Source organism: Psychrosphaera algicola (assembly GCF_028401425.1).
Taxonomy (GTDB): domain Bacteria; phylum Pseudomonadota; class Gammaproteobacteria; order Enterobacterales; family Alteromonadaceae; genus Psychrosphaera; species Psychrosphaera algicola.
On record NZ_JAQOMS010000002.1, the window covers coordinates 3,114,260 to 3,171,930 of the forward strand.

Here is a 57,671-nt window from a genome sequence, read left to right on the forward strand (position 1 = left end):
GGCTAAATGGTGCTGACGCATCCAACTCCATACTTGTTCGATTGGATTCAGTTCTGGTGAATATGGTGGAAGTTTTATTAGCGTCACATTATCAAATGGTTGTACCGTATCGAGCGTATGCCAGCCTGCACCATCCATGATAACTACGGCATGTCGGCCTATTGGTGTCGCCTTTGATATTTGCTCCATATGCAATGTCATTACTTCTTTGTTAACGTATGGAGTGATCAGCGCTTCTGTCCTTCCATTGCGTGGGCAGACTGCGCCGAAGAGATACGCATATTCAAATTGTTGCTGTTTGACCGCTCTTGGCCTAGTCCCTTTTTTGCCCAAACTCTTGTCGTTGTATTTTGCTGTCCAAACCTTGCTTCGTCTTGAAACCATATATCCATATCTTTAGGCATAACATTAAATGGAGTGTTAAGGATCGTTTAGGGTGAACTTTTTTAAAAGTCTCTTGGTTATTCTGAGACTGCTTTGGGTGCTTAGAGCGACTCGTTATCCAGCTATAGCCTAAAGATTCGAGTAATTTGTAGACGGAATTCGGGTGGTAAGTTACGCCAAAGTTATCCACGATGTAACGGTGTATTCGTTCACCAGTCAATCTGCCGCCTGTTGCGCTAACGGATTGTTTTTCAACAAACTTGGCTAATTTTAGTTTTTGGATCTCGTTTAGATACGGTTCTCGTCCTTTTGCTTTTTTACTTTCCAATCCATCTAAGCCAAAGGAAAGGTACCGCTTAATCCATTCATTAACGATACGCCGGCTTACGACTAGCATACTGGCTATCTGGGTTCTATTTTTACCATCTAGAAAATGGTAAACGGCCAAAAGGCGTAACTTTTTACGTGCGTTTTGTTCAGCTTTGGCTAAGGCCAAAACATCATTTTTAGAATTTACTTTCACATTTATAAACGATTAGACTGTAAGTGCTGTTATTAGATCACAATTTAAAATGAAATGGTATAAGTGCTGTTATTAGATCACAATTTAAAATGAAATGGTATAATTTAACAAGCTATGGAATGACGTTTTATGTTCCGAACTTATGAGCTAATTTAAAGTGAACTTAACTTCTTCTAGACGTGATCCATCATCTCAAAATCACGAAACGATATTTGAGATTTTCTTCAGGTTGCTAAGGACATATCATTAACCGAAATATTTGGCTTATTAAATTCGAATAGTGAAATGCATCTGTATTTAACAGGATTTACAAATTTTAGAAGCGGTCTGATGAATTAATCAGGTTTGTAGTAAAAGGTTCATTGATTAACTTTTGCTTTTTGACTAAATAAACTGTATCAATAACAACTATATATTTTTACTTCTCTATAGATGTCTAATAATCCTAGTTTGATTTAGAGTATTGGGTTTGACTTTTTTTAACATCGACTAATTTTAGTCAACTGTGTAGTTGTTTTATATTTGTTCAATGCTGCACATTTGTCCTACACAAAGTGTTTAATTTTTGTCTGTTTAGAAAGTGATATAAAAGTTTACTAGTTTTTGGCTGGTTTTATGTTTGCAAAAATAGAACCATCAGATAACTAGAGTGTGGTTCATAAAGTAATTGGTTATAAGTTAGCTTTTCAGAACACCATTATGCTTTAACTGTATAAGTTGACTGTAAGAATAAAATAAAACTTCATAATGCGAAAGGATAAGATATGAGTAAGAAAAAGAGCGGTTCAGTAGCACCAAAGGAAAGGGTCAATATTTCATACAAACCCGCTGTAGGTGACGCAAATGCCCAAATAGAATTGCCTATGAAAATACTAGTAATGGGGCAATTTTCTTCTCAAGCTGATGATAAAGTCATGGAAGAAAGGGAGATTGTTAACATTAACAAGAATAACTTTGACGAAGTTATGGGATCGATGGATTTAGACATTAATTTTACAGTCCCTAATAAACTTTCCGATAATGACGAAGAATTATCAATAAACTTATCTCCTAAAAGCCTCAAAGATTTTACGCCAGACAAATTGGTTGAGTCAGTTCCAGAATTAAAGCAAATAATTGAATTAAGAAATGCATTAAAAGCATTAAAAGGCCCTTTAGGTAATGTACCTAAAATGCGTCGCACTATTCAAAATATGTTGGCTGATGAAAGCCAAAGAAGTCAACTTGTTAAAGAAGTTGGCGTTAAGAAATAATCAGCTAAGGATAAAAAGGTAGGAAAATGGCTAATACAGATGACGGAATTGTCGAAGTCACACTCGTAGAAGAAATTTTAGATTTTACAAAAATAAGCCAGCAAGACGAAAGCTATCCTGTTGTAAAACAGGGTGTAGAAGCTTTTTACAAGATGTACTTGCTAGAGAATCTGTTGAAAGTGTTCGTATTGATAAGTCACTAGTTGACACAATGATCGATGAATTGGATCAGCGTCTAAGTGCACAAATTGACGAAATACTTCATAACGAAGTTGTAAAGTCTATTGAAAAACCTTGGGCGAGTTTAAACTTCTTATTAAATAGAACCGATTTTTCACAAAATATTAAGGTTCAAATTTTAAACGCTAGCAAAAACGACTTAGTTGACGATTTTGAAGATGCACCTGATATCACTCAGACTGGTTTGTATCGTAAGATCTATACAGATGAATACGGTCAATTTGGTGGTGAACCATTTGGTGTTGTAATAGGCGACTATGACTTTAATTATAAAGCTCCAGATGTTGAACTTCTTTCAAACATGGCATCGTTAAGTGCTATGACTCATGCGCCGTTTATAAGTGCAGCGAGTTGTGAGTTTTTTGGAGTCGATAAGTATGAAGAATTGCCGACATTAAAAGAAGTTGAATCAATATTCGACGGCGCACAATATGCTAAATGGAACGGATTTAGAGAAAGTGATGATGCTCGATATGTTGGCTTAACACTTCCTAGTTTCATGTTGCGTCCAACCTATGGTGAAGACCTGGTTGTTCGCTCTTTTAATTATCAAGAAAAAGTTACATCGAAGGAAGATTATCTTTGGGGTAATGCTGCATATGCTTATGCAAGTCGATTAGCAGATAGTTTCGCACAATTTAGATGGTGTCCGAATATTATTGGACCTCAATCTGGTGGTGCAGTCGAAGACTTGGCTATAGACGTTGTTGATGTTGATGGCAGTGAAGAAGTTCGTGGCCCAGTTGAAGTTGTCATTTCAGACAGAAAAGAGTACGAACTGTCTGAACTGGGCTTTATTCCGTTGACGTTAAGAAAAGGTGGCGATCACGCTGTATTTTTCTCTTCAAACTCAGTTCAAAAAGCAATTAAATTTGGCAATGATGCCGAAGGTCAGATCGCTGAGTTAAATTATCGTTTAGGCACGCAACTTCCTTATTTGTTTATCGTTTGTCGTTTAGCGCATTATATTAAAGTGCTACAACGTGAAAACTTAGGTAGTTGGAAGACAAGGGCTGATCTTGAAACTGAACTTAATAAGTGGTTGAGAAGGTATGTTGCAGATCAAGAGAATCCATCTCCAGCAACTAGAAGTGCTCGCCCTTTAAGAAAAGCCGAATTGGTTGTTTCTGAAGATAAAAGTGATGCAGGTTGGTTCTCTGTAGCATTAAGCGTTACACCACATTTCAAGTTTATGGGGGCTAATTTTACATTATCCTTAGCAGGGTCATTAGAGAAAGCTTAACAACCTTGGTGAAGTCCACATACCAGTGAACTTCACCGATAAATTTATTTAACATGGTGATATACCACCTATTGATAGGGAACTTTGATTATGCCAAACGAAATTTTTGTGACGATAGAAGATGCTGAAGGGAATAACCTGACCGAAGGTGCTTCGTCTAAAGAAAGTATAGCTTCATACTATAAAGAAGAGCATTTAGATAAGATATTTGCCTGGGCTTTTGAGCAAAAAAGTGTTTTACCGATAGATCCAAGAAATGGTCAAGTTACTGGGGTCAGAAGGCATGAATACTTTGAAATAACAAAATTGATTGATAAAAGTAGTCCAATATTGGCGCAACTATTGTCTCAACCTACAGACTTGAATATCCATATTGAATTTTATCGTTCACCTGATGAAACAAGTGGTGGTGAGCCTGTACGTTACTATCAAATTAAAGTAGCAGAAGCGAAACTGATAAGCCTTTCTACAGTGTCGCCTAATGCAATGGATCCTAGCAATGATAATTATATGGCTACAGAAAAATTGCAGTTTAGTTTTAATGCAATAGCATGGAAACATGACATTTGCGGAACTGAATGTGTAGATTCATCGTCAAATGGTGAAAATACAGAATTAGTCGCATTTGACGATTAAGAAAGCGGAACCAGCAATAGTAACTTCTATTGCTGGTTCTAAATGTGTTAAAGCGATTAAAACGATAAAATGACAAAATGCAAAATAAAGCCATATTTTCTATTTTTTTATATATGTACTTTTCCTAACCGGCTGTGCAACGCCACTTCCTGAATGGAAAGGTACAATAGAGGAACATCCTCCACTGACAATCGACGATCCACAAATTGAAGGCAATAATTTGATTTGGCAGTGGCACACAAATAAATGGCATTATCGGGGCAACGCCGAAATTGTTGATGCCTATGAAACTTGGGATTATGATCCCGCAGCGATAGTCTTCCGTTTTCAAACACCACCACAACTGAATTTATACGTTGGAAAACCGCATAGTTTGTACTTAAAAGTTTTTCAACTGTCTGACCTAAAAGTATTTAAAGATATAGCGAGTACGCCCGCAGGAATTAGAGAGCTACTTACTAGTAAGAAAGAAGATATTGATACGAGTATCGTTGCTTCTTCAGACTTAACTATTTCACCAAGTAGTAATGAAGTGATAACGGTAGATAGATTTAAAGAAACAAAATTTGTAGCGGTTGTTGCTGGTTATTATCAACTGCAGACGGAAGATAGTGTTCAAATATTTGAAATCCCTTCTGTTGCCAATCGAACCGAGTATTCCGCGTCTACAATTAGTAATCTGAACCCATTTTCTGAACTATGGTATTTCAGAGGCAGCTAGAATTAAGGTATGGGTTGATTTAGGCGTAACAAAAATATCTAGAGTGCAAATGCTCGCTCAATAATAATAATTTATGCCGTCAGACATATAAACGAGTAAAGGATAACTTAGTGAATTTCAATAAACCATTATTTTGGCATCAGGGACTCTTCCTTCAGCCTCAACACTTTCAATATCAGTCTTTGCATTCGCAACAAGCTGTATATCAACTTTACGGTATAAATAACCCATTCCCGTGGGGCGTTTCGAATATGCATCTTGACAGTCAAGCACTTAATAGGGGCTTTGTAGAGCTAAATACTCTTGATGTATTGTACGAAGATGGTTCATTAGTTTCGTTTCCTGAAAATGCGTTAATTGCGCCTCGCAGTTTTGAAAGCCACTGGCAAGATCGTACCAAAGGCATAATCGTTTTAGCAGTAATTTCAAAGCTCAGTGATAGTAGAAGTAATGTTACTCAGGTTCCAAGTTATGATAATAGCCAAATTATCTCTACCCGTTACGTGTCAAGTATCGAGGGTGAATCGATTAAAGATGTCCATCAAGGCGACCAGTCAGTTACTGTTAAAACGATGAAATATGTCGTTAGGTTAATATTTGAGGACGAAATTGAACAGTTTTCAGATTGTTTAATTATGCCAATAACTAAGCTTGAAGAAATTGAAGACGTCGTGATGTTCAGTAAAGAGTTCATTCCAGCTTCCGTTTGCATCAATGCGTCTTCCATTATGATGGATCAACTTAAAGAGATTAGAGACGAGTTACTCGGGCGTTCTAAACAACTGGAAAATTATAAAAATACTTCTACTTCAAGAAGTGCCGAGTTTAATCCGGTTTCAGAACGCTACCGTAGTGCGTTAAGAGTGATTGCTCGATATGCCCCAATGTTAAATCATTACTTAGAACACCCATCGATTACGCCATTTGAAATGTTTGGCCATATTCGAGCATTAATAGGTGAATTATCAACATTTTCTGCACGCTACAGTATATTAGGTGAATCATTAGACGGAACCGTTTCGACGATTAAGTATAATCACCGTGAGTTATTCCAGTCATTTGAGAAAACGAAGGCCTTGTTAGTCAGCTTATTGGATGAGTTAACAGTAAGTCCAGAGCTTTTGGTACGATTGGAAAAACAAGACGACGGGTCATATAACTGTAAGTTACCAAGCGAATTTTTTGTTAGACAGCATAGTATGTACTTGCTGTTAGAAAGTAATCTAGCGGCGAATGACTATATCAGTTCGTTTAAAAATTATGCGAAACTTGGGGCGAAATCCCATGTTGAACGCTACGTACAAAGCGCAATACTAGGGGTTGAGTTCACTCATTTGGATGAACAACCAACAGGATTAGAACAACGTCCTAAAGTGACCTACTTTACAATTGATCGAACCAGCAGTAAATGGAAGGCAATTGAAGAAGAAGGAATGTTTGCAGTACATTGGGACGATGCCCCGGACGATTTGATTATTGAAATGGTTTTGGTAAGAGGTTAGGGAGCGACATGAGATTAGTTGACTGCTTTATTGGAAGTTTAAGTTATACCATGCAGGTTGTTGAACATGCAGAAATCGACAAAGAAAATAGTTATGATTCTGTGCGTTCACACATTACTAGCCAGTTAGATAGTTTACTGGGTTTTGCACTAGACGGGGGTTATACCAAATCTCAATACCAGTCGGCACTTTTTGCTGTTGTAACCTTTATAGATGAAAAACTCATCGCTTCAAAGTGGGAACATAGGAAGGTTTGGGGGCGAAATTTACTGCAACGTTTCTATTTTGATACAACCCAAGGTGGTGTTGAGTTTTTACAAAGTTAGATGGACTAAATCCATTTAACCCTGCAGAGCGGGATATAAGAGAAGTATATTATTACTGTTTAACTCTCGGATTCACCGGGAAGTTTTATGATTCAGGACTTCAGTCACAACTTGATTCAATAAAGTACGACAATTACAAATTGTTAGCTGATGAGTTGAATGATGAAGCCACGTTGTTTCAGGAGCTTATTCTAAGAAAAAGGTTGAAGGGAAGATACACGTTAAAAAGACTTTTCTCCGCTAGTTTATGGTGGACCTATTTTAATCGTAGCTTTCGCTTACTTTTTCTTTAAAAAGATCTGGTTGGTTTGGCGAACTTTTTAGTTATCTCAATATGATAACTACCTCTTAAAATTAACAAAATTATGAGTCAGCCGTGAAAATTTTTTTGAAAATATTATTATACATATTTATTTGGTTAGTCATTTCAGGCTTAGTGATTGGCGGAGCTGTTTTAGCTGGTGAAGAGCTGATGACGGGCGTGAATTACGCAATTGGCGTGTTTGTCGCTTGGTTATTATTTTTGCTTATTCGCAAAGGTATTTTGTATTACAGAGCAAAACAACAGGTTGAAGGACTGGTTAATGTTGAAGAGGGTGAAAAAAATCAGCCTTCTCATTTAACTTCTCGTTTGAGAAAACGCTGCTAGAGAAAAATTTCTCTCAAATGACCAAACTGTTGCGCCAGAGCTATCTAAAAGTTCATGGCGATCCAATGTACGTTTTGCCTTGGTATTTAGTTATAGGCCAAAACGGAAGTGGTAAGTCATTTTTACTAAATGAAGCCAACCTATCTTCACCAACCATAGATTTACAAGGGTTGGACAAAACTGAGCAAGATATAAATTGGAAACTATTTAATCAAGGTATCGCACTTGATGTTCCAAGTAGTTATATTAATTCTACCGACGATAATAAAAATAACCCTAAGTGGCATCTGTTATTAGAATTGTTACGCAAACAGCGTCCTAAAGAACCTATAAATGGTGTTGTTGTTACTTTAACGATGGAAGATTTGCTTGGTGAGAAAAGCCAGCAACTTATCGAAAAGGCAATTGAGTCACGCCGAGCAATCGAACAATTGATGCAACAACTCAGTGTTGTTGTGCCAGTTTATGTTGTTATAACTCATACAGACAAAATGCTAAGGTTTTAATGATTGGGTTGAGACGTTGCTTGGAGCTAAACTAAACCAACCGATTGGCGAGGTTAATAACGATGGCTTAACAGCGGCAAATTTTGTTGGTCACACTGTCGGTGAGCTCGCAGAGCGAATTAAGCAATTAATGCTTAATGCGATAAAAGACAGTACTGTCACTCCGGAATTACTGCTTTTACCTAGCCAGTTTGAAAAATTGGAAAGACACCTTTCAATCTTTTGTGGTTCTTTGTTTCAAAACAACCCATATCAAAAAACACCTAACTTTAGGTCACTTTATTTTACTGCGGCCGACGACAACACTAGAATGGTTTCTGGTCGCAGAGGCCTGTTTAGCCAAATACTGCTTAGCAAAATATTGCCGGGCGAACGAGATATGGTTAGCTCAATCGGTCGTTCAGAACGTATTGTTAGAAGCCGGATTTTTGGTAAGTCATTGGCGTGGAATGCAACATTAGCTGCTGTATTAGTAGCATTATATTTTAGCTATTCGACTGATTCAGAAATACTTGATACGTCAGTATCTAAGTATGCGGGAAGTTTTGAAGAGTCAGTGCAACTTTCAGCAAACGTAAGGTCACTATACGATTTTCGAGATATGGTTTCACGTCTAGAGGAGCACTCATGGACACCTTGGATGGGCTATTCTGAAACACCTGATTTTATTGTTAAACTACAAGGTTTGTTCTCAGAACGAGTTAATGCTCGAATTGTAGAAAAAACCGATCAATTTTTTGTTCGAGAACTCTCAAAAAGGTTTGTTCAAGACAGTGATATTTCTGAAGAAAAGATTGTTGCTTTTATTAGTACGTTGGTCCGAAGAATCAACATAATTGATGCCTATCTTGAAGGTTCAGATATGGAGTCATTACCGCCACCATATAGTGTGTCAGATGCTGACTTTTTTGGTATTCAAGATCCAAATATCGTCGCTCAACTTAATACCCTATATTTACAATCGTTGAATTGGTCGACTAATCGCGCTGACATAGAACAAGAAGCAAAGTTAATGGACGAGCAACTAAATGATATTTTGCTAAAAAGTAAAGATCTCGCCAAGTGGTTAATACCATGGGCAAATAAGGTAGCAAGCACTGCTGAAATTAAAGTATCTGATTATTGGAGTGTTGGTACCGGAGCTATGACGTTTGATTCGGTAGTCAACGGTGCATATACGGTTGAAGGTAAAGAAACCATTGACCAGTTTATTGCGCAGATTAGGCAGACTCAACGATATGACGACATATTAGACGACATATTACCTGGATTTGAACAAGAATATAAAAAGCAGTACTTAGAAAATTGGGAGCGATTTTCTAAGAACTTTAGCAAAGGGACAGAGAAACTAAATAGTAGAAATGAATGGCTAATGGTTGTTAATAATTTATCAACGGGCCGTAATTTATACTTTAATGCACTTAATTTAGTTAATGAACAAATTGCACCATACAAAGACGATGTCGAACTGCCAGAGTGGGCAACGATGGTTTTCTATTACGAAGATATGAGTGCGTTTGCGCCTGAGCAAAAGACCGATGGTGCTCAGAATAAAATGTTAACTAAAATGGCACTTAAGATTGTTGGTAAAGCTGGTCCGCTTGGTAAAGCATTGTCGAAAGCTGGAAAAAGGGCATGAAAACCCAGAAGAAAATGGCAAAAGGCGCTTCTGGACCTTCACCTGATGAACGACAAATGCAATTAGAAGAAGCAGGCAAACTTCTTGGTGAATATAGAGAGTCGTTAGGGAGTTTTGTATATAGCGCTGAAATGCGCTCAGTATCACATGCTGCGATTAGTAGTTTATTTTCTTCACCGGATAACCCTGCCGTGGGTGACGGAAGTCTAGCCAGTGTGTATAGCAGCCTCAAGAAACTTCAGGCAATTGTTGGCAAAGAAACCCCAAGCAACTCTGCGTTCTGGGCACTCTATGGCGGTGCTATCGAACTTATGCAAGATTACATGTTAAATGAATCTTCTTGTAAAGTTCAGGATGTTTGGGAGCAAGAGTTCTTAACGAATATCGATGGTGTCCCTAACTACAAAGTGCCAAATATGGTCTTTGGAGAACAAGGAATGCTATGGTCGTTTCTCGATTTACAATTGGCTCCTTTTGTAGCTAAACGACTAGGCGCAGGCTTTGTCGCTAAAGATGTAGATAAAGTTAAATACCCGCTTAATCCAAGCTTTTTAGAGTTTGCTGCAAAGGCTGATGATGCTCGAAAATCCAAGCAAGAGTTCTATCCTGTAAACTTAGCGACATTACCAACAGGCACTAATTTGGACGCAAAATATCATGTAAGCAAAACGGAATTAGAATTACTATGCGCTGAAGGTTCAACTATTTTGGTTAATCAAAATTTTGCTAATAGCCAAATGTTTAAGTGGGGGAAAGTTGCAGCGAAGTTAAGCTTAGAATTAATATAGGTCGGTTTGTATTGGAAAAACGGTATGAAGGTGAACTTGGTTTCCCTAACTTTTTGGCAGACTTTAAAACTGGTCAAAAAAGGTTTACGGCCGGAGACTTTCCTGAATTAGCCGATAGGTTAAGAGAGGCCGGTGTTAGCTATGTGGACCTGCAATACACTATGTCTGGGCAGAATGCATTGTTAGAAGCGCTTGACCGTAAGCAACTAGAAATTCCTAGAACGATTTCAAGTTGCTGGAACACAGGTGTGCTTACTGCAGCGGTATTAACTGAACATGAGTGATTTAATATCATCCCCTTCATGGGATCGGATGGAGTTTACCTATCAGTCTGCTGATAGTGGTGAAGACGTGTCTTTACCACTAAAGCTATTAATTCTTGGAGACTTTAGCGGGCAATTCCAAAAAGACTTTGATGATGCAACCCAAATTGATACGAGAAGCTTTAACCAAGTTCTCGCGGCAATGGATGTCGAAGTTTCTTTTGAATTAGCGGTCGACCTTGATAATAATCGCGTCACCTATATTGATATAGATGTATCCATTGCGCGAATCTCTGATTTCGAGCCTGAAAGTCTATTGATGTCAGTTGATTACCTTTATCAGCATGTAGCGTTGATTAAGAAATTGAAACTATGTCTTAATCAAGCGACATTAAACAATGTGGTGCTAGATGAAAAAGAGCAGGCTTTATTAGCTCATTGCGGCATCGATTATGCGGTGTCGAGTTTTGACGAATTGCCATTTATTCTATTTGATATAAATGAGCACCTGCATGAAATACTGTCACAGGTTATTCAAAACGAACAGTTCCAAAAACTCGAATCGATATGGCGAAACCTATATCGCCTAGTTTTTTCTGAAGAGTTGGCAGAAAGTTGCGTTATCGAAATACTCGACATAAGTAAGGCGTCTTTAGAAGAGGATTTTGAAGCCAATAGAGAAATACAAGATACAGTATTGTATGATGCCGTTTATCTAAAAGAGTATGCTCAATACGGTGGTCAGCCTTATAGTGCAATTATTGCTGATTACTATTTTTCTGCGGGTAGTCAAGACTTACAGCTTCTCAAAAATATCGCGAAGGTATGTAGATTAGCTCATGCGCCATTTATCGCAGGTGCTTCACCTAAATTTTTCAATGAAGAGGATTTTAGTCAATTAGAGATTATCAGTGACATCCCTGAGTTGATGTCTTCACCTCGATACATTAAGTGGCGATCATTTCAAAAAACATTAGATTCAGCATATATTGGTTTAGCATTACCACGAGTTAAGCTCCGAGAGGCTTATAAACTTGGAGCCGGAGAAATTGACGCAATTCCATACTCAGAAAGCGTGGCAGAGAATGTAAACCAAAATTTGTTAGGAAATGCCTCGTTTGCTTTTGCAAAATGCCTGATTAATAGTTTCGCTAAATATGCCGTTTGCACTGACTTAACGGGTCACGTCGGTGGTAGTGTTGATATGTACCACTCAACCGATACGTCTAAGCAGTTATTTCCAAACTACATGATTGAAGCCATGATTTCTGAGCGGCAGTTGATGGATTTAGCGAATGTAGGCTTTTTAACGCTGGCTTACAACAAAGCCCAACAGAATTTATTCTTTACCTCTTCAGCGTCAGTTCGGTGGGGAATTTCTCGGCTCATAAATCACTAGATCCAAGTGAAAATTTTAGTTCTCAAGTGGAAGCACAACTCCCTTATATATTTATCGTTTCAAGAATCGTGCACTATTTGAAGGTAGTGCAAAGGGAGTCAATTGGGGTCCAGAAAAGTTTGATCCAAGTACAAACAGAACTAAACAAATGGTTAAAACGTTATGTGTCAGACGTTGAAAATCCTGCAGAGGCAATTCGAGCTCGAAAGCCACTAAAAAAAGCTGAAGTTGTTTTATCTGCACCAGATATTAATGGTGAACAATCTTTAGACCTAACGATCGTGCCTCATTTACGATTTATGGGTAAAGACTTCAGTTTAAGTCTCACGATGAACGTAGATTAAGCAAAGGAAATCGACATGGCAATGATTGGATTTTTAACTCTACGAGGTGATATTCAAGGGGTTATAGAAGGGAGTTCACGTTACGAAGGTAACGAGACGGAGATTGAAGTATTAAAATTTGATCACCAAATAGAAATCCCCCGTTCCGCTAATAATCAGGTATCTTCAGGGCAGATTGTTCATAGAGGTATACAGATTAATAAGTTGGTGGACAAAAGCACCCCTAAATTGGCGCAAGCCCTTGATAACAGAGAAGTCCTCAGTGAAGTAGTGTTAAGTTGGTATGTCCATACGACAGTAGGTGACCGAGAATTAATGTATCGTATTAAATTGGAAAACGCACTGTTGACCAAAATAGAGACTTGGTCGCCACATCTATACGATACCCAGCATGACGGATATCGTTTAATGGAAAATTTGACCATTAGTTACGAAAAAATAATATGGAGTTATGGCAGCGACGGCGACGTGGAATACGAAACCCAAGCGAAAGGAGCCGACTAAATATTATGAGTCATCTACGATTATTTGAACGACTAGCTTCCCTTGATTTAGAAAGTGAACAAAGAGCGAATACTAAACGGATCTCTGTAAAAAGTTCGATTTTGAATCATCTGGAAAAGTTGTTTAATACCCCGTTAGGGTCAGTCGAAGTTGACCAAGAATATGGTTTGTTAGGTGATGCGACCCAAGTTATTGGTAACAGACCACCAGATCCGCAACTGATAGTAAAAAGAATGTTGGCTCAAATCCATCAATATGAACCGCGATTAACAAAGCCTTTGATTAAAATGCAAATTAACGAGGAAGATAATTTGTTAGTTAGGTTTGAGATCAGTGGCTCTATTTTTCAAGATGCAGAAGTGACTGACATCACATTTACTGGCGCCGTGTTAGCTAACGGCAATTTACAATTTGATAGCGTCAACTAGGATGTGTTGTGTTAACTAATTATTACAAACAAGAATTGAGGCTATTGAAGTCAATAGCAAAGGACTTCTCACGCGACAACCCTGCACTTACTCGGGCATTGACTGGTGCGAACGCTGATCCTGATGCGACACTTATTTTAGAAGGTGTGGCATTTTTAACCGCAAATATTCGCTAGGAACTCGACAGCCAGTTTCCAAAGTTTTTACACAGTTTGGCGCAATTAGTCTGTCCACAATATATTCGCCCAATGCCAAGCGCCACCATGATCGCTTTTAAACCTAAGCCAAGTTTAGCAAAACCACTTGCGGTGAATGCGGGGACTTACATTGATTCAAAAGAAAGTGACTTAGGAAGCTGTCGATTTAAAACGGTCGACAAAATAGAAATATTACCAATAAACCTAATTGACGTTGTTGAAAAAAGTCGTGACGGCGATTTGAATTTTAGTTTGCAATTCGAGTTAATAAACACAACCCTTGATCAGCAGCCATTTGATAAGATAAGACTTTATATAGGTGGTGAATACGAAGAAGCATGTGATTTATATTACCTGCTCGTTAATCAAATTAAAGAAGTAACAATGTCCTCTAGTGGTGATATTTCATTGCCTGTTGACGTTGTGCAACCTGATGGAATAGAAAACCAAACCAGTATTTATCCTCAACCTCCTAGGTTGATGCCTGCATATGATTTACTTCAAACTTACTTCCTATTTCCTGAAAAGTTTTTGTTTATTGATATCGACTTGTCTCAATGGCGGGACCGTGGGGCTGGCACCCGGTTTAGTATTAATATTTCGATGCGTAAGGCGAATATAGAGTTACCAAAATTATCAAAAGAGCATTTTTGGCTAAACGTAACACCAGCTGTTAATTTATTTGAAGCCGAATCCCATTCGGTACTGATTTCTCCTACTGAAAATGAGTATCAGTTGTTACCAAATACCGGCTCTAATAAAGCGAATCATGAAATATATGCAGTTGAGCAAGTGGAGAGTAATGCCCGCGGGGTAGAGCAATCTAGAGAATATCAATTGTTCGGGGTCATCAGGTCAATACCAGCACTCAATCTGTTTATGAACTGGTATATAAAAATATTCATAAGCCATCAGTCGATACGTATATTAAACTTGCATTTGATCCAAATACACCGATTGCCAACAACGAAATACTAAAAGCTAAACTCACCTGCAGTAATGGCAATCAAGCTGACAAATTACATACTGGGGACATCGGTGTAGCAACCTCAAATACTCCAGAGCTAGCGACCTTTAAAAATATTACATCACCGACAACAAGTCGAAAAATTCCATTAGACGGTGATATGCTTTGGCAGTTGATCTCACATTTATCATTAAACTACCTATCAATCACCGACAGCTCAACATTAAAATCAATTTTACAGCAGTACATTTCACCAGACGCAAAGGCAAAAAGTCAGCGTTTGTTAAATGAAAAGAAAATAGAAGCGATTACAGAAGTTAAAATTAAGCGGGAAGAACGACTCTTTAACAATGCGTTTGTACATGGTCAGAATATTATGGTGACCGTAAAACCCGAAAACTTTGCAAGCCTCGGTGATCGCTTTTTGTTCGGCTCTATTCTTGATAAATTTTTGCTAGTACTGCGGCTATTAACGTTTATAGCGAATTTGTAATGGAAGACTTTTTAGTGGGGAGGTGATCAAGTGGCCAGCACAATTAGGCAAACGAGCCCTTCAGTAGAAGAGCGAATTTTAACGTCTCCAAAATCATTTACCTTCGAACGATTGCTAACTAATTTATATGCAATTGTGAAGGCAAGTGGTGAAGATCCGCTAAAAAAATACGAGTACGTCCAGCACTTTCAATGCAAATTAGTCGAAGTGAGATTGTTTCGGTTACAAAAAATTCATATGGAGAATTTGAAGTTGTAACCAATATACTTGGCTTGTACGGTTCGTCATCTCCATTGCCTAGCTTCTATACCGAAGAATTATTGCAATTTGAGCAAGAAGAGCAAACTACAGCTCGGCAGTTTTTAGACATAGTACATCAACGTTTGTATCAACTATTTGCGTTAGCCCAAAAGAAATATAATTCAGTAAGTCAGGTCGTTGAATTTCAAAAACGTGATTTTAGCCAGCTACTACATCATTTAATTGGCACGAGTGATATAAGCCTACAGCAAAAATTAATAACCCCGGACATGCTGTTAAAGTTCTCGGGGCTACTGGCAAGTAAGCAACGTTCCGCTCAAGGGTTAAAGTCGTTACTTGAAACTTATTTAGCTGAGTTAAAAGTGGATGTGTCTGTAGAACAATATGTCGAACGACAAGTGATAGTGCCTCTTCAACATTTATCTTCACTCGGTGTTAATTCATGTGAATTGGGATGTTCGGCATTGGTCGGCGATAAAGTGATAGATAATAGCTCGAAAATAATTATTCATTTGGGACCTTTGTCACAGGGCACATTTGAGCAGCTAGTTAATAATAAAAATCGCTGGCAGGCCTTTATTGCGTTAGTAAAAACGTATATTGATAGACCTCTTGAAGTCGACATCAAAATAGGGTTGATTACAAAGGCGGCCAAAGGTATCCGTTTAGGTGAAAAGCAATGGGGGCAATTAGGATACGACACGTGGCTATTGCAAGAACAAGATCATACAGATGGTAAGAAAGACGGTGTTGAAGATGTGTTAGTGACAACCCTCAATTTGCTATAAATTTACTATTATTGCGGTTTAGCGTTTTAGGTTTTTAGGAGTTAAGCAGTGGACAATACAATAGCGTTTTCATTCGAACACAATGCTCTGTCTCCAGACGACAAGGTTCAAGTGTTGTCTTTTAAAGGGACAGAAGGTATTTCTCGTCTATATGAGTTTGAAATTGAGTTATTGTCTGTCAATCCCGATATTGATATCGACAAGATTCTTGAGACACAAGCGTCGTTGACCATTACTTTGGGTAACGAAGAAAGAGTCATCCAAGGAATAATTTCCCATTGTGATGCAGTTTCTCAGGTTAACAACCAGACACTATATAAAGCCAAATTGGTGCCGAAACTTTGGGAATTATCACTGTTTCACACGAATGAAATCTATTTAGATCAAAATATTAAAGAAATAATAGAAATGGTACTCCAAGAGGCGGGATTTACCACGCAAGATTACGACCTTTCGGGCTTACAAGGTAACTATCGAAATTGGGCTTATAAGTGTCAGTATAATGAAAGCCACCTAGATTTTATTTCTCGATTAATGGAACGCGATGGCATTTATTATTATTTCACCCAGGGTGAAATAGGTGAAAAGTTAGTGTTCTGTGATTCATTGCAAACGCAGGAAGATATTACAAACAGTGATGTAACTTATAGCCCAAACGCCTCATTAGAAATAAACGCTTTAGCAAATACAATCACTAGTTTTATCAATCAAAAGAAACGATTACCCCACAAAGTATTATTGAAAGATTACAACGATGATAAACCCTCGGTCGATATCAAAGGCGAGTTTATCGTTGATGAATCTGCTAATCCATCGAGTGAGATTTATGTGTGGGGACAAAATATACAAACCCCTGAAGAAGGTGGTCAACTTGCTCAAATTCGAGCCGAAGAAATTAGTAGCACAAAGTCGGTGTATTATGGTGAAAGTACCGTTATTAGATTGATATCAGGGCATCAATTTACGCTTGAAGGGCATTTTAGAACGAGTTGTAATCAAGATTATTTACTGCTTAACATTGAACACGAAGCAAAGAACCCAAGTCTATTGCACTACGCAGACGGAGACATAGGTGAAGCCGTCGTATATCAAAATACGTTTTCCGCAATTCCAGCCGACATTCAATATCGGAGCAGTCAAGTTACTGCTAAGCCAGAAATACATGGCACATTAAACGCCTTTGTTGATGCGGAAGGTGATGGTCATTATGCCGAATTAGACGAAGAAGGTCGCTACCGAGTTACGTTACCTTTTGACCGGTTGAATCGTGATGGCGGAAAATCGTCCCATTGGATCCGAATGAGTCAACCCTATGGTGGCGAGGGACAAGGTATGAGCTTCCCTTTGAGAAAGGGTACTGAAGTATTGCTCACGTTTATTGGTGGCGATCCTGACCGACCTGTTATCGCGGGCACTGTGCCAAATGCCTCACAACCAAGTATTACGACTTCGGATAACCAAACCAACAGCTTAATTAAAACGGGCTCTGGTAATAAAATTGAACTAGAAGATCAAGACGGTAAAAACCGCATTAAATTACAAACCGGAGACAACAAGACCTATATGCATTTAGGAGCCCCTAATCATGATGGTGATGGCTTTGTCCTAATGACAGCAGGTATGGAGCGGAAGGAGATTAGAGGGGGTTACCAAGCTTTTGTTAGTGTTGGTAGTTACTACTTTGAAGGCGCTGATGGCAATGTTGTAAATGTAAGTGGAATTGCCGCCAATACAGAAAACGATGGTTTGGATGACGATACTACCAATGCTGAAAATGGTTCTCTAGATTCCGGAAACGACATCATAAACGAACAAAACGTTTTTTCCTTCAAATTGAAAAAACTTGTAGAAGAAGCTGAAGACGGGAGTACAACTGGTTATTCAACTGATGGAAAAACGGCAACATCGGCTAGTGATTTACCTAGTCACTTTGATCTTGGCGAAGCTGGTTTTCCGGCGGATGCAGTAATGACTCGTGAAGTCGAGTTAGCGGGTAACTTTGTAATCGAACGCCGAGTAGGCGAGCGTTATGTTTGGTCTGCGGGAAATGAATATATCTACGGCGCAGACAAGATATTTGATTTCGGTAATAGTTGGGACGAATTTCATATTAATGAAGATGGCATTGATGACAATGCAGAGAATTTTGGCCCTGACATGTCGGCAATTTCAAATGCGCTAAACACCGATCCAGAATACTTCGCAGATAGTAGTACCGGTTTATATAACTGGGGTGACGAAACTCGCGCAATCGACCCAGAAAATCAAATAGTCGAGATGAAGTGGGGTGATGAATTTGAATACCACCATGGTCGCCGATTTGAATGGTGCAGCGATCCAGCCGATTACGCGTTTGGCAATGGCTATGTCGAAAGTTTAATTAATTCCAATACAGAAACCATTAATGCGTCACATTCCCATGATAAAGCGTCTCCAGGTGGACCGAGATATGGAGATATCACTTCTAAGCATTATGCGTTTACTTTAAGTGCTGGCTCAACGTCAGCAAGTAAAGAAATTGGCAATTCTTATAACTATAAAAATGGCAATGACATTTCAGTAACTGTGGGGACTTCAGAATCAGAAACTTACGGCAACGCCTATAGTTATACTGATGGAGATACGTATGATGTCGTTATGGGGAATAGTTACACCAAACAATGGGGCAGGGATGACACATTTTTTATGGGCGGGACTAGTGAATTCAAATTCGCAGCTTCGTCGACAATGTCTTTAGCGGCAACAAGCGATCTATTTTTAGGGCTTAAAAATGATATTTGTATTGCTGCACGATTCTCTCTTGATGTAGCTGCATGCACCGACGTTGTTACTGGACTGAGGGCTGACATTAGTGCTGGTATTAGGGCCGAAATTAGCTTGACTGCAGCAACTGAATTTGATGCTGTACAAATAAAAACAAAGCTAACAGAATTAAAAAACTCAGTTTCTAATCTAAGTACTACGGCGACAAAAATTGAGACTGCAGGTGCGGGAATCAAAACTGCTGGCGCCTATATTGGCTCAGGCCTTATAAGATTATTGAGTTAGATAATGGAAATTCAAAAGCCGCTTCAACTTGGTGTTTTGTATAAATCTTTTTCCTATTTGGAAAAAAACTTGTTTACGGTCTCTATTCCCATTGGTTTCTCTCTTACTAATGGTGAAATATTACTTGAACAAAAGTTGTGGGAAGTAATTGGTGAGCAGTTAGATGGGGAAATCTTTGATGCCGCGATGCCAAAAGAGGTTGGTGAAGTTTTAGTAGCGGGGAGTTTTATTCCACCGAATAATCAAAAAGTTGAAGCAGGCTCTGTTAAGCTGACGGTCAAAAGCAAAACAAAGCAAGGAACCTATCAAACCTCCGTTGAAAAAGAGCTGGCAATATTTGGCGACCGGCATTGGTATAAATTATTAGGTGCGGGCATTACTCCGAGCTCGCCAGAGCTATTTACAGAAATGCCAATTACGTACCAAAAAGCCTTTGGTGGTGAAGGGTTTAAGCCAAACCCTGGCGGGAAAGGCGCGATAGAAGTGACAACCGATTTTGGCGAGCGTCAGTTTTTACCTAATATTGAATATAAGAGTAATCTAATTACCTCGCCGGGCTCAAAACCGCAACCTGCCAGTTTTGGCCGTATAGATATCATGAACACTCCGCGCGTAGAAAAGGCAGGAACGTTTGACCAAAAATACATTGAAACCCGCATGCCGGGATTACCGGACGACGTAAACTGGCTCTATTTTAATGATGCGGCGGAAGACCAGTGGCTCGACGGATTTTTTAATGGCGATGAGCAGTTTTCGATTACTAATATGCATGCCAAACACCAAGAGTTGTCGGGTACTTTACCACCCATTTATGGACGTGCTTTTGTTAATCAGCAGGTGCCAGTTGTTGACAATAGTGGCAATGCCACTGGAAAGATGGAAATTCAGTTTAAAGAAATCCCAACCAAACTTGATACTTTATACTTGTTTCCTAACTCCGATTTAGGTGTGATGATATACAGGGGGACGATTGCAGCGTATTCAGATATTGGTTCGGATATAAAAGCCTTGTTACTGGCCTGTGAAAACCGCAAAGATACGCCTAGAACATTAGCCCATTATCAAGATCAATTAACAAAGCGCCTAGACCTCAAACATGGTTATAAATATGCTTTGTTTTCCGCTCCATTAATTGCCAAAGGCATGAAGTGTGGCTTTCAGCAGATTCAAGAAGACTTTGATTTTCCATTAGAGTTACTAGCAAAAGATAATTTGGAATCATTTGGCGAGCGCAGTCTATTAGACGCATCGAATAAAATAGAGGACGCTAAACTCAAAGTAATTGAGCAGTGCAAAGTTGCGGGTGTCGATCCGACTCCGTATTTAGAAAAAATCAATAATCCTGAAAAAGCCGATGAGCAAATTCAAATCGAAGCAATGTTAGAGCGGATGATGCCAAGGCATTCTTACAGAGCCAGACAACATAGATATTTTTAATATAGATTTGACTGTATTAGATGAAATTAAAGCTTATCAAGAACAAATGGTTGAAAATGCAAGGCAGCAAACAAGAGAACATATAGAGAAAGAACTCGAGCTTATAAAACAGAGCAGTGATGCAGAGGCACTTGCACCAGCGATATCTGAAATCGAACAAATAATGACTGAAATGGATATGCCTCCAATGTGGCCTAGACTTGATATGTCGCCACAACTTTCTGAATTACGGCAACAACTTTCGGAAGCAGAGTTACAAATTTCTGAATTACGCGGAGCAGGCATCCCAGAGTCTGAAATACCCAAAATTGATTTTGATGCAGATAAACTCGAACAGCAAATCATTGAGGCCGGGATTAAACATAAAGAAACCTATTTAATGGGCGCACACCTTATGGGAGAAATGCGCTCACCTCATCCAGAAAAAGAACAAAATCTGAAACAGCAGTTTCTTCAACAGTTTAAAAGTGGCGAATCGTTAGTAAGTGGTGACTATGCTTGTATAGACATATCTGGAGAGGACTTGACCGGGATTGACCTGTCAGATTGTTATTTAGAAGGTGTAAATTTCGCCAATTGCAATTTGACCAATGCTAAATTAAGTAAAGCTATTTTGGCTAGCGCAAATCTAGAGAATGCCATTTTACGGAATGCCGATTGCCAAGGGGCCAATATCGGTGCCGCTAACCTAACCGATGCAGACTTCACGGATGCTAATTTGGCGGGTTGCCAATTAGGCGGTTCGAATTTCACTAGAGCAAAGTTAATTAACTGTCCAATGGCTGAAGGTAATTTTTTAGATACCACATTTGAACAAACCATATTTAATGGCTCGGAATTGAAAAAGTGCAACTTTGTTAATCCGGTATTTAGAAATTGTGAGTTTATTGAAACGGATCTTGCTGAAGCGAACTTTGTCGAAGGCCAATTTGTTGATTGTGATTTTACTAAAGCTATTTTAGATGGTGTTAACTTTGTAAAAGCAATCTCAAACAATAATAATTTCCAACAAGCGCAGATGATAAATGTTCGATTTGTTGGTGGCTGTGAACTTAATGGCAGTGACTTTACCGGAATCGATGGCAGTCGAGCTTGTTTTAGAGAGAATCAATTGGTTGATGCCAAATTTGACCAAGCGAAGCTAGACGAAGCCGACTTTTCTGGATCGCAGCTCGATAATGCGAGTTTTCAGGGAGCAAAAGCGTATCGAACCCAGTTTATGCAGAGCCAATGTAAAGGGGCAAGTTTTAAAGCGACCAATTTAATGGAGGGCTCAATGTACAAGGCTTATTTAGTTAGTGCCGATTTCTCTAAAGCCAATTTGTACAGTGTTAACTTTTAGACAGCACCCTAGGAAACAACACATACTCAGGCGCAAATCTTGACCAGACTATTCTGAAAGAATGGAGGCCATAAACTGTGTTGAAACAGGAACTAATTGATGCAGTAAAAGGTGGCAAGCCTATTGTTGACGGTGTTGATTTGTCCGATGGTGATTATCAAGGCGTGGACTTAGGGGGCGGCAGTTTTGAGTCGGTAAACTTCTCAAGGGCAAATTTATCCGGAGCTAAGTTAAAAGAGTGTAACTTTATTAACTGTACTTTTAGCAATGCAAAGCTTGATGGCGCAAACCTCATACTAGCCAACTTTATAGAAGCAGAGGCAAATGGAATGTCGCTGGTGGGCTGTGATTTAAGGTTAGCTAATTTTGTCGACTCAAAATTAGCGGAGAGTGATTTTTCCAATACTAATTTGGAGAATACGAATTTTGTCAACCCGGTTTTAGCTGGCGCTAAATTTTTAGGTTGCAAAATAAATCAAAGTTCGTTTATTAATGCTGATCTTTCAAAAACGAGTTGGGCAGGCTCAACGGCGTTTCGTGTTAATTTTCTTGAGCCCTTAGTTGAAGCTATTAATTTAGATGAAGTTCAATGGGAATTGCCGTTTTTCATGAAAGCGAATTTCGCAGGTTTTGATTTTACAAAAGTAGGATTTATTAAACCACAATTTCAGCAATGCGATTTATCAGATACAAACTTTAGCAATAAAGATTTATCGCAAGCCGGTTTTATGCAAGCAAAATTGACGAGTGCCAATTTCAGCGGCGCGATATTGGCTCAGGCTAACTTGGTCGAAGCAGACTTGTCATTTGCTAATTTTGAAAATGCAAATATGCCACAGGCTTTGCTAAAAGAAGCCATATTAACTAAGGTTAACTTTACTAAAATCAAAGCTGAGCAGGCACTGTTTGAAAAAGCAGATTGCACAGGATCTGTATTTAGTGGAGCAGATTTAACATATGTTGAATTTAGCCATGCTATTCTCGACGAGGCGGATATGTCGAATACTAGTTTGTATCGTACTAATTTGCATGAAATACAAGAGCAGAAAACCAATTGGAAAGGTGCGAGCCGCAAGTTAGCTTTAGAAACTGACGAAACAAAATTAAAAGCGGAACAATGGGCTGCAAAATAAGAGAATGTTATGAATATACCGTTATCGAGTGATTTAAAAGCTAAAATAGGATTTACTGAACACGCTGTCATACAGGGGGTTTAATCGTGAATATATGGTTTTATCAGATAGGGGGCGTATCGCGCTCAACTCGCATTCAGTTGTTTTGTTCAACCCGAAACCGGAGATAAAGTTTTAATTAACGTTGATGGTAAGCAAAGCCATATTATTGCGGTAATCGAAAGGCCAGATAACCAAGATGCCAAACTGAGTTTTCCTGCAAGCCTGAAAGTCGAAACAAAACAAGGCGATTTAACATTTTCGAGCCACCGAGATATAAAACTTACCGCGACAAGACAACATAGCATAGTGTCAGAAGATTTAAACATTACGGCAAATAGCACTCAAGTATATAGTACTGAAATGCAAGTTTCGGGAAAAAATTTAAAGGCACAATGGACTTCAATTCAAACATTATCAGAGCTAATTACCTCGGTAGCTGATAAATTGATTAAAACGGTTAAAAATAGCTTTTCAAACGTTGAAGGTGTTGAACAGAAAAACAGTAAAAATTACGTGCAAAATGTGTCATCTACCACCACAATTCGTTCGCAACATGCAGTCATTACTGCCGAGAAAGATATGAAAATTGATGGTGAACGGATCCATATGGGATAAAGGACAACAATCGAATGGTTTTCGCGACAACACAGATGCCGGCAATGAATATGGCTTTTCCAGACGTGTGTTTAACGCCCATACCTTCACCGGTCGGGCCAATTCCAACACCGTTGCCTTATCCTAATATTGCGGTGACAGCGATGGGTATTCCATCGCAGGTAAAAGTATTAACTTTGGCTATGCCAAATCATAATATGTTAACTATTACTCCAATGAGTAATGGTGATAACGCTGGACTAATGATGAATCCGTTATCTGGCATGGTTATGGGGCCACAAAGGCAATTGCTAGGTAGTGTGAAAACTTTTATTGGTGGTTTACCTTCCAATAAAATGCTCGGTTTGTCAGGTCAAAATGGCATGATGCCGGGCTCTTTTGGTGCGACGTTAAGCCCTTCGCAAGTTAAAGTAATGATTTTGGCTTAATTTAGAATAAGAATGTTTATAAAAAGATAATATTGGTAAATCAAATTATTAAAATGATGGTGGCCTTAAAGCAATATTATCGTTTTAGAATAAAATCAGTATCTTAAATAGGTACTTACATAACTCAAAGGGAATAGTTTATGAACTTATATAACGTTAGGCCTTTTATTAGCTGGTCATTAATGATCGTCGCTATAATTGGGGTCATTTATGTAGGGTATTATAAAAGCAATTCCAGCACCGTGATTCGGGTCGCGTCTGGTGAAAGGACGAGCTATTTATTTCAAATTGGCAAAGAATTGAAACAAGCAATTGAAACACGTTCTGATTATAAAGTGGAATTGGTTGAGAGTGGTTCTTCAGGTATCAACCGAGGAGCTTTGCAGTCAGGAAAAGCCGATGTAGCTTTAATTTCTCAAAGTGCTACGGATATGACAAACTTAGCGGTCATCGCACCAATTGAAAAACATTTGTTGCACATTGTTGTTCATGTCGATTCCGGCATTCGTTCCATTTATGGCTTGTCAGGCAAGCGAATTTCTTTAGGCGGATTAAAAAGTGATCACAGAAAAGCCGCTTATAAACTATTAGAACATTATCAAATTGAAGAGTCCTCGCTATTAAATACTGAAGTGTCGCACCTTGATTTACTCGAAGGCCGTAACTTAGATGGTGCAATCATTAGCACCAGTGTTAACGATACCTATATGAAGAAGTTAATGAGCAGCGGTAATTTCAGCCTTATATCTATTGATGCGGCCGAGGGATTTGTTGAACGTAACAATCTTTACCAAAATGCTAATTTTGCTATGGGGGTTTATCCTTCTTCTTTTGGTCCAATGCCAGATAAATGGTTACCAACCGTTTCAGAGAATGTATGGCTGGTGAGTCGACTCGATTTGTCATCAGATATAGTGAACATGCTGATTGATGTTATGGAGACAAAAAATTTCACATTAAAATTCCCTTTATTATCTAAATGGTTAAAAGAGAGCGAGGGAAATCTGACCAACTGTTGCTACATGATGTAACGAAAAGACGTTTTAATCCGTATGGCAGTTTCAAAACGGCGTTATTTGACTCACTACTGTTACTTTGGAATATGAAGTGGTTTTTATTATTTGCCATTATCATTATTTGGAATGTTCGTTCACGTTGGATAGGCATTAATGAAACGTATGAAAAAGACAAGCAAGCTGCTCGATTACAACGAATTCAAGCATTGTTAGAAGATGTGAATGCACAGGAGCAAGAGCAAGCTGACACCAAAGATTATCGATTATTGACTCAACATTTAGCTGAAATTCGTAGGATAAAAGGTGAGGGGATTGCCGTTGCTAAAGAACAAGAAATGAGTGATAGCGCTGCATTTTTGTCTTTTTTACAACAATGCGATCACGTCAGTCGGGATATCCAGTGGAAGTTGTCGCTAGGTATTAACAGCAAAGATTTCAACTAAAATAAGTCATTAAACTATGTCGTTAAAGAAAAGTATAATTTTAGCTTCGATATTGGCTATTCATGGTTGTTCACTAAATAGCGTGCCACTATTGGATTTAGGCTCGGACAAGAAAAAATCTGATTCAGAGCAGCCAAAATTTGGCAAAGCGGATGGGAAAGGTGGTTCATTCACAAAAGTGATGCCAGACTTTAAATCTCTTGCTCCTTTGTATGACCTAGGATTTGAAGGCGACTTTGACTAAGGGCTCATTGCTTATAATGATAAAAATTATAGAAGAGCTCTTGTTGAATGGTTGCCATTAGCGAAAGAAGAAGATCCTCGAGCTGAATATTATATTGGCTTGATGTTTATGAATGGCTTAGGTGTTGAAGAAAACTATGAACAGGGCATACTTTGGTTAAAGTTGGCTGCGAATAGAGACTACGTAGATGCGCAATTTGAATTGGGCAGAGCTTATGTATCAGGTGTCAAAATTGAACAAAATCTTGATCAGGGCATCCGTTGGTTGCTATCAGCTGCGAAAAAGGGTCATGCAGGAGCCCAATTTAGTTATGGACTATTAAATCAACAAGACAAAGTGCCATTATCATCTGACTTGATGGCGCTCTATAAGCAAAGTCGTTCAAAAACTTTTAATTTTACTCAAGCTGCAAAATGGTACACCTTAGCGGCTGAGCAGAATCATGCGGCAGCACAAAGTAACCTAGCATCCCTTTACAGGGTTGGCATTGGTGTTCAGCAGAATAATGAAGAAGCTTTTAAGTGGTATACAAATTCTGCTAATCAAGGTGTTATTGACGCTCAGTATAACCTAGGCTTGATGTATGAGCAGGGTATTGCGACACCTATGGACACTCAACGTGCGTTATTTTGGCACACCAAAGCGGCTGAACAAGGTTACTTACCCTCACAGCAACGATTACCATTTTTACAAAAATGTTAGAGACGTTAAAAACATCTCTGGTGTTGTATGGTGGGACATTGGCTTCAACAACGCGAAAAAACTTAAGGCAAAGGCTCAAGAGTAATTTTGCTAACCCACTTAGAGAACAAGATAATTATTGGTTTGATATATACGAATCGTCTAAGTTGCTAAAAAGTACAGATAGGTTGTTTGTTGGTTATAGCTTGCAAACCGACTAAGGTAGCATCATTAGAATATCGATTCCCATCCCACAATGCGCCAAACTATGTGCTACAAATTATAGAGTTAATTAATGATAAATATGGATTACCTTTTGAATCGAAAGGTGACCTAAATTTTGGTGAAGTTAAATATAGCTGGAAAGCAAAAGATACGATTATTACGGTGACTCGATATTGGCCAGACACCACAGTTTATTTGTCTTATAAGATAGGTGATGCTTATCGCCAGATGGTATCGGAAATGCCTGAAAACGCGAAAGAAATAGAATACAACATTAAGTTTGAAACTTATTAGTAAAACAATTTAAAGGGACTTTGTCATGCTGTCGCAAGATGAGTGTAAATTAAAAGAATGAAGATGAATTTGTTTAAATTACTAACCAATTGTTCTCGTTACTTGCTATACGGTTTTGTTTTGCTGTTGGCGGCCTGTGATGTCACAGAAGAACCGTTAAATTCAAATTATGAAATTCGCTTAGAGCCTTTACAGGTGAGAGTAGGAGACGAATCTAGCATTAGAAAAGGCGATAAATTCGCACTTGCAATTTACAATCAGGATACGGGGCTAAAGGATTTTAGCGCGGCATTGTCGAGCGATAATCAAAGCTTTCAAGCGGACGAGTATACTTGGACGTTGAGTGATCCAAGCGTTGCTTCATTAGAGTCTGAACAAGGGTACGAAAATGTAATCACCATATTAAAGCCCGTTACTTTTACAATTGACGCAATAAATAGTCAAAATAAAACGTCGATTACCATAGAGTCGATAGATCCGTTATTACAACAAGTCGATATTGAAGCCAATAACGAGCAAATTATTCTGGGTAACGGCATAGAATTGACGTTATTTGGTACATTTAGTGACGATTCTCAAAGCCAGTTACTAGAAGGTATTGGTTGGTCCGTAGATGATGAATCGGTGGCTCAAATTGACGCGACCGGCAAAATATCATCTCTATCTAAAGGTCAGGTTGTTGTTTCAGCTAAGATTAATAATGGCATTGGTGAGCAGTTACTAGCAACAAAAACGATTGAAGTTACGCCAGCTGCTATTGTTTCTTTGGAAATAACGGGCACAGCATCGACGCCTTTAGGTCGTCAGATAGTGATGCAAGCGACAGCAACATTTACTGACAATACAAAAATTGACAGGTCCTCATTGGTTCAGTGGGAACATAATAGTCCAGCGATTGGTACATTTGATGAGTTTGGTAATTTCCAAACAACACAAGTTGGTACCACGGCAATTACCGCATCGATTGATAACGGTTACGGGAGTTCAATCACGGCAGCGAGTTTTTCACTGAATGTTGAAGAGAAAGTCGTGGATGGTTTAACAATAAAACCCATTAATGACACCTTAAAAACTGAACCATTGACAATCGCAATTGATAAAACCGAATTTTTTGTCGTCGAAGCTTTATATTCAAATTTGGATGTCGCTGATATCACCACAGATGAAACGTTAGTCTTTTCATCATCGCAATCCGATATCGCCACTGCGAGTTACGACCAAGAAAGTGAAAAGTTTCAGGTCGACACCTTTGAAGTAGGTACTGTCGACCTAACCGTTGTGAAGATGAATCGCAGCGAGACTCAAATAACAGGCACACTGCCACTCGTTGTTAATAAACCATTGTTATTGTCAATTGACGTTGAACCAGTAATAGAGCGTTATGCTTTAGGTTTAATCTCTACTTGGCGGGCTATGGGGAATTTTCAAAATAATATTCGAGAGGATATTACCGAGTTAGTTACTCGGAACTCATCTAGTGAAACCATTGCGAGTTTTAATTCGTCCAACCCAAATGAACTAATTGCTAGCAGTGTTGGGGACACTCTAATAACAGCGTCATTAGTCAATGATATTGGTGAAAATATTATAAGTACGGGGTTTGCTGTGTCAACAACCTCGGCACTATTGACTCAGATAACCATTGAAGCCACAGACGAGAATGTTTGGCAAAATGAGTTACTTTCGATTCCTAAAGGTGTCCGCACGCCGGTCAGAGTTGTAGGATTATACACCGATGGCACCCAACGTGATGAAACCAATGTCGTTTGGACATCGTCAAATAACAGCTTGGTCAGTATCGTCGCGGTAGATGGTTTTTTCATCGAAGCTAATTCGACAGCCAACGCACTTGGTACATTAACCGTTTCTGCCACGGTGGAAGGTGATGCTGGTATCGTCTCTGATGAAATCAATGTTAATGTTGTACCTGCTAAACTTGATTCATTCAGTATAGTACTGCCCGAAGAAAAAGGCTTATGGCAAGGTTATACACAATCTATTCAAGCAATTGGTAATTTTTCTGATGGGGTTGCACGTAATATAAGTGACTATGTCAGTTGGTCGATTGCGCCTGAGTTTGAAAGTTTTATCGGGTTTAACTCTGCATTAGCTAATACGTTAGATCTTATACTGCAAGGTGACGCCACATTAAATGCGACATTTATCGATGTTAACTACAACAATGTTGAAACAAACCAAAATATTGCATTTTCAATTTCGCCTCCACTCTTAGAAACTATCGAGATCGAAAGTTATTACGATTCTAATAAAGACGGTATCGGAGATGAGCTAATTAGCCAATTGGCGAAAGGTCAAAGTGGTGTTTTCAAGGCGATTGGTCACTATAGTGATGGGTCTACTCAGGATATTTCTAGTAAGGTAACGTGGGATACGTCCGATGGTAATGTGTTAAGTATTGTTGAAGCTGGAAGCGGCGCAGGCAGAGTCTTTGCTGCGAACTCGAGTGAAGCGGACGTTGTCGTAACGGCGTCGATCACTAACGCTGATAATATTGTGATATCACAACCTCTTAACTTCCCGGTAACCATTGCGGTTTTAGAAAGTATTAACTTGGTTCCGGCGGCATTAAGTTATGGCGTTAATGTACCAAGTGGTGAAAGTGTCCAAATTGATATTTGGGGTATTTATTCCGATGGTGGCTATAAACAAATAGAAGATGTTAGTGCGGCGCAATGGCAAAGTAGTAATATTGAAGTCGCGGAAGTAAACCCAACCACCGGCTTTGTTGAAATATTGCTAGGAGAAGGGTCAGTGGTAACCATTTCAGCGACAGAAGTTATATCTGGAAAAGGTCACTCAGCAACGATTTTGTTGAATCGAATTGAAACCGTATTTACGTCTATAAGAATTGAGCCAAATACCAGTGATACCCCTTGGATAGTGTCTTTAGGATCACAGTTCCAGTTTAAAGCATTTGCCGTATATGCCGACACGACTGAAAAAGAAATAACTAAAGAAGTGACGACCAATTGGAGCATTCCAAATACTGATGAGCACGAGGTTGCTATTATTAACAATAGTGACTTAAAAGGGTTAGTTACTGGGCTAACGCAAGGAGATGACATAGTAACATTGACCGTATCATCGTCAAATCGATATGGTGATCAGATTTTCTCTAGCGCTGAAATTATAGTAGGTGCGCCAATACTCGAACTAATTGAAGTTGCTCCAACTAATACTAAAATGGTTGCTGGCGATACTATTACATTTGAGGCTACTGGTTATACATCGGATGATAGATTTTTAGAACTAACAGATACCGTGACTTGGTCTTCTTCGAATACCGCGATTGCTGATTTTAACCAAACCAATGCTAGCGATTTATATGCGAAGTTTGCCGGTGAAATAGAAGTTTTTGCTAAGTACACGCCGCCGGGGCAAGAAGAAATTTCTACCACAACACGAGTAAGCATCTCTGCAGCAACTCTACGTTCAATTGAAATAACACCGACGTTTGAGCGCTTTACGGTTAGTCCGCAACCAGAAGCATTATTTTTAAAAGGAGTCCCTGATCTGCTTATAGCGACAGGTATTTACTCGAATGAAAGCCGCTCTGGTCTTAACGGTGAAGTAAGTTGGTCGTCTTCAAATCCATCAGTTGCGACGGTTGATGTAGTTGGTATTTTAACGCCTATTGAAGAAGGTGAAACAGTCATCACTGCTGAACTTGTGATTGATGAACTTGGCGAATCAAAAACAATTTATGTCGACTATCCAATTGTCGTTGGTGGTCCGTTATTAGAATATCTTGAATTATCACCATTATCCCCAACCACTATCATCAATTTGCCACTGCAATTTACCGCGATGGGGTTTTATTCTGACGGCAGTAGTACAGACTTAACCGAAGAAGTTACATGGCAAGTTGGTCGACCGGGTGATGATGTTGCTTTATTAATTGGTAGCATGACTTCTGGAACGGAACTAGGTGGTCGTTTTGTTGCGAATAAAAATGGTTTTGGGCCGATAAGTGCTCGGATAAATAATTTCGACGGTGTTGAAATAAGTAAACAAACATTTATCACCGTTAGTGCCCTGACTGAAATTAACATTACCAATGTGCGAGAAACCGTCTATGCCGGTCAAACAGAAGAGTTTACAGCGATTGGTAAAGCAGAAAACGGTAAATCCATAGTTTTCACTGAAGGTTTAAATTGGCATGTGTCTGGTGCTGGTGGCGTTTTAGTTGAGAGTGATGAGAATACGTCGGTTGCCCAAGTGAAAACGGCAAGCGCTGGCCTATTGTCGGTATCTGTAGATTGGACACTTGACGACAACAACCCAATTAGTGGTGATATTGATATCTCGGTAACTTCACCATTATTAACTGAAATTTCTATTGAAGTCGATCAAGCTGCGGTACCCGATGGGCGAACTGCACAGCTAAGTGCCACAGGTACTTATTCAGATAACTCGACTCTAGATCTAACGGATCAAGTTGCTTGGACAACCTCAAATAGCAGTTTGGCCGATCCGGCAAGCGACGGTACGATTTCAACATTTGATTTAGGTGAAGTAAAGATTGCCGCGAGTATCACTAATGCTGAAAGTGAATTGTTAAGCAGTAATGTCCTCGATTTCACAATTGGAGATGCAGTACTCGATACCCTTAGCTTAAATTATCCAGATAGTGAGATTGCACGTGGCTCAGTGATAAAAATGGTGCCAACGGGCACTATGACTGATGGCACCACTGATTTACCGACAACAGTGACATGGCAATCTTCTGATACGTCAGTTGCGACGGTTGATAATGGCGGCGCGGTATTAGTTTTAAGCACGGCGAATATTGGTAGTTTTGTGACAATTAGCGCTAAAGCGAAAGAGTCTTTCAATTCTAGTGTCGATGTAACAGCAACGTCAGTGATAACCGTTGGTAATCCTGTTTTAGCTTCGTTGGCGATCAACTCAATTGGTGGTTCGGTCGCCCGTGGGACTTCAAGTACCTTGACCACGGTTGGATTATTAACGGATGACACATTAGGGTTACCGACGCCTTTGACTTGGACAAGTTCAAACCCAGCGGTTATGTCGATTGACGCTACAACAGGGGTGGTTACTGTTCCAGATTCAGCACAAATCGGTGACGTAGCAACCATATCTGTTTCAGCTCCGTCATTTATTGGCTCATCAAATATTATTAGTAACTCGACCGTATTATCGGTGAGCGCACCAATTGTGGAAAACTTGTCGATAACAAATGGTGACATAGGTGTTGCAAGAGGAACCGCAATAACAATGGTGCCGGCAAGTGTCATGTCTGACAGCAGCTCTGCACCAATATTATCCTTAGTCGACGAGTAACGCTGATATCGCTGTGATCAGTAATACGGGAACCCTTGAAATACCGAATGGTGCGACATTAGGTAGCACAGCCCGTATAACAGTAGCGGCACCAAAAACTACTAATTCTAGTGTTCTGGTTACAGATTCAATTTTAGTAACGGTCCTACCACCGGTTCTTGATACATTAACAATTTCGTCAAGTTCGTCGAGTGTTCCTAGAGGGACAGATATTTCATTATCGGTTTCTGGCATGTTGTCAGATAATGGCCTCGGTATTCCAACCACCCTAGAGTGGTCAAGTTCAAATACGAGTGTTGCAACTGTGAGTTCAGTAGGCGTAGTGTCAACAACGAACACTGCTGCCATCGGTTCAACGGTTACCATTACTGCGCGAGCTAAAAAAGAAGCAACTTCAAGTACATATATTGTTGATCAATATGAATTAACTATTGCGGCGCCATTATTAGATACTATCGATATCGTTCAACCTGATTCAGAATTGGGGCTAGGACTAAGTTTACAGTTAACCATTACTGGTCTTTTAAGTGACGGTACAAGTGATTCGCCATCTGGGGTTATTTGGTCGAGTTCGAATACTGATACGGCGACGGTAGATAGTAACGGTGTTGTAAGTGTTTTAAATGCAACAACCGTTGGTAGTCAGGCATTGATTACGGCTAAGGCTGAAATAAACCCCGGTTCTGGCGTTTATACAAGTTCGTCGATGACGATTACGGTAATTAATGCGGCACTAGAAACTATTTCCTTGTCGGCGACAAATACAACAGTTCCAGTGGGCACGACTCAGCAAGTTGTGGCAGTTGGTTCTTTGTCGAACGGAACTAATGGCATTTTAACGTCTCAAATTTGGAGTAGCTCTGACACGGACACCGCAACCGTTAATAGTAGCGGTTTAGTCACATTCAAACCAAGTGCGACAGCTGGTGACACCTTTGATATTGAGCTTAGAGCGCTTGCACAAGCGGGTTCATCAACCTATATTTCTGGCAATATAACATTGACGGTTGGCGACCCTATATTATCTGGTATTGAGATTACCACTTCGCCGCCGACAATTTCGCGAGGCACCACGCTGTCTATTACGGCTATTGGAACCTTAACAAATAACAACAATGGTTTACCAACACCATTAACTTGGTCTAGCTCAAATACTGATGTAGCGACAGTTGATACAAATGGTGTGGTAACGATAAAGGCTTCGGCATCAGTTGGTAGTCAAGCCGCAATTACGGTTTCTGCCGCGGTTACAGCTGGTTCAAGTGTTACCGTGCGTGATACGTTAACGGTAACTGCTGGGCAAGCGAGGTTGCAAAGTCTCACATTGGCTGCAACGGAAACGGATGTGCCAGTGGGTACATCACAGCAAATATCAGTAGCAGCATTGTTGTCGGATGGCAGTACTACTTTGTCAACAGCACAAGTTTGGAGTAGTGCAGATGAAAATATTGCCACTGTTAATAGTGAAGGTTTAGTCACGTTTAAACCAACAGCCACAGTAGGCGATACGGTTGGAATAGAACTAAAAGCATTAGAATTATCAGGTTCAACAACTTACATTACAGATACTTTGACGCTGACGGTCGGAGAACCAATACTTTCTAGCATTGAAATTACCACAGCTCCACCAACTATTTCGAGGGGCACCTCTTTAGATATAACCGCTATGGGGACCTTGACAGACAATAATAATGGTTTGCCAACGACATTAACTTGGACGAGTTCAAATACCAGTGTTGCGACAGTAGATAATACAGGTGAAGTGACGATATTAGCCGCTGCGAGTGTTGGTAGTCAGGCAACGATTACTGTAACCGCAGCAGTGGAAACTGATTCAAGCCAGTTGGTTTCGGATACAGTAACGGTAACAGCGGGGCAAGCGAGGTTGCAAAGTCTCACATTGTCTGCAACGGAAACGGATGTGCCAGTGGGTACATTGCAACAAATTGCTATTTCGGCATTGTTGTCGGATGGCAGTACTACTTTGTCAACTTCTCAGGTGTGGAGTAGCGCTGATGAGAATATTGCGACGGTTAGCAATACCGGTTTAGTTTCGATTAAATCAAGTGCGACAGCGGGCGATACGGTTGGAATAGAACTAAAAGCATTAGAATTATCAGGTTCAACAACTTACATTACAGATACTTTGACGCTGACGGTCGGAGATCCAATACTTTCGAGCATTGAAATTACCACAGCTCCACCAACTATTTCGAGGGGTACCTCTTTAGATATAAGCGCTATGGGGACCTTGACAGACAATAATAATGGTTTGCCAACGACATTAACTTGGACGAGTTCAAATACCAGTGTTGCGACAGTAGATAATACAGGTGAAGTGACGATATTAGCCGCTGCGAGTGTTGGTAGTCAGGCAACGATTACTGTAACCGCAGCAGTGGAAACTGATTCAAGCCAGTTGGTTTCGGATACAGTAACGGTAACAGCGGGACAAGCGAGGTTGCAAAGTCTCACATTGTCTGCAACGGAAACGGATGTGCCAGTGGGTACATCACAGCAAATATCAGTAGCAGCATTGTTGTCGGATGGCGGTACTACTTTGTCAACAGCACAAGTTTGGAGTAGTGCAGATGAAAATATTGCCACTGTTAATAGTGAAGGTTTAGTCACGTTTAAACCAACAGCCACAGTAGGCGATACGGTTGGAATAGAACTTAAAGCATTAGAATTATCAGGTTCAACAACTTACATTACAGATACTTTGACGCTGACGGTCGGAGATCCAATACTTTCGAGCATTGAAATTACCACAGCTCCACCAACTATTTCGAGGGGCACCTCTTTAGATATAACCGCTATGGGGACCTTGACAGACAATAATAATGGTTTGCCAACCTCATTAACTTGGACGAGTTCAAATACCAGTGTTGCGACAGTAGATAATACAGGTGAAGTGACGATATTAGCCGCTGCGAGTGTTGGTAGTCAGGCAACGATCACCGTAACCGCACCGGTGGAAACTGATTCAAGTCAGCTTGTGTCAGATACAGTTGCAGTGACAACAGGCTAAGGCAAAATTGCAAAGTCTCACATTGTCTGCAACGGAAACGGAAGTACCAGTGGGTACATCACAGCAAATATCAGTAGCAGCATTGTTGTCGGATGGCAGTACGACATTATCAACGTCACAGGTGTGGAGTAGTGCTGATGAGAATATTGCGACGGTTAGCAGTACCGGTTTAGTTTCGATTAAATCAAGTGCAACAGCGGGCGATACCGTTGTAATCGAACTCAAGGCGCTCGATTTACCGGGGTCTGGAACATACATTAGCAATACCATAACCATCACAGTAGATGATCCAATTTTATCAAGTATTGCCATTACAACATCGGCACCTACTATCCCTAGAGGTACGGCCTTAACTTTAGATAAGGCTGGTACGTTAACGGATAATAGTACTGGTCTGCCAACCTCATTAACTTGGTCGAGTTCGAATACAGATATAGCGACAGTTGATGACAATGGCAATGTGACTATAAATGCGGCCGCGGTGCTGGGCAGTCAAGCGACAATTACCGTAACAGCCCCAGTAGAAACAGGTTCAACCGATTTAGTTTCTAGCTCTGTTAACGTTACTGCGGGTCAGGCTTCATTACAAAGCTTTACAATGTCGGCAAGCTCAACTGATGTACCGATAGGCACAAGTCAGCAAATAAATGTTGCAGCCTTGTTATCCGATGGTGGTACCACGTTAGCTACAAACCAAATTTGGAGTAGCTCTGACGAGACTGTTGCCACGGTAGATAGTGGCGGTTTAGTTTCAATTAAATCCGATGCAACGGAAAATGACAGTGTTGTTATCGAGTTGAAAGCATTAGATTTACCAGGTCTGCGAACTACATAACCAATACGTTGACCTTAACGGTTGATAAGGCAATTTTGTCGAGTATTACAATTACAAATGTCGCCCCAACAATTCCTAAAGGTACAACACTTGCGTTAGTTGCAGAAGGGACTTTGACTGATACGAGCAGTGGGTTTCCAACGCCATTGACGTTAACTTGGTCGAGTTCAAGTACTACTGTAGCAACTGTCGACAGTAGTGGTGTCGTTAGCATGAGTAAATCGGCCGCTGTGGGAAGTCAGTCGACAATCACAGTATCTGCGCCAGTGGTAGACGGCTCAACAACAATCGTCTCGAAATCAATAACCGTGACAGCAGGTCAGGCAACACTGCAAAGTTTAACTTTAACTCCTGCTACTCCTAGTTTTGGAACTGCTACCGAAGTACCTGTTGGGACGACAAGGCAAATAAATGTTGCCGCTGTATTGTCTGATGAAAGCTCGACACTGCTAACGACTCAAGTGTGGAGTAGCTCTGACGAAACTATTGCGACGGTCGACACTGGCGGTTTGGTTTCAATTAAATCAGATGCGACTGTTGGCGATACGGTCGACATCCAGTTAAAAGCATTAGAATCATCAAGTTCAAGTACATTTGTTATTGGTACGTTAACGTTAACCGTCGGCGATCCAATTTTGTCGAGTGTAGCGATTACAAATGTAGCGCCAACCATCCCAAAAGGTGGGGAGCTAGAACTCGATACTTTAGGTACGTTTAGTGATACCAGTACTGAGGAACTCGGGGATTTGAGTTGGGCTTCAACTTGGACAAGTTCAAGTACGAGTGTAGCAACGGTTAACGCTAGCGGAGTTGTTTTCATTGATGATGCCGCTGCGGTGGGCAGTCAATCAACAATAACAGTGACCACGCCAGTCGAAAGTGGGTCTAGTGTGACAGTATCCGGTACGGTAATTGTGACAGTTGGGCAGCCAATATTAGAAACGTTGACCATGTCAGCAAGCGAGACGACGGTTCCGGTCGGTACCACACAACAAATCTCTGTGGCAGGTGTATTGTCGGATACCAGTACAACGTTGTTAACCACTCAAATTTGGAGTAGTGGTGATACGAGTATTGCAACGGTAGACAATGGTGGTTTAGTGACGATAAAACCTGACGCGACAGTTGGCGATACGGTTGTTATTGAATTGAAGGCCTTAGAATTGCCAGATTCGTCCACTTATATTACAGATACCATAACTCTGACTGTTGATAACCCTATTATTGCAAGCGTTGCCATTACAACAGCTGCCCCAACGATTCCGAAGGGCGCGGACTTAACGTTAGCTACTTTAGGTACGTTTAGTGATACCAGTACTGAGGAACTCGGGGATTTGAGTTGGGCTTCAACTTGGACAAGTTCAAGTACGAGTGTAGCAACGGTTAACGCTAGCGGAGTTGTTTTCATTGATGATGCCGCTGCGGTGGGCAGTCAATCAACAATAACAGTGACCACGCCAGTCGAAAGTGGGTCTAGTGTGACAGTATCCGGTACGGTAATTGTGACAGTTGGGCAGCCAATATTAGAAACGTTGACCATGTCAGCAAGCGAGACGACGGTTCCGGTCGGTACCACACAACAAATCTCTGTGGCAGGTGTATTGTCGGATACCAGTACAACGTTGTTAACCACTCAAATTTGGAGTAGTGGTGATACGAGTATTGCAACGGTAGACAATGGTGGTTTAGTGACGATAAAACCTGACGCGACAGTTGGCGATACGGTTGTTATTGAATTGAAGGCCTTAGAATTGCCAGATTCGTCCACTTATATTACAGATACCATAACTCTGACTGTTGATAACCCTATTATTGCAAGCGTTGCCATTACAACAGCTGCCCCAACGATTCCGAAGGGCGCGGACTTAACGTTAGCTACTTTAGGTACGTTTAGTGATACCAGTACTGAGGAACTCGGGGATTTGAGTTGGGCTTCAACTTGGACAAGTTCAAGTACGAGTGTAGCAACGGTTAACGCTAGCGGAGTTGTTTTCATTGATGATGCCGCTGCGGTGGGCAGTCAATCAACAATAACAGTGACCACGCCAGTCGAAAGTGGGTCTAGTGTGACAGTATCCGGTACGGTAATTGTGACAGTTGGGCAGCCAATATTAGAAACGTTGACCATGTCAGCAAGCGAGACGACGGTTCCGGTCGGTACCACACAACAAATTTCTGTGGCGGCGCTATTGTCGGATACCAGTACAACGTTGTTAACCACTCAAATTTGGAGTAGTAGCGATACGACTATTGCTACGGTGGACAGTAGTGGTTTGGTTACCATAAAGCCTAGGGCTACTCCGACGACAGATACCGTTGATATTGAAGTTAAAGCATTAGAATTATCAAGTGGAAGCACTTATGTTACGGATACATTAACTCTAACTGTTGGCGACCCAGTATTGACTTCAATAGCTATCGATTCGTTTGAAACCCTTGTAGGTAGAGGCAAAACAACGACACTAACCGCGACGGGGACTTTATCTGATAATTCTACAGGAACACCAACAGCTTTGACTTGGAGCAGTTTAAATACGGCAAACGCGGTAATTGATAGCAGTAGTGGAGCAATGACTATTCCGAACACTGCTACGATAAACAATACTGCAGTGGTCAAAGTCTCTGCACCTATTGAAACAGGTTCAGCAACGTTAGTAGAAGGCACGGTTGTTGTCACCGTAGGTTCGGCAGATTTAGCGTCACTTACGATAACTTCTCCTGCAACAAATGTCGCTATTGGTAAAACGGTATCGCTCAGTGTCGCTGGCACACTCACTGACGGCGGGTCTGGTATTCCAACGTCGGTATTGTGGGTAAGTAGTGATGAAGATGTTGCAACAGTTGATGGGAACGGTGTTGTAACCATTAAAACCGATGCAATGGATAGTGACTCTGTTGTTATTACCGCTAAAGCGTTGGAATCGTCAAGTTCATCTACATTTGTTACTGATACGGTGACATTGACGGTCGACCCAGCAGAGGTTATTGCAGTCGAGGTAACAACGTCTAGTGGTGATCTCCCGCGGGGAACTTCGGTAACCTTGTCTGCTGATGGGACATTATCTAGTACCGCAAATGGCCTGCTCGACGACCTAACTTGGAGCTGCTCTGGAAGACCCATGCGCTGTAACCATAAATTCTAGTAGTGGTGAAGTAACTTCAGCCAATGCTTCGGTAATTGGTGCACAAGCAACTATTAAAGTGACAACGCCTGTAGTGAATGGTTCATCAACAACGGTTGAAGATACCTTTATCGTAACTATAACCAATCCGTTATTGACGTCGTTAGCAATTCCTGAGGGCGATTCGTCTGTTGATGTCTTAGACAGTATTGACTTATCTGTTACAGGGGTCCTTTCAGATACTTCTACGACTATTTTAACCGATATTTCCTGGAGCAGTGATAATGCCAACTTCACTGTGGATACCGATACTGGACTTGTTACCGTAACGGCTTCCGCTAGTAGTGGCGACACTGCAACCATTACGGTGAGCGCCGAAAACGGGGCCAGCTCAGCAACGACTATTACAAGTTCTGTGACAATCACAGCTTCAGTACCTTTAATCAATAGCATTACATTAGATCAAGCTTCCCAAACTGTGCCTCGGGGCACAAGTATCGATGTCATAGCCACGGCGACTAAAACGGATAGTTCTACTGTAAGTCGTTCGGATCTAAGCTCAATTATGACTTGGTCGAGCGCTGACACAGACGATGCAACCGTGACGATAATCGATGAAGGCACAGTGAATGCTCTTGCTCGAATAAGTATTCCAAATACGGCAACTAAAACTAATACGGTGGTTCTAACGGCTTCTGTTCCAGAAGAGACCGGGTCATCAAATTTAGTAACCGAAACAATCACTATCACTATAGGTGAACCTACTCTTAGCGTCAGTTTAGCATCCAGTACATCTTCTATAGATATACCGCTTGGAACCACGTTAACGGTTGAGCCTACTTTCACCTACAGTGATGGTGCTGACACTTCGGCATTTGATAAAACAAGTTTGACTTGGTCGACGCCAACACTAGATCCAGCTTTGATCTCACTAGACACGGCGACAAATTATGGCGAAGTACAAGCCATTCGCCTTGATGAATCGTCTAATACCACGGCTGTTGATGTGGAATTAACAGCGGATGACAGTATTACGGCAACCATAGATTTAACAGTGGTTGAGCCAGTCATAGAATCATTAGAAATACATAGTTATGGCGATAATGCATTAGCTGAGTCGCAAACTATGATATATACCCCAGTGGCGGTATATTCTGACAAAACCACAGCTGTTTATCCTAATGCTTTGGATTGGGAAGCGAGTGACACAGTAGACCTAATTATATTTGACGGCGATACGGATCTTACAACAGCGCATACCGGTGATATTAACGTGTCTACTGCAACATTAAGTGCTGATGAAACCTCTGCAACAATTACGGTAACCGATAGTTCAACCACGCCAGATACGGTAGGAACAGCGGCATTGACATTACTGGATGGCATAACTGTTAGTAGCATTCAAAACTCAGTGGCTGCGGCAACAGTTGTTCAAGGTTCTCGTTATCCGTTATCGAGTTACATGTTATTGAGTAATGATCAAACTTTAGACATCAGTAAATATACCGCTTTGTGGTCAAATACAGCGCCGAGTGATACCGAAACAACCGTCGATAGTGCAGGGCTTGTTAGCTTTAGTGCAACAGCCGTTACAGGCACAGTGACGGCAGATGATTCGGTTAATACAGCTAATGTCACTAGCTTTACCGTTGAATCCGGTACATTAGCTAGCATAGAAGTATACCCTAGAAACCCTACTGTCAGACGCGGTAAAACAGTCAACTTCAAAGCTTATGGTTTATATACCTACGACACAGGCAGCAAAAACATTGTTGTAGATATTACTGATCAAGTGGTCTGGAGCAGTGCAAATACTACGGTTATCACAAACGCTGGGGCTGCAATTGCTGTTGGTGCCGATGTTGATATGACCGCGACGTTGAGTGCAATTAGTGGTACGTCTTCGGTTACAGTCGTTAACGCAATAACAAGCATAACACTTGGTAACGTACCAACTGAAGTCAATGACAATGGGGCGACAAAAGTTTCTAGACGCTATCAACTAAAAGCATATGCAAACTTTGCAAGTGGTTATGTCGAAGACATAACCGAGCAAGTGTTATGGTCAAGTTCAGCGTCGAGCAAAGCGACTGTGAGTAACGCAAGTGGTGAGAAGGGCTTGATGATGCCTGTATTGCCAATTACAGATAGCGATACAGTAGCATTTACAGCCGAATGGTTTACTGACACAGGTCTTGAATCAGTGACATCTGGGGATGTAACCTTATCGACAAACGCAGTAGATAACTTTGACAGTATAACAATTACTCATGCGACAAGCTTTAATGACATGGGTAAGGATGTCGTAACAAACTTAATCGCAACCGCTAATTACGCTGGTGGTGGAACACTCGACGTTTCCGAACAAGTCACTTGGACTTCAAATACGCCAACTGCGGTTTACGTTAGTAACGCACCCGATTTAAAAGGACAAATCGCCAGTTTAGGAGACAGTACAGCGGCAGTAACTATCACGGCAAAAATGCCAGATACATCAATATTAGGTACTTACGCGCTCACTAGAACAGATGAAACATTAAGCACACTAACGATTTCACCTGACACACAAACTATTGTTGTTGATGGTACGCAACAGTTCACTGTAGTGGGAACATATACCGGTGGCGACCCAGTGGATTATACCAACCGAGTTGTTTGGACAAGCTCGGATGAATCGCTAGTTATAATTAGTAATGCAGAAGAGACTCGTGGTTTAGCGACACGACTCGCCGATGGAGATGTCACAATTACAGCGACTTACCAATCGGTCACAGATACAAGCGGGACTATAGATTAATGAGCTATTGGTTGATGGAAAGTAACTTAATGAAAAAATGCTTATCTTATTGTTATTGTGCTGCGCACCTATCAATAAGTCATTGGCAGACACAAAAGTAAATGCCAATGATTTACTGGAAAAAGGTGTAGAAGAACGATTTTCGTTAACTTTTATTGAAAAGCTACTGCTAATCGAGCCGGAAGTGTTAGATAGGTTTTCTCTATTAGAACACGATATAAAACGGTTTAATTCTGAACTAGCCGCAGTGACTAAAACTTATAGCGATTCTTTGGTGAAGTTTGATCAATATAAAACGAAGCAAATAAATCAGCACAATGTTAATGAAGAGTTTGTTTTGTTCAATCAACTCGAGAATCAACAACATATGCAGGGGATCCTGTCTGCTGAATATCATGTAAATAGAGTGCGCGAGAAACTCTACGAAAGTCTATTTGAATATGAATCAATTAAGAAACGAATTGAAACTGTTTACCAAGAGCAACACAAAGCAAACATTGTACTGGTGAAAGAGAAGCTACTCGCAGGGGATAGTTTTGTTATTGCTGAAGGGCAAAAACAGCAAATTCTCGAATTTGTACTTTCGTATCAAGATAGCCCTGCTGAATTAGCTCGGATGTTATTGCATAGGAATGTTCAGCAAATTTTGCCAGATTATTTGATCGAACAGCTTAATATATTTAGTCAATCAGAAATAAGCTTAGCCGATGCATTAAAAACCCCAGAGGTTATGGCTGCAGTAATCAGTAAAATTGAAGATATTGATGTGTTGCCAAAAATGGGACTAAAGGACATCGGTTATAAGATTTATAGTGTGGAGCAAGCGCCTAAAGTATTAAAATTAGGGGCGCCACCACTACTTATCGATACCTATCTAAATGCCAGCATTCAGCGAAATTTAAATTTGGCGTTGATATACGAGTTACCGGTACCAGCGGAAGGGATCATTAGGTTTTAATATGAATACTTTTTTTATATATCCAGCCAAAGAGTAGTTTTAATGTATTCATCCTCGTTTGATAAAAGAGTAACAAATGCATAATTTAAGACAGTTTTCCGCTATTTTTACTCTCGTTTGGGGATTAATATGTTCATTCGATGTTCGTTCTGAACAGGATTTAAGAGCTATTCATACCGAATTACTCGAATCTATAAATCTTTTAAAAGACAAAAAATATGCAGAAGCTTGCGTTAAACTAAAGCTATTGCCAACGTTAGACGAATCGTCTAACGACCCGATTAGTAAAACAACTTCAACTAAATATTTATTATATTCAGGGACAGTGTTTTGCGGGATTGGGTTTATATGACGACGCTAAAAATTATTTTCAGGTATTGATAGAAGAAGATCCTGAACAAGCACGTCCTTACCTAGATTTAGCTATTATTCACCAGTATTTAGGTGAATTTGATCTCGCAGAAGATATTTATGAACGTGTACTAGATCTCAATAGTTTAGAGCCGGATGTACATAAAAAGTATTAGAAATGCGCAAAGTTAACCCAGAAAAGCTCCAGTACAATTTAGAATTATTGACGGGGTTGTTAGTTGACAATAATTTAGTTAATTCACCAAGCGCAGCATCTGTTGTTATATATGGTAAAGAGTTCTTCTTTAATGAAAATCTGCGTCCTACAGAAGCGAATGGCGTTTTTGTTGGGGCAAATGCGTCGATTAGTAAACTGCTAGATAATGATAAACGCTTATCACTAAAAATGAATATCGCTTCATCAAACTACCTCAATAAACCAGACGGAAATACTCTGCTGGTGGATTTTGTTGGCGGGTATCACGCCAAGTTAGGTCAATCAGAGTATGGCATAGAGCCGAGGTTCGCATCTGTTAGTATTGGTGGCGAAGCGCTTTTAAACATCGCGTCTTTAGGGGCTCGTTTTACGACATTTTTAAATAATAAAATTCGCGTCTCACCTATGCTTGAATATGCCAAATATGATTACACAAGCTCCTTTGACCGCAGTGCGGATGTTATTAGGCCTCAAGTCTTAGTTAACTACTCTTATAGTCAAAAGCTAATGATAATAGGTGTTTGGTCAATGAATTTAGCCTCCGCTAAAGAAAAACAAAACAGTTATACCGGCTTGCGATATGAAATCGGTACAAGGTATCGCTACAATAGTAATTTAATGTTTGGGGCTGACTACAGCTTAAATACGTTGGACTTTGATGAGCAACTCGACGCGTTTGACGTTAAGCGAGCAGACACAAGGCATTCGTTTAATATTAATTCTAGTCTCAATTTAAAAGGGCTTGGTTTTCCTCGGTTAACTCTAGATGTGGGCATTAATCATTTTCAAAATGACTCCAATATAGGACTTTACGCTAACCAAAGAACTCAATTCTATTCGTTAGTGAGATACGCGGCGTTTTAGGCTGTACCCACAAAAGGTCGTATTACCTGCATGGGGGCTATTACCTACAGATGTACAGTTTAGTCATGTAAACTATCCTCACGTAGAACCAACACTTCCAATCGTTATTAGTTTATATTTAACTGACTGACGTAATTTATGAGAAAATTTTTATTTGTTTAGTTATTTATAATAGTTCGAATTAAATTTGGATTAGTTGATTGTAAACGGATAAAAAGATATAAAGAGGGTATACGTTTACCCTGTTTGTTTTTCGAGTTAAAAATAGGGTCTTTAAGGGAAGTATTTAGTTTGAAGTGGATAATAATTTTTCCCCTCGTAATGTTTTTAACAGCTTGTGCCTCAGAACCAAAGCATTTGGAGGGGGACAAACTCGATAATATCGACGAGGCGATTCCTAAAGATTGGCGATATAGCACTAAACTTTTAGCTACTAATAGTGATTTGTTGTGGGGTATCAAGATCCCTGATCCCATATTGGCGAAATTATTAGAAGTTAGTGATGAAAATATCAGTCTCAAAATTGCTAGATTGAGACTTAGACAAGCTAAATTAGATTTCGAGATTTCAACAGGCCAGTTGTGGCCAGATGCAAGCTTAGCTGCAGGACAAAGACATTCCCAATCTCTGGTTGACGATGAGAAAAATTTTTAGACTCCTCAAACATCGGACTCTCTGTAAAATGGGAAGTGGATCTGTGGGATCGGCTAGGGGATGAAACAAAACGAACCGCTTGGTTAGCAGAAGCCAAGTCATACGATTTAGTTGCCGCTACCTACTCATTGCAATCGCAATTTTTGACAACATGGTTTGACCTAATAGAACAGAAAAAACTACTGGAATTAAACAAAAACAATATCGAAAACCAGAATCGAAGATTACAAATGTCGATGTATCGATTAGACAATGGGCTATCGAGTGGTATCGATATTCGAAACGCCAAAACAAACTTATTTAGACTGCGCGAAAGCCAAAAAGGCCTCCAATATAGGCTTGTTGAAGCGAAACGCAGACTGAACTTAATGTTAGGGCATTATTCAGAATCTGAACTTGATATAGACCTGACGTTTCCCGAATTAGAAACCGGTGTTGTATTTAATAAGCCTCGGGACATTCTTTTAAATCGACCTGATGTACTAGCTGCAAATGCCAATTTATTGGCCGCGGGCTTTAGCTGGGATGCCGCCAAAAAACGTCAGCTCCCTAAGCTTACATTAAATTTTGATTTGGATGCGCGGCGCAGCAAAATTGAGGAATTATTTGATTTTGATTTTTGGTTGTCATCGATTTCTGCTTCGATTGTTCAACCCATTTTTTATCGAGATGTTTTGTCTAAACAAGCTAAAAAATTAGAGTTGTCGCAAGAAATCGCCCTTCAACAATACCGCCAAACGCTTTTAGATGCGTGGCGAGAAGTCGAATCCGCAAGTCAAAATGAGCTTATTTTGCGAAGTCGTCAGTCTCTTTTAAGTCGAGCATTTGCTGAAGCAAAAGAAGCTGAAAATCAAACTGAAATTCAATATACCGCAGGTTTAGCTAATAGTTTCGAGTTGTTATCTGCACAACGCACAAGAACGTCAGTTGAAACGGATTTGATGAAGCTTGCCACTGCACGTCTAAAAAATAGAGTTCAGTTAATCTTAGCGCTGGGCATACCAAATTCAGAAGAAAATAAAACAAAGAAGTTTAATTCGCATGTTAAAAACTAAAATTGTAGATTCCATCCCTTTTGTAAGCGCCATTCTTATTATTTTATTGACGCTCTATGGATTAGATTTTTTTAAACCTGAAGCCCAGAAGAGACAATACAAAGCTAAAAAGTTAAGAGTTTTTGTAGAACGTATTAAGCAACGTGATACGCAACTATTTGCCTATAGCCAAGGAGAAGTGAAACCAAAACAACAGGCAGACTTACGAAGCCAAGTAGAAGGATTAGTTGTTTTTGTGTCCCCTAGTTTAGTGGTTGGTGGTCGAGTTGTTAAAGGTCAAACTTTATTGCAACTAGATAAAAGGGATTACTTGCTGGATGTCGTGCAACGTGAAGCAAAGGTAGCACAGGCGAATCAACAATTAGAAAAGGTAAAAGCACAAGCTAATGTTGCTGAATTAGAATTAGCCAATTTGGGGCGTAAAAACGCCAATGACTTAGCGCGCTGGCGCCCACAACTTGAACATGCGGAAGCTGAATTAAAGGCGGCTAAAGCCTTGTTGGAAATTTCACGTTTGAAATTAGAACGTACCAATATTACCTCGCCATTTACCGGTGTGGTTCGCTCGGAATCAATCAATATCGGTCAGCAAGTGAGTCGCAATAGTGTCATCGCGACGGTTTATGCAAATGACGTTATGGAAGTTGCCCTTTCTTTAAATGGCAAAGACTTAAAACTATTAGAAATGCCAATCGACTTTTACCAAGAGCAATACGAACAAGGTATTCCTGTTGTGCTGAGTACAGAGCTGGGCGACCAAATAACCGAGTGGGAAGGGCGGATTATGCGTACTTCAGGGCAGTTTGATACTCGGACTAGAACCTTAGGGGTAATTGCCGAAATTTATCAGAGTAAAAATCAAAATAGTATTTTGCCCGGGTTATTTGTTAACGCGCGTATCAAAGGCGTAAGTGTGAGTAACGCCAGTACTTTACCTAGAACATCGGTTCACCCAAATAATAAGGTGTGGTATGTCGATGAAGAACAAACACTGCAAGTTACGCAGGTTGAACTGATCCATCGCGACAACCATTCCGTGGTCGTCAAAGGGCTTAAAAACAATATTCAAATAGTTACCTCAGCGCTTGTTGCCCCAGTACCAGGTGTTTCCGTAAGAACTTTAAAAAGTCAGCCTAATAATTTGACCGAGGAAAAAACCGAGAAGCCAAAAAGGAAAAGAAAGAAAAAGGACGCTGAAGCATGAAGTCGTTAGTTTCTTGGTGGGTTAAAAATCCTATCGCGGCAAATCTCGCGATGATTTCATTGATCGTTGCAGGGTTAGTCAGCTACTTTTTCGCAATAGAGAAGGAACCGTTTCCAACTGTTAAAATGGCTACTATGGATATTCGCATCAACTGGCTAAGGTGCGGGACCGAGAGATATTGAAGACCAAATTATTGTCAGGTTTGAAGATGCGGTTAAAAACGTCGAGGGCATTAAAACGATAATTTCCCGAGCGTTGGAAGGGCGCGCTTTTATTACAATTCGAGGGAAAGAGCGAGTTGATAGAAGGGAATTCGCGGAGGAAATTAGAGAAAAAATAAATTCAGTTAATGGGTTGCCTAGTGATACCGAACGACCTGTCGTAACGGAAAAAACTAATCGTAAGTCGATGATCAGAATTGCCTTACACGGGCACATAAATCGAGATTCACTTACCGGGTTATCACATGAAATTAGGCGTCAAGTTGCGTCATTACCGCTTATTTCAACCGTCGATTTAAAAGGCGAAGGTCGCTATGAAATAGCCATTGAAGTTACGGAACAAGCTATGTCGACCTATGGTGTCACCATAGAAGAAGTAGCTAATGCGATAAAAAGCTCTTCGATTAATACATCTACCGGAACCGTGCGCGACGAAGCAGGTGTATTGATGTTGTCGGTTAGAAATAGGGCCGAGCAACAACAAGAGTTTGAAGACATTATCATTCGTCAGGGCAAGGGAGGAGAATCTTTATATCTAAGAGATGTTGCCACCGTTGTAGATGGATTGGCTGACAGTCGCTTTGTTTCAACATTTGATGGTGAACCCGCGATACTAATCGATGTCATGAATAGCAGTTACATGAATATTCCAAAAATGTCTAAATACGTGAACGACTATGTAAACAAAAAAACTTACAGTTGCCTGAAGGCGTCAAGTTGACCATTTGGTCTGATTGGAACGAAGCCTATCAAGGGCGGCTAATGACGATATTTTCGAATGCGGTAAGCGGTCTTATCTTAGTCTTCATTTTATTGTTATTGTTCCTACAGCCTAAAGTTGCATTTTGGGTAAGTGCAGGTATTGCAACGGCATTTGCCGCGAGCTTTGCGCTGTTACCAAGCTTCGACGTTTCGCTTAACATGATATCTCTGTTCGCGTTTTTAATGGTGATCGGCATCGTTGTCGACGACGCTATTGTTATTGGGGAAAGTGTTCATTTAAGTCATGAAGCTGGGCTGCATGGAGAAGAAGCGGCAATCGAGGGGTAACTCAGGTCGCGAAACCGGTATTGTTTGGTGTGTTAACGACGATGGTCGTGTTTGCTCCAATGGCGTTTTTACCCGGAAGTACGGCAGAATTTACGCGAGCTATTGCGACAGTTGTGATCCTCTCACTTGCATTTTCATTGTTCGAAGCGCTATTTATTTTGCCTTCGCATTTGCGCCATTTACAGGGCGACAAACCAAGTGAAAAACCATCTAAGTTAGCAAAATTCCAAAAACGTATTGCATCAAGTTTAGACTACCTAAACGAACGATTTTATATCAAACTTTTGCAATGGTGCTATAAGCACAAGCAAACGACGATTGCGATTTTTGTTGGCGCTGTATTTATCGGTTTTAGTCTTCTAAATAATAACTATATTAACCAGTCGTTTATGCCTCAAATAGCCGATGACAAAATTCGTTTGGCGGTTACCTTACCCACCACGGCCACCCATGAACGAATGTTACAAGTATTGCAGCAGATCCAACAGGGTCAAAAAGGCTGCTTGAACACGTAGAACAATTACCAAGTCCATTTTTAGTCGACCATGATTACACGCGATTGTCGGGCACTCAGATAACAAGTGAAATAAAGCTAGTTCAATATGATAAGCGGGCAATGACGATTAATGAAGCATCAGCGTTTTTGCAAGAGTACATTGGTGATATTCCTGACGCAGAAGAAATCGAACTAAAATCGACACTAAATACACTAGAACCTAGGGTTGGTTTTAGTTTCAATTCGCAAGATATTGAAGCGTTAAAAGAAGGCGTGGCCGACTTTAAGCAACATTTGGCAACGTATTCTGGAATCTATCTGCTCCGCGACAATATGGATAAAGGCTCACAGGAACTTGTCTTTACACTTAAGTCAAGGCACAGAAGCGTTGGGTATAAATTTACGTGATATTAGTAGGCAAGTTAAACAAGCTTATTTTGGTCAAGAAGTACAACGACTACCCAAAGTTGGCGGCGATGTTCGAGTTAAAGTCATGTATTCACGATTTGAACGTGAGTCGATTGACACCCTACAAAACCTTAAGATCAGAAGCAAGGACGGCCGCACAATCCCATTGATGGCGATTGTTGATGTTGAAATCAGGGCGGGTATCCAACGTATTATCCGCCGTGATGGATTTAAATCTGGGTATGTTTATGCTGAGTATTCAGGTGAAGACCAACGCGCTTTAAATATCGACGTTAGGGAAAATTATATTCCTGAATGGCAAAAGCGGCACCCTCAAGTGTCGTTTGGGCGTGGTGAGCGGATGCAAGAGGAGAATGAATTCCGGCAGACGGTTATCGTGTTGGAAGGGCTCGCCTTAATGGTTGCCTATATGTTGATGGCCATTGCTTTTCGTTCCTACAGTCAACCATTGTTAATTATGTCGGCAATTCCGTTTGGGGTTTTAGGGGCATTAATGGGCCACCTGATCCATGATATTAGTTTTGGAATGTTCTCCATGTTGGGTATTCTCGCTGCATCAGGAGTTGTGATAAACGATAACTTAGTATTGGTTGACGCAATCAACCGATTTAGGGAAAAGGGGCTAAGTTTTAAAGATGCGGTGTTTAGAGCTTGTCGAACTCGATTCCGACCAATAATTTTGACGTCAATGACCACATTTATTGGCTTGATGCCAATGCTAGCCGCTGAAAGTGTCCAGGCCAAATTTTTAGTGCCAATGGTTGTATCGTTAGCTTATGGGGTGTTAGCCGCAACAATAGTTACACTTATTTTCGTTCCCTGTGTGTATTGGTTAACGACCGACTGTATACAGGGATGGCAAAAACTGCGTACAAAACTGATAGAGAGTAAATAACCGTATTGTTTTAGCCGTAGAATAAACCTTGCCTAGTAATTAGTGCTGGCGGGTGTTGAGCACGCTTTTCGCACTGTAATCGTAAATTTATTATGTTTGCAGTGCGTAATTTTTTAGTAACTGATATATTACGCATTATTAGTCATTTAATTTTGTCGGTTATTCCCGTGATATCAGTCCAGTCTTTTCATACATTTCAATTACAAGCAAATGCCAAACGGATCAGCTCTATTGACTCGATTGAAGATTGTCGTAGGTACATTGGACGCAAAAATGGCAAAGATTTTATTTTACTAGGCGAAGGCAGCAACTGCGTATTTGTCGAAGATTATAATGGTGAAATTGTCATTCCTAAATTATTTGGGAAATCCATCGAAGAAGATAACAGCAACTTTTTTGTTGACGCCTCTGCAAGTGAAAATTGGCACGAATTTGTCATTTGGCTTTTGGCAAACAAAGTCTATGGTTTAGAAAATTTAGCGTTAATTACTGGTACTGTGGGCGCCTCGCCTATCCAAAATATAGGTGCCTATGGCATTGAAGTTGGTCAGTTTATTTCATCTGTCGACTACTTTGATTTAACCTGCGGGGAAATTAAGACGCTTGATGCCCAAGCATGTAATTTTGGATATCGAGACTCTGTTTTTAAGGGGAGCTAAAAGCAACTGCGATCATTACAAAGGTGAGATTCACAATTCCAAAACAGTGGACTGCAGTAGCAAACTACGGCTCCTTAGCTGATATAGATAACCCCACCGCTGAGCAAATCTTTACCGAAGTTGTCAAAATCCGCCAATCAAAATTACCAGATCCTGAGTTGACCGGTAATGCCGGTAGTTTCTTTAAGAATCCGATAGTCGATAAGCAAACAGCAGACACACTGGCAAATAAATTTATAGTATGCCTTTGTATAAAGTTAATGATGGTGAATCTAAAATTGCCGCAGGTTGGTTAATTGACCAAGCCGGATTAAAAGGCAAAACCATAAACGACATCGCGGTGCATCAAAACCAAGCACTTGTATTGATAAATACAAATAACAATGGTTGTGGTAAAGACTTAGTGGCTTTAGTGGATGAAGTTTGTAACACGGTATTTGCCAAATTTGGTATTGAGTTATCCACGGAAGTGCGCTGTTTCGGTCATGAAGGTGAACTTAATCTATTGGCGAAGAAGGGCGAAGAGTCCGAACTTACAGCCGTCAAAAACGCTAAAGGGACTCGATAAATTGGCCAAGTTAGAATTAAAAACAGAAATCGCAAGCATATTAGCAGATGGGAATTTTCATTCTGGGGAAGAGCTCGGCCAGTTGTTTGGCGTATCACGCACCGCAATTTCGAATCACGTCAAAGCGTTGATAGACCTAGGGCTAGATATTTTTTCAGTGCATGGTAAAGGCTATAAGCTTGCGGAGTCCATTGATTTACTAAACGCAGAAGAAATACGTCAAGGGTTAGGCAATAGTAACTCAATTGATGTGTTTCCAATTATCGACTCTACTAATGAGTTTCTGATGACAAAGATCAGAAACAGCGATCATATCTCTGATGGGCATACGGTTTTAGCCGAGTGCCAAACCTCAGGCCGTGGTCGACGTGGCCGAACTTGGGTTAGCCCATTTGGATCGCACATTTATTTTTCTCAGTACCGCAAGATGGAAGATGGTCTTGCAGCGGCGTCTGGATTGAGTTTAGCAGTAGGTGTCGCGGTTAAAAACGCATGCCAAGCCATTACAGGATTAGAGCTAGAATTAAAGTGGCCAAACGATATCCTCTATCAGAAGCAAAAGGTCGCTGGGATTTTGGTGGAAGCTGAGGGGCAGTCCGACGGGGTCTGTCATTTAGTGATTGGCATCGGTATTAATGTTGATATGCCCTAGGGAGCGCTGAACAAATCGATCAACCCTGGACCGACTTAAAGCAACTATCTGAGCGACAAATTAACCGAAATGAAATCGCCATTGAGTTATGTCATCAACTCAATATCGTTATGGGCGAGTACCGTCAACACAGATTAGATAATCTTTATAAAGAATGGAATTTAGCCAACGCTTTTAAAGATAGTATGGTTAATATCATTGCGAATAAAAATACTCAAACTGGTCGTTGTTTAGGGATAGATCAAAGTGGTGCATTGATTGTAGAAAATCCAGCTGATGGTTCACGTTTTAAGGTGTTTGGTGGCGAGGTAAGTTTGCGGGGCGTAGCGTAAAATGCGTTTGTTAATCGATTGTGGCAATACGGCGATCAAATATCGAACCGTCAATTCAGAGGGAGCTTTGTACAACTAAGCTACGAACAGATTGTTAAAAATGTATCCCAAATTAGCCAAGTTGTTTATTCGAGCGTCGCAAAACCACCGGAATTACAATCTCTTCTCGAAATATTTACAAAACACAGTATACCTTGCAAAACAGTCACCACGGAACCGACGTCATTTGGTATCGTATGTGGTTATCCAAAGTATCAAAATTTGGGAGTAGACCGCTGGCTAGCGATTATAGGTGCTAATTGGCTCGCGCCCGATGAAGACCTTATTGTAGTCGATGCAGGAACCGCTATGACTGTAGACATACTCACTTACGATCGCGTACATAAAGGCGGATGGATTATTCTGACTTAAGATTGATGCAGGAGTCTATTATCGTTAAGGCTCCCGGTGTTTTTAGTGATTCAAGGCTAACGGCGGAAGTCTTTGGTTCGGATACACCCACTGCACTTTATGAAGGCTGTCTAAACAGTTTAGTTGGTGCGGTAAAAAATGCAGCCATGTCATTTGAAGCTCAATTTAGTCGCAAAGCCAAAATAATGCTCACAGGTGGCGACGCTGACGTTATTGTTCAAAAGTTGAATGAACAACGTTTAACAGAAAGTTATTCCATCCATCCAAACTTGGTTTTTCACGGACTTAATCGATATTAGTATCCATTAATCAGTAACGTTTTTGCTTTTGTTTCGATAATAATTACGCGTTTTTTAATGAATATTGCACGATTTGTTTAAAACATCGCCAAATGATCGATAAAACTTAAAAAAGTTACTTTTAGTGTTGCACTATCGAAATTGTTACCATAAAATGCGCCCCACTTGATGCAGTGCCGGCTTAGCTCAGTTGGTAGAGCAACTGACTTGTAATCAGTAGGTCGCCAGTTCGACTCCGGCAGCCGGCACCATCAAATCTTACTTACACAACTTTGTTGTGAGGCCAAGTAAGATGTTCTGTGGAGGGGTTCCCGAGTGGCCAAAGGGATCAGACTGTAAATCTGCTGGCTCTGCCTTCGGTGGTTCGAATCCACCTCCCTCCACCACTTTTTCTTGTTTTGTTGATACTTTCGTTTCGACAAACTTAAAAAGGTCGGCTCGCGGCCTTCTTTGCTTGAGTCGAGAATCGTTTCAAAGCGGACGTCGTATAATGGTATTACTCTAGCCTTCCAAGCTAATAACGCGGGTTCGATTCCCGCCGTCCGCTCCAAGATTTTTGCTGATATAGCTCAGTTGGTAGAGCGCACCCTTGGTAAGGGTGAGGTCGGCAGTTCGAATCTGCCTATCAGCACCACTTCTTAAATATTCTCTTCTTCTTGTATAAACTAATTAAAAGCACTACTTTTAGTAATTAATTTATAACACCACGCTTTCGAGCGTATCACATTAATAAACTTAAATAGGTCTGAAAATGGCAAGACAAAAGTTTGAACGTACGAAGCCGCACGTTAACGTTGGTACAATCGGTCACGTTGACCACGGTAAAACTACATTAACAGCTGCGATTTCTGCAGTATTAAGTAAAACATACGGTGGTGAATCTAGAGATTTCGCACAAATCGATAATGCACCTGAAGAGCGTGAGCGTGGTATTACAATTAATACTTCTCACATCGAGTATGACACTCCAACTCGTCACTACGCACACGTAGATTGTCCAGGACACGCCGATTATGTTAAAAACATGATCACTGGTGCTGCTCAAATGGACGGCGCGATCTTAGTAGTTGCAGCGACAGACGGCCCTATGCCTCAAACTCGTGAGCACATCCTACTTTCACGTCAGGTTGGTGTACCTTTCATCATCGTATTCATGAACAAATGTGACATGGTTGATGACGAAGAGTTACTAGAATTAGTAGAAATGGAAGTTCGTGAACTTCTTTCAGAATACGAATTCCTAGGTGACGATTTACCACTAATCGCTGGTTCTGCGTTAAAAGCTCTAGAAGGCGAAGCAGAATGGGAAGCAAAAATCATTGAGCTTGCAGAAGCACTTGATACTTATATCCCAGAGCCAGAGCGTGACATCGATAAGCCATTCATCATGCCTATCGAAGACGTATTCTCAATCTCAGGCCGTGGTACAGTAGTAACAGGTCGTGTTGAGCAAGGTATCGTAAACACAGGTGACTCAGTAGAAATCGTAGGTATCAAAGATACAACGACAACAACTTGTACAGGTGTTGAAATGTTCCGTAAATTGCTTGACGAAGGTCGTGCAGGTGAGAACATTGGTGCATTGTTACGTGGTACTAAGCGTGAAGACGTAGAACGTGGTCAAGTATTAGCGAAGCCTGGTTCAATCCAGCCTCACACTAAATTTGAATCAGAAGTATACGTATTATCAAAAGAAGAAGGCGGACGTCACACTCCATTCTTCAAAGGTTACCGTCCACAGTTCTACTTCCGTACAACTGACGTAACAGGTGCTGTTGAGCTTCCTGAAGGCGTAGAAATGGTAATGCCTATGGTGATAACATCAAGATGGTTGTTGAGTTAATCGCACCAATCGCGATGGACGAAGGTCTACGTTTCGCAATCCGTGAAGGCGGACGTACTGTTGGTGCTGGTGTTGTAGCGTCAATCATTGCGTAATTTAAAGTCTCTTTAGAGAGAGTTTAAATCAAAAGAAGGTCACTTAGGTGGCCTTTTTTATGGCTGAAATTTATGCAGCGGGATTATTTCGGAACAGTAAGGGTTAGAGATGGCTAAAGTAAACAAGTTGCCGGAACTGAGAACGGTAGGGCGTTTTACGGGCTGTTTATACTGGGCATATTGGGTTAAGAAAATTGCCCAGCAAAAATTGTAGCGGTATTGATTAACTGGCTTAGAAAATGGTGTCACACTGATAGTGATACAGCGCTTGTAGTTAACGTTTCGTTTAGAGAAGGTTTGTCTCTCGCTTAATGCCCATTAATTGTGAGTATGGCTATAACTGAGCGATGCAGTGCTGTGTGCAAATAAAACACTCACCAAATTGAGTGAAGAAAAGTGTTTTAACAGGGATCATAGACATTATTATGGGCGTTAATGTTGGTTGCTTTTAGATATAAAAAAGACCCAAGTACACCTTAGTGTAAATGAGTCTTTTATTAACCGCTTATGTTATCCAGAGATATGCACAAACCCAGTTTGATATTCAATGGTTACTATAAAGTGTTTTAGTACATCAAAGCCAACTGACCCGCGCAGTTTTTTTCCTTTAATGCGACTAAATGATTTTTCGTAACGAGGTCTAAGGTCTAGACTGTGACCTTTATCAGGAACTGCGGTAGCAATTTTTTCAATCTCAAAAGGACCAATTTTTAACATAGGTATTTCAAGTTGGTTCATTTCAACTTCTTGATTCAATTCTTTTAATGTTACACGGCCGGTTTTGTAGTCTCGTAACCAATCGCGCTTTTCAGACAAACTACGATCTATTGTTAAGCCAAGTGGTGATGCGGTGTCGAGTAAAAACCAAGCATCCTTTTCTTTGTTCACTGAAAGCTTCACAATTGGTACGCCATGATCACCCTCTACACGTGATTCAATATTGTTGTATTTTTTCATGTTCACAGATTTTCGGTCTAACATACGTATTTGTTTATTAGGGTAGTCCACTTGCAAAATATAAAATCTGAAAAAATGCATGCCAATGACAACATCGCCAGATGGCAGATCAGATTCGATTAAATCGTCCATCTTAAATTCCGTATCAAATATCTTGATAGGAACTTCGTTGTACACTTGATAAAATTCATCATCCCAAGAGTTTGCTATTTTTGTAACGCCACCTTTACTTAAGTTGCTTCCATGTTTAGCGACAAAGTCTTTCGAAATGTAGTTACTCACCGTACCTGTGTCTAAAATCGCTGTGGTTTCAATGCCATTAAGTGTAATTGGAATGTGGACATATTTATCTTTTAAACTGATTGGAAACCAGCCATCTTCATTAGCCGATGCTGAGAATGCAAATACAAGTAACGCCGCAATTAAATAACGCATTGTTAAATCCCTTTTAAATTAGTTTTCATTGGTTGGCAATTTAGAGATTCCTGAAGATTTGGCAACCGAAAATCCGCTTTAAATGTAACATTATGTTGTAAACGTTACAGGACTGACACGTTAGGAAGTGTTTTGATCATAATATAAAGGCAACTTAGCCTCTTGCCATCATCCGCTACTTAAGTATAATGACGCTCCCCGCTTTTATGAATTTCCCAAAACGTTTAAAGAATTCACAAAAGTGGTGTAACTGATGGTTTTTAAATCATAGGTAACTTTGATGCAGGGGCGTAGTTCCAATTGGTAGAACAGCGGTCTCCAAAACCGATGGTTGGGAGTTCGAGTCTCTCCGCCTCTGCCAAACCTCAAATGAAAGCATAATGACGTTTTCATTTGAGGTTTGGATTAATAATATTAACTTTGACTAATAGCAGTAATAAGGTGTTTCAATGAGTGCCAATGTTGAGCAATCCAATAGTGGATTGGATATCGTAAAATGGGTAATTGCAATCGCTTTGTTAGCGGGAGCTGTAGTTGCGAATAATATGTTTGAGCAGGAATCTGTATTGATCCGTGCTGTCGGTGTAGTTGCCGCAGTGATCATTGCTGCATTTTTTGCCGCGACGACAACCAAAGGCAAAACGTTTATCGGGTTCGCTAAAGAGTCAAATAAAGAAGTACGTAAGGTGATTTGGCCTACACGTCAAGAAGCGACTCAAACAACTCTAATTATTTTTGCTGCTACTGTCGTTATCGCCATATTACTGTATTTTTTAGATATGGGTTTACGTTGGTTAGTAAGCGCGTTAACCGGTGTAGGGATTTAATTTATGTCTGAGACTGAAACTGAAAACAAATTACGTTGGTATGTTGTTCAAGCTTATTCTGGATACGAAGGTCGAGTTCAGAAAACA

Annotated in this window: 52 protein-coding genes, 5 tRNA genes and 7 pseudogenes (2 of these 64 running past the window's edge); 62 read left to right on the top strand and 2 right to left on the bottom strand. The window is 40.3% G+C overall.

Annotated features, from left to right (window positions below; genetic code table 11):
• Nucleotides 1-907 (bottom strand): annotated as a pseudogene (locus PN838_RS17125) (IS630 family transposase); it reaches 129 nt to the left of the window's first position.
• 764 nt (nt 908-1,671) lie between these two features.
• Here PN838_RS17125 and tssB point away from each other — a divergent pair.
• From tssB to tuf, 59 genes and pseudogenes are all read left to right on the top strand, one after another.
• A complete protein-coding gene (gene tssB, locus PN838_RS17130; RefSeq protein WP_215961888.1) occupies nt 1,672-2,160 on the top strand; it encodes a type VI secretion system contractile sheath small subunit in 489 nt (162 codons plus the stop codon).
• Between the two features lie 26 nt (nt 2,161-2,186).
• Complete coding sequence (locus PN838_RS27890; RefSeq protein WP_272181425.1) at nt 2,187-2,363, top strand: hypothetical protein; 177 nt, start codon at nt 2,187-2,189, stop codon at nt 2,361-2,363.
• Nucleotides 2,318-3,643: pseudogene (gene tssC / locus PN838_RS17140) on the top strand (type VI secretion system contractile sheath large subunit); the annotation flags it as partial. The gene PN838_RS27890 and the pseudogene tssC, both read left to right, overlap by 46 nt.
• A 90-nt stretch (nt 3,644-3,733) precedes the next feature.
• Nucleotides 3,734-4,279, top strand: coding sequence for a type VI secretion system tube protein TssD (gene tssD, locus PN838_RS17145; RefSeq protein WP_272181426.1), 546 nt, complete (start codon nt 3,734-3,736; stop codon nt 4,277-4,279).
• Nucleotides 4,280-4,499: 220 nt separating this feature from the next.
• Nucleotides 4,500-5,000, top strand: coding sequence for a type VI secretion lipoprotein TssJ (locus PN838_RS17150; RefSeq protein ID WP_272181427.1), 501 nt, complete (start codon nt 4,500-4,502; stop codon nt 4,998-5,000).
• 110 nt (nt 5,001-5,110) lie between these two features.
• Complete coding sequence (gene tssK / locus PN838_RS17155; protein ID WP_272181428.1) at nt 5,111-6,502, top strand: type VI secretion system baseplate subunit TssK; 1,392 nt, start codon at nt 5,111-5,113, stop codon at nt 6,500-6,502.
• A gap of 50 nt (nt 6,503-6,552) precedes the next feature.
• Nucleotides 6,553-7,121 (top strand): annotated as a pseudogene (locus PN838_RS27520) (DotU family type IV/VI secretion system protein).
• Between the two features lie 95 nt (nt 7,122-7,216).
• Nucleotides 7,217-7,477 (top strand): hypothetical protein, encoded by a 261-nt coding sequence (locus PN838_RS17165; protein ID WP_272181430.1) that lies wholly within the window; start codon nt 7,217-7,219, stop codon nt 7,475-7,477.
• Nucleotides 7,478-7,494: 17 nt separating this feature from the next.
• Entirely contained in the window at nt 7,495-7,983 is a 489-nt protein-coding gene (locus tag PN838_RS17170; protein WP_272181431.1) for a type VI secretion protein IcmF/TssM N-terminal domain-containing protein, read from the top strand.
• Between the two features lie 16 nt (nt 7,984-7,999).
• Nucleotides 8,000-9,622 (top strand): type VI secretion protein IcmF/TssM N-terminal domain-containing protein, encoded by a 1,623-nt coding sequence (locus PN838_RS17175; protein ID WP_272181432.1) that lies wholly within the window; start codon nt 8,000-8,002, stop codon nt 9,620-9,622.
• Nucleotides 9,619-10,410, top strand: coding sequence for a hypothetical protein (locus tag PN838_RS17180; protein ID WP_272181433.1), 792 nt, complete (start codon nt 9,619-9,621; stop codon nt 10,408-10,410). The genes PN838_RS17175 and PN838_RS17180 overlap by 4 nt, the downstream gene beginning before the upstream one ends.
• Before the next feature lie 11 nt (nt 10,411-10,421).
• Nucleotides 10,422-10,694 (top strand): hypothetical protein, encoded by a 273-nt coding sequence (locus tag PN838_RS17185; RefSeq protein WP_272181434.1) that lies wholly within the window; start codon nt 10,422-10,424, stop codon nt 10,692-10,694.
• Nucleotides 10,687-12,072, top strand: a complete 1,386-nt coding sequence (locus PN838_RS17190) for a type VI secretion system contractile sheath domain-containing protein (RefSeq protein ID WP_272181435.1) — start codon at nt 10,687-10,689, stop codon at nt 12,070-12,072. Before PN838_RS17185 ends, PN838_RS17190 begins: the two co-directional genes overlap by 8 nt.
• The gene (locus PN838_RS17195; protein WP_272181436.1) at nt 12,042-12,416 is read left to right on the top strand and encodes a hypothetical protein; all 375 of its coding nucleotides are present in this window, start codon (nt 12,042-12,044) and stop codon (nt 12,414-12,416) included. Before PN838_RS17190 ends, PN838_RS17195 begins: the two co-directional genes overlap by 31 nt.
• Nucleotides 12,417-12,431: 15 nt before the next feature.
• Entirely contained in the window at nt 12,432-12,920 is a 489-nt protein-coding gene (tssD, locus tag PN838_RS17200; RefSeq protein ID WP_272181437.1) for a type VI secretion system tube protein TssD, read from the top strand.
• Between the two features lie 5 nt (nt 12,921-12,925).
• Nucleotides 12,926-13,348 carry a type VI secretion system baseplate subunit TssE gene (gene tssE, locus PN838_RS17205; protein WP_272181438.1) on the top strand — a complete coding sequence of 141 codons (423 nt, stop codon included), beginning with the start codon at nt 12,926-12,928 and terminating at the stop codon, nt 13,346-13,348.
• 8 nt (nt 13,349-13,356) lie between these two features.
• Nucleotides 13,357-14,523: pseudogene (tssF, locus tag PN838_RS17210) on the top strand (type VI secretion system baseplate subunit TssF).
• Nucleotides 14,502-15,005, top strand: a complete 504-nt coding sequence (locus tag PN838_RS17215; RefSeq protein WP_272182631.1) for a type VI secretion system baseplate subunit TssF — start codon at nt 14,502-14,504, stop codon at nt 15,003-15,005. Before tssF ends, PN838_RS17215 begins: the two are co-directional and overlap by 22 nt.
• A gap of 167 nt (nt 15,006-15,172) precedes the next feature.
• Nucleotides 15,173-16,054 (top strand): type VI secretion system baseplate subunit TssG, encoded by an 882-nt coding sequence (gene tssG / locus PN838_RS17220; protein ID WP_272182632.1) that lies wholly within the window; start codon nt 15,173-15,175, stop codon nt 16,052-16,054.
• 48 nt (nt 16,055-16,102) lie between these two features.
• Nucleotides 16,103-19,102 (top strand): type VI secretion system Vgr family protein, encoded by a 3,000-nt coding sequence (locus PN838_RS17225; protein ID WP_272181439.1) that lies wholly within the window; start codon nt 16,103-16,105, stop codon nt 19,100-19,102.
• A 3-nt stretch (nt 19,103-19,105) separates the two neighbouring features.
• On the top strand, nt 19,106-20,539 hold the full coding sequence (locus PN838_RS17230; RefSeq protein ID WP_272181440.1) for a DUF2169 family type VI secretion system accessory protein: 1,434 nt from the start codon (nt 19,106-19,108) through the stop codon (nt 20,537-20,539).
• 7 nt (nt 20,540-20,546) lie between these two features.
• Complete coding sequence (locus PN838_RS17235) at nt 20,547-21,881, top strand: pentapeptide repeat-containing protein (RefSeq protein WP_272181441.1); 1,335 nt, start codon at nt 20,547-20,549, stop codon at nt 21,879-21,881.
• A gap of 77 nt (nt 21,882-21,958) precedes the next feature.
• Nucleotides 21,959-23,014 carry a pentapeptide repeat-containing protein gene (locus PN838_RS17240; protein ID WP_215961874.1) on the top strand — a complete coding sequence of 352 codons (1,056 nt, stop codon included), beginning with the start codon at nt 21,959-21,961 and terminating at the stop codon, nt 23,012-23,014.
• A gap of 123 nt (nt 23,015-23,137) precedes the next feature.
• Nucleotides 23,138-23,671 (top strand): annotated as a pseudogene (locus PN838_RS17245) (DUF3540 domain-containing protein); the annotation flags it as partial.
• A gap of 14 nt (nt 23,672-23,685) precedes the next feature.
• Nucleotides 23,686-24,099 carry a DUF4150 domain-containing protein gene (locus PN838_RS17250; protein ID WP_215961872.1) on the top strand — a complete coding sequence of 138 codons (414 nt, stop codon included), beginning with the start codon at nt 23,686-23,688 and terminating at the stop codon, nt 24,097-24,099.
• A 182-nt stretch (nt 24,100-24,281) separates the two neighbouring features.
• Complete coding sequence (locus PN838_RS17255; RefSeq protein WP_272182633.1) at nt 24,282-25,130, top strand: TAXI family TRAP transporter solute-binding subunit; 849 nt, start codon at nt 24,282-24,284, stop codon at nt 25,128-25,130.
• A 71-nt stretch (nt 25,131-25,201) separates the two neighbouring features.
• Complete coding sequence (locus PN838_RS17260) at nt 25,202-25,558, top strand: hypothetical protein (RefSeq protein ID WP_272181442.1); 357 nt, start codon at nt 25,202-25,204, stop codon at nt 25,556-25,558.
• A gap of 16 nt (nt 25,559-25,574) precedes the next feature.
• Complete coding sequence (locus tag PN838_RS17265) at nt 25,575-25,802, top strand: hypothetical protein (RefSeq protein WP_272181443.1); 228 nt, start codon at nt 25,575-25,577, stop codon at nt 25,800-25,802.
• 51 nt (nt 25,803-25,853) lie between these two features.
• Nucleotides 25,854-26,504, top strand: a complete 651-nt coding sequence (locus PN838_RS17270; protein WP_272181444.1) for a tetratricopeptide repeat protein — start codon at nt 25,854-25,856, stop codon at nt 26,502-26,504.
• On the top strand, nt 26,498-26,704 hold the full coding sequence (locus PN838_RS17275; RefSeq protein WP_272181445.1) for a hypothetical protein: 207 nt from the start codon (nt 26,498-26,500) through the stop codon (nt 26,702-26,704). Before PN838_RS17270 ends, PN838_RS17275 begins: the two co-directional genes overlap by 7 nt.
• On the top strand, nt 26,679-27,002 hold the full coding sequence (locus PN838_RS17280) for a hypothetical protein (RefSeq protein WP_272181446.1): 324 nt from the start codon (nt 26,679-26,681) through the stop codon (nt 27,000-27,002). Before PN838_RS17275 ends, PN838_RS17280 begins: the two co-directional genes overlap by 26 nt.
• Nucleotides 27,003-27,065: 63 nt before the next feature.
• Nucleotides 27,066-32,327 carry an Ig-like domain-containing protein gene (locus PN838_RS17285; RefSeq protein ID WP_272181447.1) on the top strand — a complete coding sequence of 1,754 codons (5,262 nt, stop codon included), beginning with the start codon at nt 27,066-27,068 and terminating at the stop codon, nt 32,325-32,327.
• A 13-nt stretch (nt 32,328-32,340) separates the two neighbouring features.
• Nucleotides 32,341-35,358 carry a beta strand repeat-containing protein gene (locus PN838_RS17290; RefSeq protein WP_272181448.1) on the top strand — a complete coding sequence of 1,006 codons (3,018 nt, stop codon included), beginning with the start codon at nt 32,341-32,343 and terminating at the stop codon, nt 35,356-35,358.
• Between the two features lie 7 nt (nt 35,359-35,365).
• A complete protein-coding gene (locus tag PN838_RS17295) occupies nt 35,366-36,193 on the top strand; it encodes an Ig-like domain-containing protein (protein ID WP_272181449.1) in 828 nt (275 codons plus the stop codon).
• A gap of 8 nt (nt 36,194-36,201) precedes the next feature.
• On the top strand, nt 36,202-39,336 hold the full coding sequence (locus PN838_RS17300; protein WP_272181450.1) for a beta strand repeat-containing protein: 3,135 nt from the start codon (nt 36,202-36,204) through the stop codon (nt 39,334-39,336).
• 58 nt (nt 39,337-39,394) lie between these two features.
• Nucleotides 39,395-42,112 carry a beta strand repeat-containing protein gene (locus PN838_RS17305; protein ID WP_272181451.1) on the top strand — a complete coding sequence of 906 codons (2,718 nt, stop codon included), beginning with the start codon at nt 39,395-39,397 and terminating at the stop codon, nt 42,110-42,112.
• A 37-nt stretch (nt 42,113-42,149) separates the two neighbouring features.
• A complete protein-coding gene (locus PN838_RS17310) occupies nt 42,150-43,070 on the top strand; it encodes a hypothetical protein (protein WP_272181452.1) in 921 nt (306 codons plus the stop codon).
• Between the two features lie 76 nt (nt 43,071-43,146).
• Nucleotides 43,147-43,422 carry a hypothetical protein gene (locus PN838_RS17315; protein ID WP_272181453.1) on the top strand — a complete coding sequence of 92 codons (276 nt, stop codon included), beginning with the start codon at nt 43,147-43,149 and terminating at the stop codon, nt 43,420-43,422.
• The gene (locus PN838_RS17320; RefSeq protein ID WP_272181454.1) at nt 43,409-43,597 is read left to right on the top strand and encodes a tetratricopeptide repeat protein; all 189 of its coding nucleotides are present in this window, start codon (nt 43,409-43,411) and stop codon (nt 43,595-43,597) included. The genes PN838_RS17315 and PN838_RS17320 overlap by 14 nt, the downstream gene beginning before the upstream one ends.
• 2 nt (nt 43,598-43,599) lie before the next feature.
• Complete coding sequence (locus PN838_RS17325) at nt 43,600-44,502, top strand: surface lipoprotein assembly modifier (RefSeq protein WP_272181455.1); 903 nt, start codon at nt 43,600-43,602, stop codon at nt 44,500-44,502.
• Nucleotides 44,503-44,793: 291 nt separating this feature from the next.
• Entirely contained in the window at nt 44,794-45,156 is a 363-nt protein-coding gene (locus tag PN838_RS17330; protein WP_272181456.1) for a hypothetical protein, read from the top strand.
• 11 nt (nt 45,157-45,167) lie between these two features.
• A complete protein-coding gene (locus PN838_RS17335) occupies nt 45,168-46,211 on the top strand; it encodes a TolC family protein (protein ID WP_272182634.1) in 1,044 nt (347 codons plus the stop codon).
• The gene (locus tag PN838_RS17340; protein ID WP_272181457.1) at nt 46,198-47,415 is read left to right on the top strand and encodes an efflux RND transporter periplasmic adaptor subunit; all 1,218 of its coding nucleotides are present in this window, start codon (nt 46,198-46,200) and stop codon (nt 47,413-47,415) included. The genes PN838_RS17335 and PN838_RS17340 overlap by 14 nt, the downstream gene beginning before the upstream one ends.
• On the top strand, nt 47,412-47,597 hold the full coding sequence (locus tag PN838_RS17345) for a hypothetical protein (protein WP_272181458.1): 186 nt from the start codon (nt 47,412-47,414) through the stop codon (nt 47,595-47,597). Before PN838_RS17340 ends, PN838_RS17345 begins: the two co-directional genes overlap by 4 nt.
• Before the next feature lie 10 nt (nt 47,598-47,607).
• Nucleotides 47,608-48,357 carry an efflux RND transporter permease subunit gene (locus PN838_RS17350; protein ID WP_272182635.1) on the top strand — a complete coding sequence of 250 codons (750 nt, stop codon included), beginning with the start codon at nt 47,608-47,610 and terminating at the stop codon, nt 48,355-48,357.
• Nucleotides 48,354-49,201: pseudogene (locus PN838_RS17355) on the top strand (efflux RND transporter permease subunit). The gene PN838_RS17350 and the pseudogene PN838_RS17355 overlap by 4 nt, the downstream one beginning before the upstream one ends.
• 101 nt (nt 49,202-49,302) lie before the next feature.
• Entirely contained in the window at nt 49,303-49,590 is a 288-nt protein-coding gene (locus tag PN838_RS17360; protein WP_272181459.1) for a hypothetical protein, read from the top strand.
• On the top strand, nt 49,571-50,506 hold the full coding sequence (locus PN838_RS17365; protein ID WP_272181460.1) for an efflux RND transporter permease subunit: 936 nt from the start codon (nt 49,571-49,573) through the stop codon (nt 50,504-50,506). Before PN838_RS17360 ends, PN838_RS17365 begins: the two co-directional genes overlap by 20 nt.
• 101 nt (nt 50,507-50,607) lie before the next feature.
• Entirely contained in the window at nt 50,608-51,165 is a 558-nt protein-coding gene (locus PN838_RS17370) for an FAD-binding protein (protein WP_272181461.1), read from the top strand.
• A 241-nt stretch (nt 51,166-51,406) separates the two neighbouring features.
• Complete coding sequence (locus PN838_RS17375; RefSeq protein WP_272181462.1) at nt 51,407-51,733, top strand: UDP-N-acetylmuramate dehydrogenase; 327 nt, start codon at nt 51,407-51,409, stop codon at nt 51,731-51,733.
• Between the two features lies 1 nt (nt 51,734).
• The gene (locus PN838_RS17380; protein ID WP_272181463.1) at nt 51,735-52,385 is read left to right on the top strand and encodes a biotin--[acetyl-CoA-carboxylase] ligase; all 651 of its coding nucleotides are present in this window, start codon (nt 51,735-51,737) and stop codon (nt 52,383-52,385) included.
• A gap of 110 nt (nt 52,386-52,495) precedes the next feature.
• On the top strand, nt 52,496-52,717 hold the full coding sequence (locus tag PN838_RS17385) for a biotin protein ligase-related protein (protein ID WP_272181464.1): 222 nt from the start codon (nt 52,496-52,498) through the stop codon (nt 52,715-52,717).
• An 18-nt stretch (nt 52,718-52,735) separates the two neighbouring features.
• A complete protein-coding gene (locus tag PN838_RS17390) occupies nt 52,736-53,128 on the top strand; it encodes a type III pantothenate kinase (RefSeq protein ID WP_272181465.1) in 393 nt (130 codons plus the stop codon).
• Between the two features lie 5 nt (nt 53,129-53,133).
• Entirely contained in the window at nt 53,134-53,427 is a 294-nt protein-coding gene (locus PN838_RS17395) for an acetate and sugar kinases/Hsc70/actin family protein (protein ID WP_272181466.1), read from the top strand.
• Between the two features lie 175 nt (nt 53,428-53,602).
• A tRNA-Thr gene (locus tag PN838_RS17400) sits at nt 53,603-53,678 on the top strand.
• Nucleotides 53,679-53,728: 50 nt separating this feature from the next.
• Nucleotides 53,729-53,813: transfer RNA gene (locus tag PN838_RS17405), tRNA-Tyr, on the top strand.
• Between the two features lie 90 nt (nt 53,814-53,903).
• Nucleotides 53,904-53,977 (top strand) — tRNA-Gly (locus tag PN838_RS17410).
• A gap of 8 nt (nt 53,978-53,985) precedes the next feature.
• Nucleotides 53,986-54,061: transfer RNA gene (locus tag PN838_RS17415), tRNA-Thr, on the top strand.
• A gap of 117 nt (nt 54,062-54,178) precedes the next feature.
• Nucleotides 54,179-55,365 (top strand): annotated as a pseudogene (gene tuf, locus PN838_RS17420) (elongation factor Tu).
• Nucleotides 55,366-55,875: 510 nt separating this feature from the next.
• On the opposite strand, the gene PN838_RS17425 reads toward tuf, so the two are convergent.
• A complete protein-coding gene (locus PN838_RS17425; protein ID WP_215963889.1) occupies nt 55,876-56,757 on the bottom strand; it encodes a pepsin/retropepsin-like aspartic protease family protein in 882 nt (293 codons plus the stop codon).
• Nucleotides 56,758-57,041: 284 nt separating this feature from the next.
• Between PN838_RS17425 and PN838_RS17430 the strand changes: the two genes are divergently transcribed.
• The 3 genes from PN838_RS17430 to nusG all read left to right on the top strand — a co-directional run.
• Nucleotides 57,042-57,118: transfer RNA gene (locus PN838_RS17430), tRNA-Trp, on the top strand.
• A gap of 88 nt (nt 57,119-57,206) precedes the next feature.
• Entirely contained in the window at nt 57,207-57,584 is a 378-nt protein-coding gene (gene secE / locus PN838_RS17435; RefSeq protein WP_215963888.1) for a preprotein translocase subunit SecE, read from the top strand.
• 3 nt (nt 57,585-57,587) lie between these two features.
• Nucleotides 57,588-57,671, top strand: the 5' end (the start) of a protein-coding gene (nusG, locus tag PN838_RS17440; protein ID WP_272181467.1) for a transcription termination/antitermination protein NusG. It continues 474 nt past the right edge of the window; only the first 84 of its 558 coding nucleotides appear in the window; its start codon is at nt 57,588-57,590; its stop codon lies beyond the right edge, outside the window.

Coding starts and splice junctions, on each gene's coding strand:
- PN838_RS17325 (WP_272181455.1), top strand. CDS start 43,600: ATGCGCAAAGTTAACCCAGAAAAGCTCCAGTACAATTTAGAATTATTG.
- PN838_RS17255 (WP_272182633.1), top strand. CDS start 24,282: ATGATCGTCGCTATAATTGGGGTCATTTATGTAGGGTATTATAAAAGC.
- PN838_RS17180 (WP_272181433.1), top strand. CDS start 9,619: ATGAAAACCCAGAAGAAAATGGCAAAAGGCGCTTCTGGACCTTCACCT.
- PN838_RS17385 (WP_272181464.1), top strand. CDS start 52,496: ATGGGCGAGTACCGTCAACACAGATTAGATAATCTTTATAAAGAATGG.
- PN838_RS17285 (WP_272181447.1), top strand. CDS start 27,066: ATGAATTTGTTTAAATTACTAACCAATTGTTCTCGTTACTTGCTATAC.
- PN838_RS17310 (WP_272181452.1), top strand. CDS start 42,150: ATGCTTATCTTATTGTTATTGTGCTGCGCACCTATCAATAAGTCATTG.
- PN838_RS17260 (WP_272181442.1), top strand. CDS start 25,202: ATGAAGTGGTTTTTATTATTTGCCATTATCATTATTTGGAATGTTCGT.
- PN838_RS17340 (WP_272181457.1), top strand. CDS start 46,198: ATGTTAAAAACTAAAATTGTAGATTCCATCCCTTTTGTAAGCGCCATT.
- tssB (WP_215961888.1), top strand. CDS start 1,672: ATGAGTAAGAAAAAGAGCGGTTCAGTAGCACCAAAGGAAAGGGTCAAT.
- PN838_RS17230 (WP_272181440.1), top strand. CDS start 19,106: ATGGAAATTCAAAAGCCGCTTCAACTTGGTGTTTTGTATAAATCTTTT.
- tssE (WP_272181438.1), top strand. CDS start 12,926: ATGAGTCATCTACGATTATTTGAACGACTAGCTTCCCTTGATTTAGAA.
- PN838_RS17375 (WP_272181462.1), top strand. CDS start 51,407: ATGCCTTTGTATAAAGTTAATGATGGTGAATCTAAAATTGCCGCAGGT.
- PN838_RS17315 (WP_272181453.1), top strand. CDS start 43,147: ATGCATAATTTAAGACAGTTTTCCGCTATTTTTACTCTCGTTTGGGGA.
- PN838_RS17425 (WP_215963889.1), bottom strand. CDS start 56,757: ATGCGTTATTTAATTGCGGCGTTACTTGTATTTGCATTCTCAGCATCG.
- PN838_RS17265 (WP_272181443.1), top strand. CDS start 25,575: ATGTCGTTAAAGAAAAGTATAATTTTAGCTTCGATATTGGCTATTCAT.
- tssD (WP_272181437.1), top strand. CDS start 12,432: ATGGCAATGATTGGATTTTTAACTCTACGAGGTGATATTCAAGGGGTT.
- PN838_RS17275 (WP_272181445.1), top strand. CDS start 26,498: ATGTTAGAGACGTTAAAAACATCTCTGGTGTTGTATGGTGGGACATTG.
- tssD (WP_272181426.1), top strand. CDS start 3,734: ATGCCAAACGAAATTTTTGTGACGATAGAAGATGCTGAAGGGAATAAC.
- PN838_RS17345 (WP_272181458.1), top strand. CDS start 47,412: ATGAAGTCGTTAGTTTCTTGGTGGGTTAAAAATCCTATCGCGGCAAAT.
- PN838_RS27890 (WP_272181425.1), top strand. CDS start 2,187: ATGGCTAATACAGATGACGGAATTGTCGAAGTCACACTCGTAGAAGAA.
- PN838_RS17250 (WP_215961872.1), top strand. CDS start 23,686: ATGGTTTTCGCGACAACACAGATGCCGGCAATGAATATGGCTTTTCCA.
- PN838_RS17170 (WP_272181431.1), top strand. CDS start 7,495: ATGACCAAACTGTTGCGCCAGAGCTATCTAAAAGTTCATGGCGATCCA.
- secE (WP_215963888.1), top strand. CDS start 57,207: ATGAGTGCCAATGTTGAGCAATCCAATAGTGGATTGGATATCGTAAAA.
- PN838_RS17360 (WP_272181459.1), top strand. CDS start 49,303: ATGACGATTAATGAAGCATCAGCGTTTTTGCAAGAGTACATTGGTGAT.
- PN838_RS17190 (WP_272181435.1), top strand. CDS start 10,687: ATGAGTGATTTAATATCATCCCCTTCATGGGATCGGATGGAGTTTACC.
- PN838_RS17395 (WP_272181466.1), top strand. CDS start 53,134: ATGCAGGAGTCTATTATCGTTAAGGCTCCCGGTGTTTTTAGTGATTCA.